The sequence below is a fragment of the Micrococcus lylae genome (assembly GCF_900163825.1).
GTDB lineage: Bacteria > Actinomycetota > Actinomycetes > Actinomycetales > Micrococcaceae > Micrococcus > Micrococcus lylae.
The window spans coordinates 1-43,694 of record NZ_FUKP01000039.1; the positions used below are offsets into that span (position 1 = coordinate 1).

At 71.8% G+C, this 43,694-nt stretch carries 40 protein-coding genes; 19 read left to right on the plus strand and 21 right to left on the minus strand.

The features are described 5' to 3' along the window. Positions 1–1,375 (plus strand): protein adenylyltransferase SelO family protein (locus FM125_RS05670; RefSeq protein WP_143745240.1); only part of this gene is annotated, 1,375 nt, incomplete at its 5' end. A 110-nt stretch (positions 1,376–1,485) separates the two neighbouring features. Here FM125_RS05670 and FM125_RS05675 read toward each other — a convergent pair. The 4 genes from FM125_RS05675 to FM125_RS05690 all read right to left on the minus strand — a co-directional run bounded on the left by FM125_RS05675 (position 1,486) and on the right by FM125_RS05690 (position 5,485). Then, positions 1,486–2,775, minus strand: coding sequence for a glycerophosphodiester phosphodiesterase family protein (locus tag FM125_RS05675; RefSeq protein ID WP_087133927.1), 1,290 nt, complete (start codon positions 2,773–2,775; stop codon positions 1,486–1,488). 263 nt (positions 2,776–3,038) lie between these two features. After that, a complete protein-coding gene (locus FM125_RS05680; protein ID WP_067192300.1) occupies positions 3,039–3,383 on the minus strand; it encodes a Rieske 2Fe-2S domain-containing protein in 345 nt (114 codons plus the stop codon). A gap of 3 nt (positions 3,384–3,386) precedes the next feature. After that, positions 3,387–4,520, minus strand: coding sequence for a histidinol-phosphate transaminase (locus FM125_RS05685; protein ID WP_087133928.1), 1,134 nt, complete (start codon positions 4,518–4,520; stop codon positions 3,387–3,389). Positions 4,521–4,708: 188 nt separating this feature from the next. Then, positions 4,709–5,485: an IclR family transcriptional regulator gene (locus FM125_RS05690; protein ID WP_087133929.1), complete on the minus strand. Its 777-nt coding sequence runs from the start codon at positions 5,483–5,485 to the stop codon at positions 4,709–4,711. Between the two features lie 165 nt (positions 5,486–5,650). Here FM125_RS05690 and FM125_RS05695 point away from each other — a divergent pair, with 165 nt between their 5' ends. Continuing rightward, positions 5,651–7,552, plus strand: a complete 1,902-nt coding sequence (locus FM125_RS05695; RefSeq protein WP_087133930.1) for an FAD-binding monooxygenase — start codon at positions 5,651–5,653, stop codon at positions 7,550–7,552. Between the two features lie 118 nt (positions 7,553–7,670). Continuing rightward, on the plus strand, positions 7,671–8,087 hold the full coding sequence (locus FM125_RS05700; RefSeq protein WP_087133931.1) for a phage holin family protein: 417 nt from the start codon (positions 7,671–7,673) through the stop codon (positions 8,085–8,087). 10 nt (positions 8,088–8,097) lie between these two features. Here FM125_RS05700 and FM125_RS11970 read toward each other — a convergent pair whose 3' ends face one another. Further along, positions 8,098–9,843, minus strand: a complete 1,746-nt coding sequence (locus FM125_RS11970; RefSeq protein WP_087133932.1) for a hypothetical protein — start codon at positions 9,841–9,843, stop codon at positions 8,098–8,100. Next, positions 9,840–10,241, minus strand: coding sequence for a hypothetical protein (locus FM125_RS05710; protein WP_143745242.1), 402 nt, complete (start codon positions 10,239–10,241; stop codon positions 9,840–9,842). Before FM125_RS05710 ends, FM125_RS11970 begins: the two co-directional genes overlap by 4 nt. Before the next feature lie 273 nt (positions 10,242–10,514). Between FM125_RS05710 and paaA the strand changes: the two genes are divergently transcribed. From paaA to FM125_RS05745, 7 genes are all read left to right on the plus strand, one after another. Beyond that, a complete protein-coding gene (gene paaA, locus FM125_RS05715; RefSeq protein ID WP_087133934.1) occupies positions 10,515–11,516 on the plus strand; it encodes a 1,2-phenylacetyl-CoA epoxidase subunit PaaA in 1,002 nt (333 codons plus the stop codon). Between the two features lie 3 nt (positions 11,517–11,519). Beyond that, positions 11,520–11,822, plus strand: coding sequence for a 1,2-phenylacetyl-CoA epoxidase subunit PaaB (gene paaB / locus FM125_RS05720; RefSeq protein WP_067190975.1), 303 nt, complete (start codon positions 11,520–11,522; stop codon positions 11,820–11,822). Further along, the gene (paaC, locus tag FM125_RS05725) at positions 11,819–12,652 is read left to right on the plus strand and encodes a 1,2-phenylacetyl-CoA epoxidase subunit PaaC (RefSeq protein ID WP_070637219.1); all 834 of its coding nucleotides are present in this window, start codon (positions 11,819–11,821) and stop codon (positions 12,650–12,652) included. Before paaB ends, paaC begins: the two co-directional genes overlap by 4 nt. Continuing rightward, a complete protein-coding gene (paaD, locus tag FM125_RS05730; RefSeq protein WP_067190973.1) occupies positions 12,646–13,155 on the plus strand; it encodes a 1,2-phenylacetyl-CoA epoxidase subunit PaaD in 510 nt (169 codons plus the stop codon). Before paaC ends, paaD begins: the two co-directional genes overlap by 7 nt. Further along, positions 13,155–14,324 (plus strand): 1,2-phenylacetyl-CoA epoxidase subunit PaaE, encoded by a 1,170-nt coding sequence (gene paaE / locus FM125_RS05735; RefSeq protein WP_067190972.1) that lies wholly within the window; start codon positions 13,155–13,157, stop codon positions 14,322–14,324. Before paaD ends, paaE begins: the two co-directional genes overlap by 1 nt. Before the next feature lie 11 nt (positions 14,325–14,335). After that, positions 14,336–15,121: an enoyl-CoA hydratase/isomerase family protein gene (locus FM125_RS05740; protein ID WP_087133935.1), complete on the plus strand. Its 786-nt coding sequence runs from the start codon at positions 14,336–14,338 to the stop codon at positions 15,119–15,121. 293 nt (positions 15,122–15,414) lie between these two features. Next, on the plus strand, positions 15,415–16,794 hold the full coding sequence (locus FM125_RS05745; RefSeq protein ID WP_067190968.1) for an MFS transporter: 1,380 nt from the start codon (positions 15,415–15,417) through the stop codon (positions 16,792–16,794). An 87-nt stretch (positions 16,795–16,881) separates the two neighbouring features. Here the strand turns inward: FM125_RS05745 and FM125_RS11975 are convergent, their stop codons facing one another. The 4 genes from FM125_RS11975 to FM125_RS05765 form a co-directional block, all read right to left on the minus strand. After that, entirely contained in the window at positions 16,882–19,704 is a 2,823-nt protein-coding gene (locus FM125_RS11975) for a hypothetical protein (protein WP_180525397.1), read from the minus strand. Further along, positions 19,691–22,330 carry a serine/threonine-protein kinase gene (locus FM125_RS05755; protein WP_087133937.1) on the minus strand — a complete coding sequence of 880 codons (2,640 nt, stop codon included), beginning with the start codon at positions 22,328–22,330 and terminating at the stop codon, positions 19,691–19,693. The genes FM125_RS11975 and FM125_RS05755 overlap by 14 nt, the downstream gene beginning before the upstream one ends. Positions 22,331–22,525: 195 nt before the next feature. Beyond that, positions 22,526–23,125, minus strand: a complete 600-nt coding sequence (locus tag FM125_RS05760) for a helix-turn-helix domain-containing protein (RefSeq protein ID WP_087133938.1) — start codon at positions 23,123–23,125, stop codon at positions 22,526–22,528. Continuing rightward, positions 23,106–23,498, minus strand: a complete 393-nt coding sequence (locus FM125_RS05765; RefSeq protein ID WP_087133939.1) for a hypothetical protein — start codon at positions 23,496–23,498, stop codon at positions 23,106–23,108. The genes FM125_RS05760 and FM125_RS05765 overlap by 20 nt, the downstream gene beginning before the upstream one ends. 253 nt (positions 23,499–23,751) lie before the next feature. Between FM125_RS05765 and FM125_RS05770 the strand changes: the two genes are divergently transcribed. Continuing rightward, entirely contained in the window at positions 23,752–24,390 is a 639-nt protein-coding gene (locus FM125_RS05770; protein WP_087133940.1) for a class I SAM-dependent methyltransferase, read from the plus strand. 227 nt (positions 24,391–24,617) lie between these two features. Beyond that, a complete protein-coding gene (locus FM125_RS05775; protein WP_087133941.1) occupies positions 24,618–25,229 on the plus strand; it encodes a class I SAM-dependent methyltransferase in 612 nt (203 codons plus the stop codon). Between the two features lie 231 nt (positions 25,230–25,460). Here FM125_RS05775 and FM125_RS05780 read toward each other — a convergent pair whose 3' ends face one another. Further along, a complete protein-coding gene (locus tag FM125_RS05780) occupies positions 25,461–26,336 on the minus strand; it encodes an ArgP/LysG family DNA-binding transcriptional regulator (protein WP_087133942.1) in 876 nt (291 codons plus the stop codon). A 71-nt stretch (positions 26,337–26,407) separates the two neighbouring features. On the opposite strand from FM125_RS05780, the gene lysE reads away from it, so the two are divergent. Then, positions 26,408–27,022 carry an L-lysine exporter gene (lysE, locus tag FM125_RS05785; RefSeq protein WP_087133943.1) on the plus strand — a complete coding sequence of 205 codons (615 nt, stop codon included), beginning with the start codon at positions 26,408–26,410 and terminating at the stop codon, positions 27,020–27,022. A gap of 32 nt (positions 27,023–27,054) precedes the next feature. Here the strand turns inward: lysE and FM125_RS05790 are convergent, their stop codons facing one another. The 6 genes from FM125_RS05790 to FM125_RS05815 all read right to left on the minus strand — a co-directional run bounded on the left by FM125_RS05790 (position 27,055) and on the right by FM125_RS05815 (position 33,657). Further along, a complete protein-coding gene (locus FM125_RS05790; protein WP_087133944.1) occupies positions 27,055–27,642 on the minus strand; it encodes a PIN domain-containing protein in 588 nt (195 codons plus the stop codon). Further along, the gene (locus FM125_RS05795) at positions 27,642–28,154 is read right to left on the minus strand and encodes a helix-turn-helix domain-containing protein (RefSeq protein WP_087133945.1); all 513 of its coding nucleotides are present in this window, start codon (positions 28,152–28,154) and stop codon (positions 27,642–27,644) included. Before FM125_RS05795 ends, FM125_RS05790 begins: the two co-directional genes overlap by 1 nt. Positions 28,155–28,484: 330 nt before the next feature. Next, on the minus strand, positions 28,485–29,912 hold the full coding sequence (locus FM125_RS05800) for an aldehyde dehydrogenase family protein (protein WP_067190947.1): 1,428 nt from the start codon (positions 29,910–29,912) through the stop codon (positions 28,485–28,487). A gap of 317 nt (positions 29,913–30,229) precedes the next feature. After that, positions 30,230–31,753: an APC family permease gene (locus FM125_RS05805; RefSeq protein ID WP_087133946.1), complete on the minus strand. Its 1,524-nt coding sequence runs from the start codon at positions 31,751–31,753 to the stop codon at positions 30,230–30,232. Between the two features lie 117 nt (positions 31,754–31,870). After that, complete coding sequence (locus tag FM125_RS05810; RefSeq protein ID WP_087133947.1) at positions 31,871–32,887, minus strand: AraC-like ligand-binding domain-containing protein; 1,017 nt, start codon at positions 32,885–32,887, stop codon at positions 31,871–31,873. A gap of 179 nt (positions 32,888–33,066) precedes the next feature. Beyond that, the gene (locus tag FM125_RS05815) at positions 33,067–33,657 is read right to left on the minus strand and encodes a TetR/AcrR family transcriptional regulator (RefSeq protein WP_087133948.1); all 591 of its coding nucleotides are present in this window, start codon (positions 33,655–33,657) and stop codon (positions 33,067–33,069) included. A gap of 205 nt (positions 33,658–33,862) precedes the next feature. Here FM125_RS05815 and FM125_RS05820 point away from each other — a divergent pair, with 205 nt between their 5' ends. From FM125_RS05820 to FM125_RS05845, 6 genes are all read left to right on the plus strand, one after another. Continuing rightward, positions 33,863–35,839 carry a primary-amine oxidase gene (locus FM125_RS05820; protein WP_087133949.1) on the plus strand — a complete coding sequence of 659 codons (1,977 nt, stop codon included), beginning with the start codon at positions 33,863–33,865 and terminating at the stop codon, positions 35,837–35,839. Then, entirely contained in the window at positions 35,824–36,249 is a 426-nt protein-coding gene (locus FM125_RS05825; protein ID WP_087133950.1) for a hypothetical protein, read from the plus strand. The genes FM125_RS05820 and FM125_RS05825 overlap by 16 nt, the downstream gene beginning before the upstream one ends. 346 nt (positions 36,250–36,595) lie before the next feature. Continuing rightward, on the plus strand, positions 36,596–37,822 hold the full coding sequence (locus FM125_RS05830) for a thiolase family protein (RefSeq protein WP_087133951.1): 1,227 nt from the start codon (positions 36,596–36,598) through the stop codon (positions 37,820–37,822). Positions 37,823–37,833: 11 nt separating this feature from the next. Beyond that, a complete protein-coding gene (locus FM125_RS05835; protein ID WP_087133952.1) occupies positions 37,834–38,673 on the plus strand; it encodes an enoyl-CoA hydratase/isomerase family protein in 840 nt (279 codons plus the stop codon). Positions 38,674–38,681: 8 nt separating this feature from the next. Continuing rightward, on the plus strand, positions 38,682–39,551 hold the full coding sequence (locus FM125_RS05840; RefSeq protein ID WP_087133953.1) for a 3-hydroxyacyl-CoA dehydrogenase family protein: 870 nt from the start codon (positions 38,682–38,684) through the stop codon (positions 39,549–39,551). A 406-nt stretch (positions 39,552–39,957) separates the two neighbouring features. Beyond that, a complete protein-coding gene (locus FM125_RS05845) occupies positions 39,958–40,932 on the plus strand; it encodes an HpcH/HpaI aldolase/citrate lyase family protein (RefSeq protein WP_087133954.1) in 975 nt (324 codons plus the stop codon). A gap of 132 nt (positions 40,933–41,064) precedes the next feature. On the opposite strand, the gene FM125_RS05850 is transcribed toward FM125_RS05845, so the two are convergent. The 4 genes from FM125_RS05850 to FM125_RS05865 form a co-directional block, all read right to left on the minus strand. Continuing rightward, the gene (locus tag FM125_RS05850) at positions 41,065–41,322 is read right to left on the minus strand and encodes a hypothetical protein (protein ID WP_087133955.1); all 258 of its coding nucleotides are present in this window, start codon (positions 41,320–41,322) and stop codon (positions 41,065–41,067) included. Further along, the gene (locus tag FM125_RS11980; protein ID WP_067192125.1) at positions 41,312–41,608 is read right to left on the minus strand and encodes an ArsR/SmtB family transcription factor; all 297 of its coding nucleotides are present in this window, start codon (positions 41,606–41,608) and stop codon (positions 41,312–41,314) included. Before FM125_RS11980 ends, FM125_RS05850 begins: the two co-directional genes overlap by 11 nt. Positions 41,609–41,843: 235 nt before the next feature. Beyond that, positions 41,844–42,701, minus strand: a complete 858-nt coding sequence (locus FM125_RS05860) for an MBL fold metallo-hydrolase (RefSeq protein ID WP_143745244.1) — start codon at positions 42,699–42,701, stop codon at positions 41,844–41,846. A 39-nt stretch (positions 42,702–42,740) separates the two neighbouring features. Then, the gene (locus FM125_RS05865; protein WP_087133958.1) at positions 42,741–43,568 is read right to left on the minus strand and encodes an SDR family NAD(P)-dependent oxidoreductase; all 828 of its coding nucleotides are present in this window, start codon (positions 43,566–43,568) and stop codon (positions 42,741–42,743) included. Positions 43,569–43,694: the final 126 nt, after the last annotated feature.

The window sequence follows — 43,694 nt, forward strand, 5'->3', positions numbered from 1 at the left end:
CCCCGCCACCCCCAGCGCTTTCGTTCGGGAAACCGTCGAGTCTCCGGACGCTTCCGTTCGCGAAACCGTCGAGTCCCCGGACACTTCCGTTCGGGAAACCGTCGAGTCCCCGGACGCCCTCCCGTCCCTGACGGACCTGCACCTGAAGGGCTCGGGCCGCACCCCGTTCTCCCGCCCCGGCTCGGACGGCCTGGCCGCCCTCGGCCCGATGCTGCGCGAGGTGCTCGTCTCGGCCTGCCTGCACGCACTCGGTGTGCCCACCTCGCGGGCCCTCGCCGTGGTGGCCACGGGCGGTCAGGTGCAGCGGGATCGTCCCCTGCCCGGCGCGGTGCTGGCCCGCACGGCCGCCTCCCACCTGCGCGTGGGCACCGTCCAGTACGCGGCGGCCCTGGCCGCCCAGCACGAGGCCGCCGGCTCCCCGGAACGCGCGGACGGCCTCCACCCGGAGACCCTCCTGACCCGCCTGGTGCAGCACGCCCTGGACCGCCACCACCCTCACGCCCCGCGCACGGATGTGCCGGCCCTGGACCTGCTGCGCGCCGTCGCCCGCGCCCAGGCCGAGCTGGTGGCGCAGTGGATGCTGCTGGGCTTCGTGCACGGCGTGATGAACACGGACAACATGACGCTGTCCGGCGAGGCGATCGACTTCGGCCCCTGCGCCTTCATGGAGGCCTTCGACCCGGACACGGTCTTCTCCTCGATCGACCATGCCGGCCGCTACGCCTACGGGAGCCAGCCGGCGATCGCCCGCTGGAACCTCGCCCGCCTGGCCGAGGCACTGCTGCCGCTGATCGACCCGGACCAGCAGCGTGCCGTGGCCGCCGCCGAGCGTGTTCTGGACGAGTTCCGCGCGCACCACACCGCCGCCTGGCGGCGGGGCCTGGCCGCCAAGCTCGGCCTCCCCGCAGAGCCTGTTCCCGACGACGGCCCCGCACCTGCCGAGGACACCTCGCCGAACGCCTCCGCCTCCACCGAGACGGCCGCCGCCGCGCCCGACGTCACCACCCTCACCGATCCGCTGTTCGCGCTGCTGGCCGAGCACCGCGTGGACTGGACGTCCTTCTGGGCATCGCTGGCGGACGTCGCCGAGTCAGCAGATGCCACGCTGCTCCCGGGCCCGCTGCAGGACTGGGGTGCGGACTGGCTCGCCCACGGTCCGGACGCTGCACTGCTGCGTCGCACGAACCCGGTGGTCATCGCCCGCAACCATCTCGTCGAGGAGGCCCTGGCCGCCGCGGAGGCCGGTGACCTGACGCCCTTCGAGGATCTGCTGTCCCAGGTGCGCAGGCCCTTCTCGCCCCGGGACGGACGGGAGCGATACGCGGAACCGGCCGCGCCGTCGTCGGGAAGGTATGTGACGTACTGCGGGACCTGAGCCGAGAGCCGGAGGCGACCGCCCCGCGCCGCTGCGTCCTCCTCCGCCCCGAGCACACCGAAGGGCCCGCCCGCTCCGGATGGAGCAGGCGGGCCCTTCGGTGCGGCGGGTCAGTTCGCGAAGGTGTCCAGCAGACGACCCGTGGGGGTGAACAGGCCGACGGAGTCGCCGCCGTTGTTCAGCACGTTCGAGGTGCCCTGGTTGTAGTAGGCGTCCTCGGAGTCGGTGCCGGGGCCGGTGTACACCCGCAGGGTCTGGCCCGGCTCCAGGATGTAGCCCTCGCCGACGGTCAGCACGTTGTAGGCGGCGTCTCGAAGGAGGTAGCCGGAGACGTCCACCGGCGCCGGGCCGTCGTTGACCAGCACCACGTGCTCGCCGGTCTCCGGCTGCAGGTCCGGCCCGGGGACGTCGTTGACGGAGTCGAGGATCCGCACGCCCTGCGCCTGCGGGAACGGCTTGATCCCCTTCGCATGGCGGACGAGCTCGCGCGGGAAGTCGCCGGTCACCCGGTCCACGCCGAGCGCCGCGACCTGGTCGTAGGCCTCCACGGAGTTCACGGTGTAGACGGCCGCCTCCAGGCCGGCGTCATGGATGCGCCGCACCCCGTCCGCGTCCAGGTTGCGGTAGTTCGTGCTGAAGCCGTCCGCATACTCGGCCACCGCGTCCAGGGCGGCGGCGTCCGGGACGGTGCCGGCGAGCTGCTGCAGCGGGATCTGCGGTGCCAGGGCTGCGAAGCGACGATTGGATTCGGCGTCGAAGCCGATGACCTCCACCTTGCCCCGGGCCACGAGGCGCTGCCACTCGGGCACGGAGGCGAGCGACTCGGCGACGACGGCCTCGACGCCGGGCGAGTCCTGCGGGCTCTTGATCTCGATGAACACGCCGGTGCGCGGGGTGGCGGCTCGGGCGGCGTCGTCCAGGTGGGGGATCCGCTCGCCCCGGTAGCGCTCGGCGTAGGCGGAGCCGACCTCGAGCTGCTGGAGCTCGTCCCAGGTGAAGCTGGTGATCGGGTCGTCTTCGCGGCCGGGGAACACCTCGGCGACGTTCGTCGTGCGCGCGGGCGTGGAGTCGTGGAAGAGGAACGGGACGCCGTCGGCCGAGAGCTGCACGTCGATCTCGAAGAAGCCGGCCCCGGAGCGGACCGCCTCACGGAAGGCCGCCACCGTGTTCTCCGGTGCCACGCCCGCGGCGCCGCGGTGGCCGATCACCTCGGGCGCGGAGGAGCCGACGGTCTGTGCCGAGACGGCGCCGGCGCGCCCATGAGGCTCCGGTGCGCCGGGGACGTGCTCTACCGCGGCCTGCGCGGCCGGGGACAGCAGCGTTCCGGTGATGGCGGCGGCGGCCAGCGCTCCGGTGGCGCGGCGGCGGGTGCGGGACGTGGTCTCGCGGTGCGCGGACATGCTCGGCTCCTTGCCTCGGGACAGGGTGAGCCTGGACGGATCCGCACTCACCCGGCACGGGGCGGCCCCGTGCCGCCGCCCACGCTCGCACCGGCCGGTGACCGGCATCTGCCGCCACGGTGGACAGACGCTTCACCGCAGGTGACCTGCGCGTGAAGAGCGGGAGACGCCGAGGGGCCCGCCCAGCGCATCACCCGGCGCAGCACCCGGTCGACGGCACATCGACGGTCCGTCACCGGCGGCCGCCCGCCGGCCCTCCGGCCTCAGCCCTGCTTGCGGTCGACGATCGTCAGGTAGACCTCGCCGTCGCGGACCTCCACCCGGTGCACCCCGACCGGTTCGGTGGCGGGCAGGCACTGCGGCTTACCGTCGGTGAGGCAGAACCGGGAGCCGTGGAGCCAGCATTCGATCTCAAGGCCCTCGAGCTCGCCCTCGGCCAGGGAGATGTCCCCGTGGGTGCAGGAGTCGTCGATGGCGTGGAAGCCGCCGTCCTCGGTGTGGAACACGGCGATGTCGTCCCAGTGGCCGGTCGCGCCCATGGGCAGGACCGTGGCCTCACCGACGGCGATGTCCGCGGCGGCGCCGACGTGGATCTCGTTCCCTGCCATGGCTCAGCCCTTCCGGTAGTCGCGGGCGAGGGAGATGAACCGGTCGTTCGCCTCGACCTCGCCGATGGACACGCGCACACCCTCGCCGGCGAAGGCGCGGACGGACAGCGCCTGCTCGCCCGCCCGGGCGGCGAAGTCCACGGCCTGCTCTCCGAGCGGCAGCCAGACGAAGTTGGCGTGGGTCTCCGGGATGTCCCAGCCGGCCTCGGTGAGGGCGGCGACCACACGCTCGCGCTCGTCCACCACCTTCTGGACGCGTTCGGTGACCTCGTCCAGGGCGTCCAGGGAGGCGATGGCGGCCTGCTCGGCCACGGTGGACACCGCGAACGGGGTGGCGACGACCCGCAGGTGGCGGGTGATCTCCGGGTGGGCGATCGAGTAGCCCACGCGGAGGTTGGCCAGGCCGTGGGCCTTGGAGAAGGTGCGCAGCACGGCCACGTTCCGGTGCTTGCGGTACATCTCGATGCCCTGCACGGCGTCGTCGTGGCGGACGAACTCCACGTAGGCCTCGTCGATGACCACGAGGATGTGCTCGGGCACCTTGGCCAGGAAGTCCTCGACCTCGGCGGTGGTGAGCACCGGTCCGGTCGGGTTGTTCGGGGTGCAGAGGATGATCACACGGGTGTTCTCGGTGATCGCGTCCAGCATGGCCGGCAGGTCGTGGCGGTGGTCCGCGGTGAGCGGGACCTGCACGTCCTTCGCCCCGGCGGAGCGCACCACGATCGGATACGCCTCGAAGGAGCGCCAGGCGAAGAGGACCTCGTCGCGGTGGCCGTCGTCGTGCGGGCCCGCGTAGGCGGTGATGATCTGGGTCAGGGCTCCCAGGGAGCCGCCGCCGGTGACGATGTCGTCGGCCGGGACGCCGTGGTGCTCGGCCAGGCGGGTGCGCAGCGCGGTGGACAGCGGGTCCGGGTAGCGGCACAGTGCGCTGGCCTCGCCCTCGGCGCCGGCCACCAGCGCGGTGACGGTGTCCAGCACGGACGGGACCGGGGCGTACGGGTTCTCATTGGAGGACAGCTTGTACGGCGTCAGGCCCTCGACGGCGGCCGGGGGCTTGCCGGCGGCGTAGGGCGGAAGCAGGTCGATCACCGGGTTGGGGTGGACGACGGTCGTGCTCGGCTTCGGGGTCTCAGTCATGGTCAGAAGACTACGACGACGGCACTGGCCTGTCTTGCCGGAGTTGCCGATGGTGCGCATTCCGTCAGCGCGGGCGGGTCTGCGGTGTCAGTTCGTCTCCGCGCTGCGGCGTCGCGGCGGGCTCCCCACCCCGCATCGGCTCCGGCACCTCAGTGCGGTGGGCTCCGCGTCAGTGCGCGGGCGCGGCGTCAGTGTGCGGGCGCGGCGCCCAGCGCCGCGGCGATGGTCTCGGCGCCGGCAATCAGGCGCCGCCCGATGGCTTCGGTGTCCTCGGCCCGGTCCGCGTAGACGACCGCCACGGCCGCGGGCAGCTGCCCGGGCACGCGCAGCGGGACCGCCACGGAGAAGACGCCGGGGATGACCTCGCCGCGGCTCGTGGCATGGCCGCGCTCGCGTGCGGCGGCGACCTCGGGACGCTCCGGGTCCTCGATGATGCCGGCGTCCGCGGCGGCGGCGAGCTGTTCGGGCTCCAGGGAGGCGGCGATCGCCAGGCCGGGGCCGCCGCGGCCGAGCGGGTGCCGGGTGCCGGGGCGCTGGGTGACGAGGTTGCCCTGGGCAGGCTCGACGGTGACGAGGGTCGTGCAGTCCTGGCCGTCCCACACCACCACGAAGGCGCTCATGCCCAGGTCCTGGGAGATCGCGGACAGCTCCGGCAGGGCGGCGGCCTGCAGGTCCTGCTCCACGCCGCGGGCGAGCACGGCCAGGCCGGGAGCGCCGTGGACCCGCCCGGCGGCGTCGCGGCGGACCAGACGGCGGTCCTCGAGGGTCCGGAGGATCCGGTAGACGATCGAGCGGTGCACACCGAGCGCGGCGGCGACCTCCGCGATGGTCGGCGGCTGCGCCGAGCCCGTGACCACCTCGAGCACGCGGATGCCGCGGTCCAGCGTCTGCGAGGAGGCGGACGAGGAGGCGCCGCGGGCGCCGGAGGGGGCGGCCGTCGGCGTGGTGCTGCGCGGCGGTGTCATGGACGGCTCCTTTCCGGAGAAACCCTTGTGAAGTGGCTCACGCCTGTCGTACAGTCTGACACAGTTCGTTCTCTATGAGAACAGCGTGTTCCATATGCGAACACAGCCGCCGCGACCACCTCCCGAGGCGCCCCGCTCCCCCGGGCCCGCGCGAAAGGACCAAGGATGCTCTTCCACCACAACGGCTATGTCTCCACGAACCCCCGCCAGTACGCGGCCGCCGGCGTCGGCCTCGACCGCCCGGCCGAGCTGCCGGACGAGATGGACGTGCTGATCGTGGGCGCAGGCCCGGCCGGCATGATCGCCGCCGCCCAGCTGGCGATGTTCCCGGACGTCACCACCCGCATCATCGACCGCCGCCCCCACCGCCTGAAGATCGGGCAGGCCGACGGCATCCAGGCCCGCTCCGTGGAGACCTTCCAGGCGTTCGGCTTCGCCAACGAGATCATCGACGAGGCCTTCGACCTGACGTACATGGCCTTCTGGAACCCGGATCCGGAGAACCCGGAGAACATCGTCCGCACCTCCCTGGCCGAGGACGACCCGGAGGGCGTGTCCGAGTTCCCGCACCTGATCGTGAACCAGGCCCGCATCCTGGACTACTACGCCGAGTACATGAGGAACGCCCCCACCCGCATGGAGCCGGACTTCGGCTGGGCCTTCGAGGCCCTGGACGACTCCGGCGAAGGCGACTACCCGGTGACCGTGACCCTGCGCCGCACCGGCGACGGCGAGGGCAACGAGGTCGCCGACGGCCCGACCCGCCAGGTCCGCTGCAAGTACGTGGTCGGCGCGGACGGGGCCCGCTCGGGCGTGCGCAAGGCGATCGGCCACTCCCTCTCCGGCGACGCCGCCAACCACGCCTGGGGCGTCATGGACACCCTGGCCGTCACCGACTTCCCGGACATCCGCACCAAGTGCGCCATCCACTCCAAGAACGGCTCCATCCTGCTGATCCCCCGCGAGGGAGGCCACCTGTTCCGCCTCTACGTGGACCTCGGCGTGGTGCCGGAGGGGGACAACGGCACCATCCGCAGGACCCCGCTCGAGGAGGTCATCAAGCGCGCCCAGGCGATCCTGCACCCCTACACCCTGGACGTGAAGGACGTGGCCTGGAACTCGATCTACGAGGTCGGCCACCGCCTGACCTCCGGCTTCGACAACCGCGAGCGGGTGGGCGAGCCGACCGTGTTCCTGCTCGGCGACGCCTGCCACACCCACTCCGCGAAGGCCGGCCAGGGCATGAACGTGTCCATGCAGGACGGCTGGAACCTCGCCTGGAAGCTCGGCCAGGTCCTCTCCGGCCAGGCCCCGAAGGAGCTCGTGGGCACCTACTCGGACGAGCGCAAGGACATCGCCAAGAACCTGATCGACTTCGACAAGGAGTGGTCCACCCTCATGGCGAAGCCGATCGACGAGCTCGGCGACCCGAACGAGGTGGCGGAGTTCTACACCAAGACCGCCGAGTTCCCGGCCGGCTTCATGACCGAGTACCAGCCGTCCATGCTGACCCGCAGCGGGAACCAGGAGCTGGCCACCGGCTACCCGATCGGCAAGCGCTTCCGCTCCGAGCTGGTCGAGCGCTCCTGCGACACCAACACCAAGCACCTGGGTCACCTGCACAAGGCCGACGGCCGCTGGCGCGTGTACGTCTTCGCCGACGCCGCCATGCCGAACGCCGAGGACTCGAAGGCCGCCGCCTGGGCCACGGCGATCGAGCAGGACCCGGCGTCCTTCCGCAACCGCTGCACCCCGGCCGGCGCCCCGCAGGACACCGTGTTCGACATCAAGGTGGTCTACCAGCAGAAGCAGACCGAGTTCGCCCACCCGGACGTGCCGGCCCTGTTCAAGCCGACCTCGGGCTGTCTGGGCCTGTACGACCTGAACAACGTCTTCGCCACCTGCCTGCCCTCGCACGGCCCGGACATCTTCGACGTCCGCGGCATCTCCCGCGACGGCGCCGTGGTGATCGTCCGCCCGGACCACTACGTGGCCGCGGTCCTGCCGCTGGACGCTCCGGAGCAGGCCAACGAGTTCTTCGAGGGCGTGCTCCTGGACCAGAACTGATCCGGTGCATCGGGGCCCTGACGGCCCCGTCCCGACGGCGGCGCCGTCACCTGCTGCAGGTGGCGGCGCCGCCGCCTGTTCTCACCCCGGGTCCAGCCGGACCTGCGAGAGTGGTTCCATGACCCGATTCCTCCTCAGCCTCGCCGTCAACGCCATCGCGCTCTGGTCCGCCGTCTGGCTGCTGCCCGGCATGGACGTGACCGTGTCCTCCTCCCTGCACCTGTTCGACGACCAGACAGCGAACACCGTGGTCGCCTACGCCCTGCTCGGCCTGCTGTTCGGCGCCGTGAACGCGGTGATCCGCCCGATCGTGGCGTTCCTCTCCCTGCCCATCACCTGCCTGACGCTCGGTCTGTTCACGGTGATCATCAACGCCGCCATGCTCGCGCTCACCTCCTGGCTGTCCTCCTTCCTGCCGATGCAGCTGCACATCGACCGCTTCTTCTTCACCGCCGTGTTCGCCGCGGTGATCGTGTCCCTGGTCTCCCTGGTGATGTCCTCCATCACGAACCGCATCGCGCCCGAGCGGCGCTGAGCCGCGTCCGTCACCGGCCGCCGAGCCGCTTCAGCCGGGCCCGTGGATGCGCCGGCGGCGGCTGCCGCTCCCACGGCTCCGGCCGCCGCCGCCCCAGCGGCACCGTCTTCTGGGAGAGCACCCTCCCGCCGGTGAGCAGACCCAGCGCGGCCACCGTGGGGGCCGCCTCGCCCCACGCCTCGGCCCCCCGCGCCTCCTGGGCCTCGACCAGCCCGCGGTACGAGTCGATGCCGTGGTGCTCCATCAATCGCTCGGGGACGTCCGCCAGGTGCGCGGGCAGGCGCTTCATCGCCTCGTAGTTCTCCGGGACCTCGGAGAGGTCGTAGTCCTCGTCGAGGACACGGAGGTACTCGATGTACTCCTGGAACTCCTCCGTGGTCACCGACGGCGTCGAGGCCAAGGTCACCGTCGCCCGGTCCACGGTGGCGGGGTTCGGTCCGCCGTCCAGGGCCGCGGTGAGGTCATGCTCGTCCTCCAGGTGCAGCACGGGCGTCCCCTCCGGTGTCGGCAGGTTCGCCGTCGGAGACCCGTACGTGTAGGCGCCGGCCATCTCGTACCGGGACGCGAGCGCCTCGTGGGACAGCAGGTTCACCGCGTGCAGTCCCCCCTGGGAGTGCCCGGCGGGCAGCACTCGGGCGCCGTCCGGCACGCCGGCGGCCGCCAGGGCCGCGGCCACGGCGTCCCCGGTCCGCTGCGAGTTCCTGCCCACGGCGTCGGCGATGCCGCCCAGCCCGGTGAAGTTCTCATAGCGGGTCCCGTCCTCCCCCAGCGCATGCTCGGCCTCGAGGTCCTGGCTCTGGGTCCCCGGCAGCGTGACGACGTAGGTGTCTCGGCCGTCCGCAGCCCTGATCCGGGTGACCATGACCCGTCCCGGACCGGCGCCGGACACCTGCTCCTGCAGCCCCATGACGGCCGAGACTCCGCCGTCCAATGCTTCGGGACCGTCCTCGACGGCCTCGACGGCTCCGACGACCTCCACCGGCTGCTGCGCCAGATGCCGGAGGCCGGCCTCCGAGAAGTTCTCCCAGTTGACCACCTCGTCGTAGACGTCCCCCACAGGGCCGTCCATGATCCAGCCGGCCAGCGTCCCGGCGGGGTCGGCCAGCGTGGACCTGGCCCCCAGCGTGCGGCCCTTCGCCGTCGCCCTCTGTGTGGCCGAGCGCGGGTCCGTCCCCGTCGCGCTTCCCGCCTTCGCTGTGCGGGCGGCGGCGCGGGAGTCGAGGACATCGCGGTGTCGGGCAATCCCGGGGACCCTCATCGCCCCGGCGAACATGCCCGCCGTGAACCCCTTGGCCAGGGCGCCCTGGGTCACGGAGTTCAGAGCGTTGCGCACCAGCAGCTCCGCCTCGTCCACCGTGAACCCGTTCTGCCCCTCGGACCAGACGTGGCCCACGGCCTCCCCCGCGGAGAGCTGGACACGCTCCACCGCATGCCGCGCCCCGCGTTCGGCGGCCCGGTAGCGGTCCACGGACATCCGCACCGAGGTGGCCGCCGTCCGTGCGATCTCCTGCACCTGGACCGCGTTGACCTCCAGGTCCTGCAGCCGCACGGTCACGTCCAGGACCGCCGGGGCCGCCTCGGCGTGCGCCGGGAGCTCCTCCGCCCACTGGCGCACCGGTATGCGCAGGGCCGTCAGGGTCGGCTCCAGCCGTTCCAGGCCGAGGCAGGCATGCTCGAGGTCGTCCAGGTCCGCCATGATCGAGGTCGGACCGCCGGAGACCCGCCGGATGCCGGTCCGATCCGTCTGCCTGCTCATCCGCACGCCACCGCCTTCCCCGCCCACTCCAGAGTCTCTTGTTCGGCAATCGCCTCCGCCTCGGCGGCACGGGCCTGCTCCACGGCCGCGGACAGAGAGGCCTCCGCCTCCGCGACCAGGTCCAGCACCCTGCTCCCGCGGGCCTTCATGTCCGCGACCTGGCGCAGATAGCCGCGCGCGGCGTCCGAGACCCAGCGGACGTCCTCGGCCCAGGACAGGTGCCGCAGGCAGTCCTCCCAGTCCGACCGCTGCGCACGGAGCCGCCCGAGGACCCATTCGAGCTGCTCGACCGCCGCCGCCGCGGACCGCCGGCGCGCGTTCACCCCGCCGGTCTCCCCCGCCAGCCAGCCGAGCACACCGGTCTGCGCCGCCGCGCATGTCATCACGTTCGTCACCATGCCCCGGACGCTAGGCGAGGCGGGCACCCGGGTGCGCGGCCGTCGTCGGGAACTGTGGACAGGGCCCGGGGACCGGGCGCCTGTGGAGGAGGGGACGGCCCGCAGTCCGTGTGCGGCAGACGCCGGAACCGGGCGGCGCGGACATATTGACCACCCCCGCACCCTGACCTATCCTGAACGAACGGTCAGTAATTGTCCGCGCCCGCTTCCGCGCAGGCGACGCAGACCGACGCCGCCCGCGAGAACACGCCGCAAGCAATGAGGTGACACCCCATGGCAGAGAACACCACCACTCTGGCCGCCGTCGCGTCCGAGGAAGACGCCGCCGGTCAGGAGAACTTCGATCGTCTGATCGCCGAGGACTCCCGCATCGAGCCCCGCGACTGGATGCCGCAGGCCTACCGCAAGTCCCTGACCCGCCAGGTCTCCCAGCACGCGCACTCCGAGATCATCGGCATGCAGCCGGAGGCCAACTGGATCACCCGCGCCCCGTCCCTGAAGCGCAAGGCCATCCTCATGGCCAAGGTGCAGGACGAGGCCGGCCACGGCCTGTACCTGTACTCCGCCGCCGAGACCCTCGGCACCCCGCGGGACGAGCTGAACGCGCAGCTGCTCTCCGGCCGCGCGAAGTACTCCTCGATCTTCAACTACCCGGCCCGCACCTGGGCGGACATGGGCGCCATCGGCTGGCTCGTGGACGGCGCCGCCATCTGCAACCAGGTGCCGCTCTGCCGCGCCTCCTACGGCCCGTACGGCCGCGCGATGGTCCGGATCTGCAAGGAGGAGTCCTTCCACCAGCGCCAGGGCTGGGAGATCCTCTACTCCCTCTCCCACGGCACCCCGGAGCAGAAGCAGATGGCCCAGGACGCCGTGAACCGCTTCTACGGCCCGGCCCTGCAGATGTTCGGCCCGCCGGACGAGGACTCTCCGAACTCCAAGCAGTCCATGGCCTGGAAGGTCAAGCGCTTCTCCAACGACGAGCTGCGCCAGCGCTTCGTGGACATGATCGTCCCCCAGGCCGAGGCCCTCGGCCTGACCCTGCCGGACCCGGACCTGAAGTGGAACGAGGAGCGCGGCCACTACGACTTCGGCGAGCTCGACTGGGACGAGTTCATGTCCGTCATCAAGGGCGGAGGCCCCATGAACGTCCAGCGCATGGCCCGCCGTGTCCAGGCCCATGAGGACGGCGCCTGGGTCCGTGAGGCCGCCGCCGCCTACGCCCGCCGCCAGGCCGAGCAGAACCAGCCGGCCAAGACCCAGCTGATCGGAGCCTGACCCATGACCGAGAACACGTCCACCTCGAACGCCTGGCCGCTCTGGGAGGTCTTCGTCCGGGCCTCGCGCGGCCTGTCCCACGTGCACGCGGGCTCCCTGCACGCCCCGGACGCCACCATGGCGCTGCGCAACGCGCGCGACCTGTACACCCGCCGCAACGAGGGCACCTCCGTGTGGGTCGTCCCGGCCGAGGCCATCGCCGCCTCCGACCCGGACTCCAAGGGCGGCTTCTTCGAGTCGGCGCAGGGCAAGTCCTACCGCCACGCCACCTACTACCAGCAGTCCGAGGGGGTGCCGCACCTGTGAGCTTCGCGACCAACGACTCGGCCACCAAGCAGTCCGCCGGTGTGGCCATCACCGCCGAGGAGATCGCCGAGTCCGGCGCCACGGCCTCGGAGGCCGTGGCGAACTACGCCGTGCAGCTGGGCGACGACGCCCTGATGCTCGGCCAGCGCCTGTCCTGGTGGATCTCCCGCGCCCCGGAGCTCGAAGAGGACATCGCCCTGGGCAACATCGCCCTGGACCTGGTGGGCCACGCCCGCTTCTTCCTGACCTACGCGGGCACCGCGTGGGGCAAGACGGAGGACCAGCTCGCCTATCTGCGCGACGAGGAGGAGTTCCGCTCCGCCCGCCTCGTGGAGGCCGAGAACGGCGACTTCGCCAAGACGATCGCCCGCCAGCTGTACTACTCGTTCTACTCGTACGAGCTGTACACCCGCCTCGTGGACTCGAAGGACGAGACCCTCTCGGCCATCGCGAACAAGGCCCTCAAGGAGGTCCTGTACCACCAGGACCATGCCGCCGTGTGGCTGAACCGCCTGGGCCTGGGCACCGAGGAGTCCGCCCGCCGCATGCAGGCCGGCCTGGACGAGCTGTGGCCGTACGTCGGCGAGCTCTTCTACGACGACGAGAACACCGCCGAGCTGGCCGGCCAGGGCATCGCCGTGCTGCCGTCCTCGCTGGAGGAGCCGACCCTGGAGCGCATCACGCGCGCCATCACCGAGGCCGGCCTCGAGGTCCCGACCTCCCCGACCGCCCGCGGCCTCGACCGCTCCGGCGCCACCTCCGAGTGGCGCGGCTACATCCTGGCCGAGATGCAGGTGCTCGCGCGCCGGTACCCGGAGGCGCAGTGGTGAAAGCCGCCGAGCTCCGTCCCGCCGACCCCGCCGACGCGCAGGTCTGGGACGCCGCCGCCACCGTGCACGACCCGGAGATCCCCGTGCTGTCCATCGCGGACCTGGGGATCCTCCGTCAGGCACGGGCAGAGGACGGCCGCGCCGTCGTGGTCATCACCCCGACTTACTCCGGCTGCCCCGCCATGGAGACCATCACCACGGACGTGAAGCTCGCCCTGTCCCGGGCCGGCTTCGAGGACGCGGAGGTGCGCCTGGTGCTGCAGCCTGCGTGGACCACGGACTGGATGACCGACGAGGGCAAGGCCAAGCTCAGCGAGTACGGGATCGCCCCGCCTGCGGCCCGGACCACCGACGGTCCGGTGCGCATCGGCTTGGCCGTCAAGTGCCCACGCTGCCACTCGCTGAACACGCGAGAGATCACCCGCTTCGGGTCCACCTCCTGCAAGGCGCTCCACACCTGCAACGACTGCCTCGAACCCTTCGACTACTTCAAGGTGCACTGATGACCGAGACCACCGACGCCCCCATCGGCCGCAAGCGCCGCGCCACGTTCAACACCCTCGAGGTGACCGGGCTGCGCAAGCTGACCTCGGACTCCGTGGAGGTCACCTTCACCGTCCCCGAGGAGCTCGCGGACGACTACGACTACCTCCCGGGCCAGTACGTCGCGCTCCGCAAGGAGATCGACGGCGCCGAGATCCGCCGCTCCTACTCGATCTGCGCCGTGCCCCGCCGCGGTGAGATCCGCGTGGCCGTCAAGAAGGACCTGGGCGGCAGGTTCTCCACCTGGGCCAACGAGGTCCTCGAGGTCGGCGAGAAGATCGACGTGATGAACCCGCAGGGCGCCTTCACGTCCCGGACCCACATCACCTCGATGAACAACGCCGAGGAGCTCGCCGCCGAGAAGGTGTCCGAGAAGAAGAACACCCACCTGGTGGCCTTCGCCGCCGGCTCCGGCATCACGCCGATCATGTCCATCGCCAAGGCCGTGCTGGCCGCCTCGGACACCTCGCGCTTCGACCTGGTGTTCGCCAACCGCTCCGCCATGGACGTGATGTTCGCGGAGGAGATCGGCGACCTGAAGGACAAGTACCCGGCCCGCTTCACCGTGAGCCACGTGCTCTCCCGCGAGCAGCGCGTCTCCCCGCTGCTGTCCGGCCGCATCGACGCCGAGAAGCTCGAGACCCTCCTCGACCGCGTGATCGACGTGAACGGCACCGACGAGTGGTTCCTCTGCGGCCCGTTCGAGCTGGTCCAGCTGGTCCGCGACTCCCTCGCCCAGCGCGGCGTGGCCGAGGACAAGGTCCGCTTCGAGCTGTTCACCACCGGCCGCCCGGAGAACCCGGAGGGCCAGTCCGGCCGCGTGGTGGAGACCGACCCGGCCGGAGACAACTACACCATCGAGTTCAACCTCGACGGCCTGTCCGGGAAGGTCGAGTCCCCGAAGTCGGCGCACGAGACCCTGCTGAACGCCGCCCTGCGCGTGCGCTCGGACGTCCCGTTCGCCTGCGCCGGCGGCGTGTGCGGCACCTGCCGCGCCAAGGTCACCGACGGCACCTACGAGATGGACGAGAACTACGCCCTCGAGAAGGACGAGGTCGAGGCCGGCTACGTGCTGACCTGCCAGACCCGTCCGACCTCGGACACCATCACGGTCGACTTCGACTCCTGAGGAGGGTTCCCATGATCGACCTGACCATCGCCGACGGCGTCGCCGAGATCGTCCTGAACGCCCCGCAGAAGATGAACTCCCTGGACGAGGCCGCCCTCGCGGACCTCGGCAAGGCCTATGCGGACGTGGCCGCCGCGGCCGAGCGCGGCGAGGTCCGCGCCCTGCTGCTGCGCGGGGAGGGCCGCGGCTTCTGCGCCGGACGTGACATCTCGAACGTCGTCCCGGCGGACGACGACGCCACCGCCTACCTGCGGGACAAGGTCACCCCGGTGCTGCACGCCATGGCCGAGCTTCCGGTGCCGACGTTCGCCGCCGTGCAGGGTGCGTGCCTGGGCGTGGGCCTGGGCCTGGCGATCGCCACGGACGTGGTCTACGTGGCCGAGAACGCCAAGATCGGCTCCCCGTTCGCCAACCTCGGGGCCACCCTGGACTCCGGCGGCCACTGGCTGTTCACCGAGCGCCTGGGCGCCCACCGCACCCTGGACCTCGTCTACACCGCCGAGCTGATCTCCGGCGCCGAGGCTGTGCAGGCCGGCCTGTTCTCCCGTGCCGTGCCGGCGGACGAGCTGCTGGAGTTCACCCGCGCCAAGGTCGCGCAGGTCGCCTCCGGCGCCACCCTGGCCTTCAAGGCCTCCAAGGAGCTCGTCGCTCAGATCCGCGATCGGCGCGTGGGCCTGTGGGAGTCCCTGGACGCCGAGAACGTCGCCCAGGGCGACCTCTGCAACACCGCGGACTACGCGGAGGGCTTCAAGGCCTTCCAGCAGAAGCGCACGCCGGAGTTCACCGGCCGCAGCTGACCGGCTCCTGCAGGAGCCGCTTCCCGACGACGGCGCCGTCACCTCACGAGGTGACGGCGCCGTCGTCGTGTCATCACCGCTGGACGAGCCTGTGCACCCTGAGCCACGCGACAACGCGGCACATCTCACATCATGGGCGGATTCTCACGACACGGTGTGACACGGCTCACCGACTCGGATAGAGTGGCGCCACCGAGTTCCCGACCGAACGGTCGGTTCCCCTCACTCGACTCGGCAGTCCAGCCGCTCCGGCGGACCGGACACTCTCGCACCGTCTTCCCACTGGAGTTTTCATGAGCACCACCTACACCGACACGCTCGGGCAGGGTTCCGCCGCGAAGAAGCGCGAAGAGCGCAAGGTCCTCGCGGGCACCCTCGTGGGCACCACGATCGAGTGGTACGACTTCTTCATCTACGCCCAGGCCGCCGGCCTCGTGCTCGCGCCGCTGTTCTTCGAGCCGATGGGTGAATCCGGCTCACAGATCGCCGCGTGGGCCTCCCTCGGCATCTCCTTCCTGGTCCGCCCGCTCGGCGCGATCGTCGCAGGCCACGTCGGCGACAAGTTCGGCCGCAAGGTCGTCCTGGTCTTCACCCTGATCGGCATGGGCGCCGCCACGGTGCTCATCGGCCTGCTGCCGACCTACGCGACCATCGGCATCTGGGCTCCGATCCTCCTGATCCTCTTCCGCCTGCTGCAGGGCTTCTCCGCCGGCGGCGAGTGGGGCGGCGCGGCCCTGATGTCCGTGGAGCACGCCCCGCGCGGCAAGCGCGGGCTCTTCGGCGCCTACCCACAGATCGGCGTGCCGCTGGGCATGATCCTGGCGACCATCATGATCTTCGGCATCTCCACCTTCATGGACGAAGAGCAGTTCATGTCCTGGGGCTGGCGCATCCCGTTCCTGTTCTCCTTCATCCTGATCATCGTCGGCCACCTCATCCGCAAGGCCGTGGAGGAGTCCCCGGTCTTCCAGGAGATGCAGCGGCTGAAGAAGGAGGAGTCGGCCCCGCTCGGCGATCTCTTCCGCGGCCACTCCACGTGGGTCGTGCTCGCCGCCCTGATCTTCGCCGCCAACAACGCGGCCGGCTACCTCGTCATCGCCTACTTCAACGGCTACGGCGTGAAGGCCCTCGGCATGGAGCGCACCGAGACCCTCGCCGCGTCCCTCATCGGCGGCTTCGGCTGGCTGGTCTTCACCCTGTTCGGCGGCTGGATCTCGGACAAGATCGGCCGCAAGCTGACCTTCCTCATCGGCTACGGCATCGTGATCGCCTGGGCCATTCCGATGTGGTCCCTGCTGAACACCGCCTCCCTGCCGCTGTTCGCCCTGGCCGTCTTCATCCTGACCATCGGACTCGGCCCGTCCTACGGCCCCCAGTCCGCGATGTATGCGGAGATGTTCCCGGCAAACGTGCGCTTCTCCGGCATCTCCATCGGCTACGCCCTGGGGTCCATCATCGGCGGCGCCTTCGCTCCGATGATCTCGGACCTCATCCTGCAGCGCACCGGCAACCCCTACCTGATCGGCGTGTACATCGCCGCCCTGGGCGTGGTCTCCTTCATCGCGGTCTGCTTCGTGCCGAACGGCATCCAGGACCGCGACCTGCACGACCACCGCGACGAGATCTCCGACGACCCGGTCGCCGAGATCCGCGAGGCCGAGAAGCAGGCCTGATCCTCCTGCCCGTCACCGCCCGGTGACGTCACGACGGCGGTCCCCTCACCTTTCGCAGGTGAGGGGACCGTCGTCGCTGTCCTCCGTTCAGCGGGACTCGGCCAGGAAGCGCTCAGCGCGACGGCGGACGTCCCCGTCCTGGCGGGCGAGCTCCTGCACCCGCTGCTCGAGGGACTCGGCGCGGTCCAGGAGCCGGTCCGCCAGGCGGGAGGACCACGGCTGTCCCTCAAGCTCCTCGAGCTCGTCCCAGGCCGCCAGCAGCGCCGAGGAGTAGAGGCGGTGGGCCGCCTCCTCCGGGCTGCCGGCAGGCCCGGTCCCGAGGACGGCGACGGCGTCCAGCGCGCTCCGGTCCTCCTCGAGAAGCAGGCGTTCCAGGGTGCTGCGGCTGCGGCGCAGCGAGTCGGCGGTGCGGCCCCGGCCGCGGCGGCCGGCGGAGACCCCCGCGAGGGTCTCCGTGATCGCCCCGAGGCCGACGAGCAGCACGGTGCCGGCCACGGTCACGACCGTGCGGGTGGTCGAGGCCTCGGCCGGGTCGACGGCGTCCTCCGCCCGTGCGTGGCTCTGCGTGCCGGCGGCGCGCACCTCGGCGCCGACCACGGTGGCGAACTGCGCCGGGTCGGTCAGGTCCCGCAGCGGCACGGACGTGCTGTCCGCGCCGTCCGCGCCGGGGTCGGTCTGCGGAGTCGTCCCCGTGGCCACCGGTCCGGTCATCGGCTCCAGCGCGCCGCCGCGGCCGTCCGGGTAGACGACCACCGGCACCACCGCGACGCCCGGGAGGACGTCGCCGGTGGCCGGGTCCACCACGTCCTCCGGCAGGTCTGCCTTGATGTCCTCCAGCAGCTGCAGGACGCTCTCCTGCGTCACGGGGACGGCCTCGTCCGTGGCCCGGCGCTCCCGGTCCCGCCGCAGGACGGTCTCGGCGTCCCGGACCGCCACGACGACGTCCAGCCCCTCCGCCAGCTCGGCCCCGGCCAGCCGGGAGAGGTGGTCCCGGTCCAGCTCCAGCTCGGAGTGGCCGTCCAGGGGGAGCCCGTGGACGGAGACGTCGCCGGGGTCCTGCCGTCCGGGCAGGAGCCCGGCGGGGTCCCGCTGGAGCTGGTCCGCGGCCGCGGTGCCGAGCCCGAAGGAGACCAGGAGCGCGAGGAGGGCCCCGCCGACGCGCGCGGGGGCGGTCAGCCGGAAGCGACCGTGCCGGTCCTCGGTGAACGCCCAGGCGAGCGGGCCGCCGCGGCCGGTGCCGGAGGCCGACGGTGAGGCGGACGTGGAGACGGACGTGGACCGGGCCTCCTCGCCGACGGTGGGGGCGGCGGGGCTGGCGAGGCTGGTGGGGTGTGCCGGGGCGGTGGGGTCGGCGGAGTCGACGCCGCGGTCCCGGGCGACCGACGCCAGGGCGTCCTCGGGGTGTTCGCCGGCCGAGACCCGAGCCGCCGCCACCGCGCGGTCCACGGCGTCGAGGGCGCCGCCGGCGGGCAGGGCATCGAGGCCCAGCCCCTCGCGAGTCGCGCGCAGGTCCGCAGGCTGCGCCGGTGCGGGCAGGCCCGGCCAGCTGTCGAGCAGTCCGCGGACCGACGCGGCACGCTCGACCGCCTGCAGGTAGGGCACCGCGGCCGATCCCACGCGGCCTTCGTCCGCGTTCGCCGCGGCCGCGGCGAGCGCGTCGGCGCAGGTCCCGATCCGCTGCTCGGCGGCCGTCCACGCCTGGGCGTCGAGGGCCTCCGGATCCTGCCGGAAGGCCTGCAGCCGCGCCAGGAGGTCGTCTACGGCGTCCTGGAGGTCAGCGGCGGCCTCGAGCGACTCGGGCGGACGCCCCTGGGCGCCCCGCACGGCGGCGACGGCCCGGCGGGCCGGCTCCACGAGGGCGGCCGCGACCTCGTCCAGGACCTCTCCGCCGCCGGCCACGGCCCCCTGGACCAGGGACGCCGCCTCCAGCGCCTCGGCCTCCGCCCGCACCCGGGCGGCGTCTCGGGCGTAGGCCCGCACCCGCTCCTCCGTGTCGGCGCCGGGCCGTGCCGTCTCCTCGGCGATCAGGCCCTCCCGTCGGGCCAGGGCGACGGCGCCGGCGCGGACCTCGTCCCACTGGGCGCGCATCCGCTGCGTCCGGTGCTCCTCCGGCACGGACAGCGCCGAGACCTCCAGCGCCTCGAGCTCGAGGACCACGTGGGACATGTCCGTCCGTGCCGTCCGGTGCATCCGGCGGAGCTCGGCACGGGCACGCAGCGCCCGGGCCGTCATCACGCCGCCGAGCACCGTCAGGACCCCGGGGACGGCCACGCGGCCCACCCAGGTCCCGAGGTCGGGCTGGGCACCGGGGTCCGCGAGCGCGGCGGCCGTCCGGGCGGTCATCGCCACGGCGCTCGGCCCGTTGCCGGCGTCCCGGTTCGTCTCGTAGGCGATGCTCAGCACCTCCGCCGGGCTCGGCTCCCTGCCGAAGGGGGCGTGCCCGCGGGGGAGGTCTCCCCCGTCTGGGAAGGCCGCCGGGTCCACGGTGACGCCCACCTCCCGGCGGCGATCCTGCACGTCCCCCACGGAGCGGCTCAGCTGCGTCGAGATCAGCACGTCCGCCTCCGGGCCGCTCCGGCCGTAGTCCGCGGGCGGCAGCAGGTGCTCGTCCGTCACCGCCACCGTCAGCGGGGACCAGGCGCGCACGTCGAGCCGCTCGGCCGCGGCCTCCACCCGCTCCTGGGTGATGCCGTGGGGCAGCCCCTCCGGGATCCGGAACTGGACCCGGTGCTCCGGCTCCGCGGTGACCGCGGCGACCCCGGCGGCGCCGAGGCCCACGGTCGCCGCCGCGGCGAGGGCCGTGGCCCCGGCCCAGCGCGCCGGCCTGACGCTCCAGTCCCCGAGCAGCCGCGCGGGCAGCGGCCGGTCCGGTCGGTCGTGCGGTCGGGGGTCTCGCTCAACGTGAGTCACGCAGGAACCTCTCTGCCCGGCGGTGCACGTCCTCGTCCTGGCGTGCCAGGTCTTCCACACGGTCGCGCAGCGCCTCGGCCCGGCGCACGGTGTCCCGCCGCCGCTGGGCGCCGAGCGGCAGCGAGCCGAGGGCCTCGGCCTCCCGCCAGGCGGTGACGAGCGCGGACTCGTAGAGCCGCTGCCCGGCCTCCTGGGCGGAGCCCGCCGGACCGGCTCCGAGGATGGCCACGGCGGACAGCTCCCGTTCGTCCCGGCCGAGCATGAGCTGCTCGAGGCCGCCCCGGGCCGCCCGCAGGGCACGGCCCGTGCGCCCGTGGCCGCGCAGACCCAGGGCCGTGCCGGCGAGGGCCTCGAGGATGCCGCCGAGGGCGAGGAACATGACCGAGCCGGAGGCGGTGAGCACGGCCCAGAGCGGCAGGAACTCCAGGTCCGCCTCATAGGTGCGGTTGGACTGGATTCCGCGGGCGACGTCCTCGATCTCATGGGCCACAGCGCTCGCCATCAGACCGGGGTCGTCCGCGTCCCACAGCGGGGCGGAGGTGCGCTCGAAGCTGTAGCCGCCGAGCCAGGACTCGGTGCCCTCGTACACGTGGCCGGTGAGCGCGGGCATCACGCCCCCGCGGCCGCCCTGCCACACCATCAGCGGGATGATCACGGCGTTCGGCTCCAGCTCCCCGGTGGCCGAGTCCGTGAGCTCCGGGAACTCTCCGATGAGCTTCTCACTGCCCTCCAGCGCGCTGTCCAGAGTGACTCGGCGGCTGTACTCGGAGGCGGTGTCCTCCGGTGCCCGGTCCAGGTAGTCCTCTGCCCGGCGCACGGCCACCGTCACGTCGAAGGACTCCGTCAGCTCCGGGTCCACGCGGCGGCGGATCTCCTCCGCGGTGAACTCCACGTCCGAGGCCGGGAGCAGCTGGGCCCCGTCCACCGTGACCTCACCGACCTCCTGGTCCCCCTCCAGGTACCAGTCCGGCTCGGCGGTGGCCTGTGCGGCCAGGGGTGCCGCCGCCGCTCCGGCCAGGACCACGGCGGCGAGGGCACCGGCCATGCGGGTGCCCCGGCGGAAGCGGAAGCGGCCGGCCTGGGGGATCCCGGCCGAGCCGGGCACCGCCCCCGGGGCAGCCGCAGACGTGGGTCGGGTCTGCGCCGAGACGGACGGCGAGACCTGGTCCCCACGGGCCGTCCCGGCCTCCGCCACCAGCGCGTGCAGCGGCTCCCCCGCGGCGGCCCGGGCCAGCAGCAGGACCTCCTGCACGCGCAGCAGCGACGCCTCCGCCGGGGTCGGCGGCAGCCCGATGCCCTCGCGCACACGGGCCGTGCCGGCGACGCCGCGGTCCGGGAGCAGGGCACGGCGCAGCTCGTTGCGCCCCTCGGCGTCCGGCCCGGCGTCCAGGGCGCGGGTGAGCTCGAGGGCGCACTGGCCGATGCGGGCCTCGGCGGAGATCCACCGGCCCACCCAGGAGGACGTGTCCTCTCCGGGGGTGCCGCGGACCTCCTCGAGCAGCGAGAGTAGACGGTCCACGGCGTCCCGCAGGTCGGCTGCGGCCGCGTCCACACGCTGGTATCCCGGCTGTCCCGGCCGATCCTGGCGTGGTGCTTGCCCGAGGCGGGCCAGCGTCTGCTCCGCCGGCGCCACCAGGGCTGAGGCGACGCGGTCCAGCACGTCCCCGGCCCCGGCGAAGCCGCCGCGGACCTCGGCCGTGCCGGCCAGGGCGGCTGCATCCTCGGCAAGGCGGTCGGCGGCGTCGGCGTACCGGTCCACGGCCGAGGCGGTCCGCGGCGTCGGACGGCGCAGCCCGGACTCGAGTTCCTCCTCGCGCTGGAGGAGGAAGAGGGCGCGGCCGGAGAAGTGGTTCCAGTCCTGGGCGGAGCCGGACGGACGGCGGTCCTCCGGGAGGGCGAGCACGGAGACTTCGAGCGCCTCCAGGTCCAGCACCACGCGGGCGACGCGTGCCCGGGCCAGGCGGAAGCGGCGGCGCAGCTCGGAGACCGCTCGGACGGCGCGGGCCCAGAGCAGGCCGGCTCCGAGGGTCAGGGCGCCCATGGCGCCGGTGAGGCCGATCCACAGCAGCGGTTCCCGCGGAAGGCCGGAGTAGGAGAGTTCGCCGGCGGTGCGGGCCATGGCCACCACGGAGGCGGCGGAGTGCCCCATGTCCCGGTTCCGCTCGAACGCCTGGTGCAGCTGGATCGAGGGGCGGTCCGTGGGGGAACCGGCGTCCTCGTCCTCGTCGGGGAAGACCTCCGGGTCCACGACCACGCCGTTGTGCCGCTCCGCCGGGAGCGTCGAGGGGTCGTAGCCCGGGACGGTCATGTCCACGGGCATCCGCTCCAGCTGCGTGGAGAGCTGCACGTCCGCCGGGTAGTCGGCATCCTCCTCGAGCGGCCGGGCGATCCATTCGTCCGTCACCCGCACGGTGATCGGCTTCCAGGAGCGGATCGGGTCCTGCTCGGTGAGAGCGTCCAGCCGCTCCTGGGTGATGCCGTACGGCAGCGGTTCCTCCAGCTGCAGGCGCACCGGCTCCCCCGGCTCGGCCGCCATCGTGCCGATGCCGGTCAGGCCCACGGCCACCGTCCCGGCCGCCAGCAGCGCGGTGACGGTGCCCCACAGGCCCCTGCGCATGAATGCCATCGCTTCCCCTCCGCCCCGGACGCTCGCCGGAGCCTGCTCTCCAGCCTAGGTGTACTCGGTCATCAGGCTGGGGACAGTCGGCGGCGTGGGCGCAGTCTGCCCAGTGCGGTGCGGCGAGCGCTGCGGGGGCTGGAGGCGAGGTGAGGCGGGCGGCCGTCCGGGCCCTGCGGCCGCGGGATTAGCCGCTGCGAGACGTCAGAGCGGCCAGACCTCCAGGGAGTCGGTGAGCCGGATGCTCACCCCGGAGACGCGCCCGCGCGGGCCGAGCAGCACGTGGACGACCGGATCCGCCTGCTCCCCCTCCGCAACGCCCCGCACCACCACGGCGCGCCGGCTCCCGGCAGCACCCGGGTCCGCCGGCAGCGGGGCGCCGTCCAGCTCGTGCACGGTCAGGTCCACCGGGGGCGCGCAGCGACCGGCCAGGTCCTGGACCTCCTGCATGGTCTGCCGCAGCACGGTCTGCGGCAGCGCGGCGCGGGCCGTGCTGGTCATCAGGGCGTGCACCGCGGTGAGGTCTCCGGAGAACCAGGCCCGGACCGCACGGTCGGCGCTCTGGAGCGCCGTTTCCAGCCAGCTCCCCCGCCCCGCCGCCCCGGCGGCCGGCGCCGCGCCTGCGTCTGCGGCGGCCTGGAAGCGACGGTGCGCCGCCTGCCGGCTCACCCCGAGGGTCTGGGCGATCTGCTCCCACGTCCACCCGGCCTCGCGGGCGCGGTGGACGGCGTGATGCAGCCGCCGCTCGGCCGCCGCCTGGGCGGCCAGCGCGGCGGTCAGTTCCTCACCGGGATCGCAGGGCATCCTCCGAGTCTGCCCCATCGGCGGACAACGGAAGGAAAGCGCCGACGCCGATGGCCGCCACGATGCCGAAGATCACGGCCGTGGCGCCCTCGAAGATGTTGAGCACGATCAGCACGGCCGCGACGACGGCCCCGGCCAGGATCTGCAGTGCTTTCGGACGGTCCCAGGCGGGCTGCCAGCGGCTGAACAGCGAGCCTGCGAGGGCGCCGCCGCGGGCCCGCATGAGGGGAGCGCACCAGGCACCCACGGTGTAGGCGAGGCCGGCGACGGCACCGGTCAGCAGGGCCGGCCCCGGGTCGGCGTCAGACGTGAGGCCGTGGGTGACGAGGATGAGGATGACGGAGACGACGGTGGCCATGAGCGTGAGTGCCATGTGACCGAGGTTATGGCCGGCCTGGGGAAGCGTCAATACATAGTTGACAGGTGCGCTGGGGCGCCGGCGGAACCGCGACGGGGGCGGCCGGGGTGCGTTCCCGAGCGATGGTGCGCGGGTGTCGAGATGCAACGAAGGTTTCAGAAACGCGCCAAGCCGATTCATACGCTGATCAGGACCTGAAGGGCTGATACCGGCTTCTCCTGCCCCTCACTTGACCGGCGCACGGGATCACGGTCGTTACCCTCGATCCATGCCTCTCCGTCTGCGCCCTTCCGTCCTCGACGACGCCGCCCGGGAAGGACTTCTCACCAGCCGGGCCGCCTATGGCGCCCGCGCGGCCGAGTACACGGAGCGGCTGGGGACCATGGACGCCGTGGCCGAAGACGACAGGCTCCTGGTCGAAGCCTGGGCCGACCGGGTGGATGGGGTTCTGGCCGACGTCGGCTGCGGGCCGGCCCACTGGACCACGCACCTGGCCTCGCTGGGCCATGAGGTGACGGGCATCGAGCCGGTCGAAGAGTTCGTGACCCACGCACACCGAACCCACCCGGAGGTACGCGTGGAGCCGGGCTCGTTCCAGACCCTGCCCGTAGCCGCCTTCAACGGGATCCTGGGCTGGTACTCGATCATCCACACGCCGCCGGTGGAGATGCCTCTCCTCCTGGAGCGCGCGCACCAGGCGCTGCGCCCTGGCGGGTCACTGCTGCTGGGCTTCTTCGCGTCAGACCAGGTGGAGGCCTTCGACCACGCCGTCACCACGGCGTGGTATTGGCCGGTCGATGAGCTCTCCCGCCTGTTGATCGCGGCAGGATTCACCGTGCTCGACTGTGGCACACGGCAGGACGCCGGCGTACGCCGCCACGGATGGATCGAGTCCAACCGGAGCTGAGGCGTCTGATGCTCTCCGCTCCAAGCCGTCCAAGGAACCGTCCTTCGCGATTCGCGTGCGCTCTTCGCCGCGTCTTGACAGTCAGCGAGCGCTCCCTGTGGGCGCCGCGAACCGTCGTTCGCGGCAGACCTGATCCTCGCCACCACCCTCGCCATGGGGAAGCCGCCACGCACCATCGCTCGTCGCATCCTCTTCCCCCTACGTGCCCGGATCGAGATACTCAGACCATGCCAGCCACCCCCACAAGTTCCAGCGATTGGGCCTCCTACAATGCCGCGCGGGCAGGCACCTCGGCCGTGCGCCCTCTCACCGACCGCGCACTCACAACACTGCGGGCCACCCACCAGAACCTCGCAGGTCTGCGCGCTGTCGAGCTGGGAAGCGGCGCCGGCATCGAAACCCGACGCCTTCTCCAGGAGGGCATGAACGTCCACACCATCGACATCGACCCAAGCGTCGAAAAGCACATGAATGAACTCACCACGCTCGGCATCCTCGAACACCGGACGGGCCTCATCGAGGAGTGGGATCCCCTCCCCCACGCCGATCTGATCCTGGCCAACGCCTCTCTGCCATTCGTCCCTCGCGCACGCTTCACCTCGGTGTGGGAGCGCGTCAAGCACGCCCTGCTACCAGACGGGATCCTGGCGGTCGATCTCTTCGGCTCCGATGACACCTGGGCCTCGGACCTGGGCACCTACCTCACCCGGAAAGAGGTGGACGAACTCCTCGACACTTTGGAGGTGATCGAACTGAACGAGCGCAACGAAGAAGGGCATGCGTTCGACGGCATCAAGCACTGGCACACCTTCACCGTTATCGCCCGCCACCCAACCTGACCCCTTCGCGCCCGGCCTCTGGCGAGGGAAACCGCGCAAACGGTCGTTCATGACGACGGCCTCCGCCATGCGCCGTGTGCGCCACCTCCGGCCCTGTCCGCCCGCCGCACGGCTCGAGCACGGCTCGGCGGGTGCCTCTGCGCCCACCCCTTTCTTCAGAATGCAGTCACCGCATGCTTGACATCATCGAACTCCCCCTGCCCGCTGACGGCCCGCGCGCTCGGTGCCGCCTCACCCCCGCTCGAGCGTTCGCTGGGCCGCCTCCCGCACCGCTCGCGTGAGCCGCACCAGGCGCGTCACGGGCAATGTGGCCGCCTGCCAGTACAGGGGCACGAGGACGTCGTCGAGCCCGGGCACGCGGACCAGCCGGCCGGCGCGCACGTCCTCGACGGCCTGGGCGTCCACGAGCATGCCCCACCCCAGGCCGGCCCGGACGGACCGGTGGAACCCGTCGAACGACGGCGCCAGGTGCGTGGGCGGGGCGACGTCCAGCCCGGCGCCGCTCAGCGCGAGGCGCTGCAGGTCGTCCTTCGCGTTGTAGCGCATCATGGGCATCGCGCCGCGGTCGACGACGTCGCCCGCCGCGTGCCGCGCGAGCAGGGCGGGCGAGGCGAGCGGGACGTAGCGCATGCTCCCCAGCGGCTCCGCCGCGCACCCCTGGACCGGCTGCGGCTCCGTGGTGACGGCGGCCAGCACCTCGCCGCGGCGCAGCAGCCGGGCGCTGTGGTCCTGGTCCTCGACGTGCAGGTCGAGGACCGTGTCATCCCAGTCGGCGGCCTCCGCCAGGACGGGCCCGAACCATGTGCCCAGCACGTCGGCGGGCACGGCCAGGGAGGTGACGCTGCGCCCGGCCGCCGTGTGGCCCAGCCCGGCCCACGCCTCCTGTTCGAGCACCCGCATGTGCCGGGCCACGCGCACCAGGCCGACGCCGGCCTCGGTCGGCTCGCAGGGTGTGCCGCGCCGGAGCAGCACCTGGCCCACCTCCCGCTCCAGGGCGCGGATGCGCTGGCTGACCGCGGAAGCGCTGACGCCGAGCTCGTACGCGGCCGCCTCGAACGAGCCCTCGTCCACGATCGCACGCAGCGCCTGCAGCTGATCCAGGTTCATGAAGCAGAGCTTAGGCGTCTGCAGTTCTCTTCGTTTGGCTCAGGCCCGGCCGAGCCCTAGCGTCCCCACCCATGTGGACCCTCGCCGGCACCGGCCTGCTCACCGGACTCGCCCTCATCGTCGCCATCGGCGCCCAGAACGCCTTCGTGCTCCGCCAGGGCGTGCGCCGGGAGCATGTGGGCGCCGTCGTGCTGGTGTGCATGGCCTCGGACGCCGTGCTGATCCTGGCCGGGACCGCCGGGGTGGGCGCGCTCGTGCAGGCCGAGCCGTGGCTGCTCGAGGTGCTGCGTTGGGGCGGCGCCCTGTACCTGCTCTGGTTCGCGGTGTCCTCCCTGCGTGCCGCGCTGCGCCCGCAGGGGCTCGTGGCCGAACAGGCGCCGCGCACCGCGGGTTCGGTCGTCGCCACCACGCTCGCGCTGACCTGGCTCAACCCGCACGTCTACCTGGACACCGTGGTGCTGCTGGGCAGCCTCGCCAACCAGCACGGTCCCGACGCGCGGTGGGTCTTCGCCGCCGGCGCCGTCGCCGCCTCCGGCCTGTGGTTCACCGCGCTCGGCTACGGCGCGCGCCTGCTGGCCCGGGTGCTCGCCGACCCGAAGGCGTGGCGCGTGGTGGACGTGATGATCGCGGTGGTCATGGCGGCGCTCGCGGTCCGGCTCATCGCCGGCTCCGGCGTGTGGGGGTGAGTCGACGACGGCGGCTCTGGCGTCGGGTTGAATCAAGGTCGCTCAACGTCGACCCGCCAGAGCTGGGCTCGTGCGGCCTCCGCGAACAGGGGTGCACCGCACCGCACCAGCCGCTCCAGGACGTCACTGACGGTCAACGGAGGATTCCGTGTCGCGCCCGCTTGGGCTGCGAGAGCCGTCATCACTCGAGCCGGGTCCAGGTCGAGCTGGTTCATGAAAAACTCGTCCGGACTCTGCACCTCGATGTCGAAGGACTCAACGACCTCACGCGGGAAATCCTTCAGATTCGCCGTGACGATCAGGTCAGCACGCCCCTGGATCGCGGCGGCGACCACATGCCGATCATCGGGGTCCGGAAGATCAATCCCGGGCACGAGCTGCTCCCACCCCTCGACCCGCGCGTCGTCGAAGGCGGCGTCCATGACCCCGGCACGGTGACGCGCCGCCCCCGACGCACGCATGTCTGGATGCATCGCTTCCAGTGCGCGCACCGTCTCGTCGAGGATCCGCCCACTCCATACCGGCCGATAGAGGCCCGCCTCGGCCAGATGCAGCAAGGTGTCCGCTTGGGCGATGGGCACGAGGACGCACGCGTCGAGCACCGCGCTGAAGCGAGCCACTACCCGCGCTCACCCCGGAGGTCGGCGCGAGCCTGACGCAACGCCTCGCGGTAGGACTCCGCATCCTGGTCATAGAGCCCCGCAGACGAGGCCTCCCCTACGAGGTCGCTCAGCGAGGCACGCCGCTCCCCGCGCTTCCGCTGCTGATAGGACACGACGTCTTGGAGCCGGATGCGTCGGTGCCGACCACCGGTCGTCCTCTCGTACGGCAACGCCCCCTCCTCGAGCAGCCTCACCAGCGTGGGACGACTGATGCCGAGGAAGTTCGCCGCCTCCTGTGTCGTGAGCAGCTGGTCGACGGGTGCCACCGTGATGGCCTTGCCCACCCGCATCGCCTCGACGACGTCCCGCAGGACGTTGAAAGCCTCTGGCGGCAGGGGAACCTTCTGGCCGTCAGGGCCGACCAGGGCGGCCGGCTGCGTCAGGCCGTCGAGGAACCTGCCGACGTCGAGCATCTCCTCGAGGTCCGTCGGCGGCAGCACCGTGTGCTTGTCATTCACCGTCGCAGTCATGGAACAAGACTACCCGCGAAAACGAAAAATCCGCAGCTCCCTCTCGCGTCCGCTTCCCCGCCCCGGGACGTTGCGTCAGCCGCGCGCGTAGGCGAGCGACTCCTCGATGACGGGCCCTGCAGGTGTGGGTGAATCACGACAACCACCATCGGCCGCATACCCCCTGCGGACAGGCCTCGCCGGGAAGACGGACCGAGGCGAGCGTCCGTCGTCGGGAAGGAGCGGGACGGGCCCGGCCCCCGCCGATCACACGAGAGAGCCCGGAGGGCGTCCGCAGCGGACGCGCCCCGGGCCCTCGCCTCAGCGGGGTGCTCCCCCGCAGAGCCTGCCTCAGGCGGAGATCACCTTCGGGACGGCCATGTGCTTCAGCCCCTCCACGCCGAACTCCAGGCCGAAGCCGGACTGCTTCACGCCGCCGAAGGGCACGCGCGGGTCGATGGCGCCGTGCTTGTTGATCCAGGTGGTGCCGGCCTGCAGACGGGCGGCGACCTCCTTGGCGCGCTCGATGTCCGAGGACCACACCGAGGAGCCCAGGCCCACGTCCAAGCCGTTGGCCCACTCGATCGCCTGATCCAGGTCCGAGTAGCGGATGATCGGCAGCGCCGGGCCGAACTGTTCCTCGGCCACCAGCGGGTTGTCGTTGCTGATGTCCGCCACGAGGGTGGTCGGGTAGAAGTGGCCGGGCGCGGACTCGTCCGGATCGCCGCCGATGAGCACACGGGCCCCGGAGTCCTTCGCCGCCTGCACCAGCTTCGCCACGATCTCGTACTGAGCCCGGTTCTGCAGCGGGCCGAGCACGTTCTGCTCCTGAAGCCCGTTGCCCATCGGCATGGCCTTCGCCACGGCGGTGAGCTCCTCGCAGACGGCGTCGTACAGGGAGTCCGGCACGTAGAGGCGCTTCAGGGCGGCGCAGGTCTGGCCCGTGTTGATGAACGCACCCCAGAACAGGCCCTCGGCGATCGCCTTCGGGTCCGCGTCGTCCAGGACGATCCCGGCGTCGTTGCCGCCGAGCTCCAGGGTGATGCGCTTCAGGTCCTCCGCGGCCGAGCGCATGATCGCCTTGCCGGTCTCGATCGAGCCGGTGAAGGTGATCTTGTCGATGCCCTCGTGCGCGGTGAAGGCCTTGCCGAGCTCACCGTCGCCGGCAAGGACCTGCAGCACCCCGTCCGGCAGCACCTGGTTCATCACGTGCGCCAGCGCCAGCACGGACAGCGGGGTGTACTCCGACGGCTTCAGCACCACGGTGTTGCCCATGCGCAGGGCCGGGGCGATCTGCCAGATCGAGATCATCATCGGCCAGTTCCACGGGCCGATGCCGCCGACCACGCCGATCGGCTCCCAGCGCAGCTCGGCGGTGCCGGACTCGTCATCCACGAGCGTTTCCGGCTCGATCGGGAACGCGGCGGTGGCACGGGTCCAGGCCACGCAGCCGCCGACCTCGAACGCGGCGTTCGGACCGTTTTTCACCGGCTTGCCCTGCTCACGGGAGAGCAGCTCGGCCAGGCCGGCGGCGGAGGCCTCGATGGCATCCGCGGCCTTGTTCAGGTGCGCCGAACGCTCGGCGTGGGAGAGGGCGGCCCAGTCCTTCTGCGCGGCGCGGGCCGTGGCGACGGCCTCGTCCAGGTCGGCAGGGGTGGACTGCGGCGCGTAGCCGACGACCTCGCCGGTGGCGGGGTCCTTCAGTTCGGCACCCTGGCCTTCGGGGGCGGAGACGGCGGCGAGCAGGTCGGCGCAGCTGAGGGCGGGGTTCTCGGTCATGGTGTGTCCCTTTCGGTGTGGGTCCGGCACGGGGGCCGGGAGGAGGTCTGAGTCCAGTCTTGCAGGTTCGGTGTGGTGTGGGTCACGGGTGGGGTGTAGGGGTGGGAGCCCGGGTGCGTGCCGCGGGGTGCGCGCCGCGGGGTGCGCGCCCCGCATAATCGACGAAGAGTCACCAGATCGCGGAGAATCTCCTCGATCCTGTGACGAACCGTCGATTCCGCCGCTTCCCGACGACCGCCGCTCCCCGACGACGGCCGCTCACCATCCGGGCGCGGCGCCCGCCGCTCGCCTTGCGGGCGCGGCGCCCCGCGGGCGCCTCAGGCCAGTTCACCTCCGGTGGCGATACGGGCGTAGGTCTGTGGTCGGTTGGCCTTGAGCCAGAGTGCCCAGGCGGTGCCGAGGGCACCGGGGGCCACCACGATCAGTGGCAGCAGCCAGCTCAGGACGCTCGGCCCCTCGGCACCGATGAGCACCGGGAAGTTCACCACCACGAGGGCGAACAGGACGATCAGTCCGAGACCGGCCAGGGCCGGGGCCACGATTCGGGTCCAGGCGCCGTACTCGTGGGCGTAGCCGCGGAGGAACCCGATCACGGCCAAGGAGGTCATGGCCATCAGCAGGATCAGGCCGAAGGCGCCCATGTTGGTCAGCCAGGTGAAGAGGGTGACCACCGGGTACAACGGGTCGTCCGACCCGGCACCGGCGAACCCGAACAGTCCGATCACCACGAGAGACAGCACGGACTGGGCCAGCGAGCCGGCCACGGGCGCGCCGGTGCGGCGGGAGGTGTGGGCCAGGAACTGCGGGAGGATGCGCTCGCGCCCGAGGGAGAAGAAGTAGCGGGCCACGATGTTGTGGAACGCCAGCAGCGCGGCGATGAGGCTGGTGAGGAACAGGATGTTCGCCAGGTCCACCCACCATGCCGGCGCGTTCTCCGCGAAGAACGCGAACATCAGGTCCGGGCCGAACTCCTGGGCGCGGGGCACCACGCCGCTCGGCCCCTCGGAGACCACCACGGCCCAGGCAGAAAACGCGTAGAACAGGGCGATCACGGTGATGGCGATGACCGTGGCCCGGCCGGCGGTGGTCTTGGGGTCCTTGGCCTCCTCGTTGTAGATCGCGCCGGACTCGAAGCCCATGAACGCGGCGATCGAGAACACGAGGGCGGCGCCGACCCCGGCGGTGAAGAGCTGCTCGGGCAGCAGGCCGTCCGCGGTGATGCCCTCGGGGGCGGCACGCAGGCCCATGACGTCGAAGACGATCACCACGGCGAACTCGAGCATCACGATCACACCGATGACCTTGGCGTTGACGTCGATCCGGTTCACGCCGAGCAGGCCCACCAGGACCCAGGCGGCGAGAGCGCACGCCCACCAGGGCACGGACAGCCCGAACATGCCGTCCAGCAGGGAGGACAGCACGAAGCCGAACATGCCGGCGATGCCGATCTGCATGCAGTTGTAGGCCACCAGCGCCACCAGCGAGGCACCGACGCCGGTCGGCTTGCCCAGGCCCTTGGCGATGTACGCAAAGAACGCGCCGGCGTTGTGCACGTGCCGGGACATGGCCGCGTAGCCGATCGCGAAGAGCAGCAGCACGGCGCCGAGCACCACGAAGGACAGCGGAATGCCGAGCAGCCCGGTGACGGCGAAGTTCGAGGGGACGCCGCCAGCCACCACGGTGAGCGGGGCCGAGGCGGCGATGATCATGAAGACCAGGGAGGGGACACCGAGGCGGCGGGCGCCGAGGCGCTCATCCGCAGGGACGTCGGCGGCGACACGGCCGACGGCACCGGCGTCGGTGGGACGTGCCTCGCACGTGGTTCTTGCCGCGGTGCTCATAGGCACCTCCTGTGAGACGGATGGAGTGATGTGACTCACTCCAGGATGCGCGTGCACGCCCTGCTCGGATTGACCGTCCGGGAAGAGCGGTTGCCTCTGCGCGCAGAGCCGTCCGGCTCAGGCCGCGGCGCGGCGGGACTGCCCCGGCGTCACGCCGAAGCGGGCCCGGAAGGCCCGCGAGAAGTGCGCCGGATCGGTGAACCCCCAGCGCGCGCCCACCACGGCCACCGGCCGGGTGGCGCAGGCCGGGTCCGTCAGCTCCTCGCGGCAGCGCTCGAGGCGGCGCGAGCGGATCAGCGCGGCCACAGTGGTGTCCGTGTCCTCGAACAGCAGGTGCAGGCTGCGCACAGACATGAAGTGGGCGGCGGCGATCGTGGCCGGTGCCAGGTCCGGGTCCGCCAGGTGCGCCTCGATGTAGGCGACCACCTGGTCCCGCTGGCGGTCCCGCTCCCCCCGCCCGCCGCGCGAAGCGGGCAGGCAGGCGGAGGAGGCGCCGTCGTCGTGGATCCGCTTCCCGACGGCGGACGCCGCACCCTCCGGTGTGCTGCAGCCCAGAATGTCCGTCACCAGAGTGCCGACCAGGTCCACCACGTTGCGTGCCAGGCGCGCGCCGACCGTGGGGTCGAGCTCCGGAACGACGCCGGCGGCCTGGCGGAGGAAGTCGCCGACCGCGTCCCCGAGATGATGGTCCGCGTCGAGGGCGGTGGCCGTGAGCTGCCCCGCCTGGGCCGGGTCCATGCCGAGGGCGGCGTGCGGGAACATCATCACGTGGGAGGAGAAGTCGCGGTCGAAGGTCAGCTCGTAGGGCTGGGAGGTGTCGTAGAGGGCCAGCCGGCCCGGTTCGAGAACCACCTCGCGGCCATCCTGGACGAGCAGGCCGCGGCCGGACAGCTGCAGGGAGAGCTTGAACAGGCCCCCACCGCCGGCACCCGTGAGGCGTTCGGTACGGCGCACGGTGTGCGGCGAGGCGTGCAGCGTGGACAGGCCGATACCGCCGACGCTGGAGAGCTCGATGCGGCCCCGGAAGGCGTCCCCGGCATGGCCGGGGGAGGACTCGGCCTCCAGCGGGACGAAGGAGTCCGAGATGATGCCTCGCCAGGTCTCGTAGTCCATGGCAGTGGCGCAGGTCCGCATGCAGTGCCTCTTCCCCAGGGCGGTCGCAGGCTCCGGTGACGGTCCGCGCGGAGGGCGCGGAGCCTTCCGGAGTGTGACCGGGTTCACGATTTCTCCGAGTGTAGAGCTTCTCCGGCGCCGCGGACAGGGGTGCATCGGAGAACCGGGCCGGACCGCCAGGCAGGGCAGAGCCGCCGTCGTCAGGCAGAGAGCAGGGCGAGAAAAGCCTCGAGCTGGGCATCGAGCGAGTCCGGTCCATGGCGCTCGGGGTCCATCACTGCTGTGACCTGGGTGCCGAACAGCCAGGCCAGCAGGGCCTCGACCACCGGGCTGGTCGGAATGTCAGGGCGCAGCATCCCATCCACGGCGGCCTCTGCCAGCATGCCGTGCAGACGGTCTCGCCAGGCAGCCATCGTGGCAGCCGCCGCGAGGGCCTCCGCCTCCTGCCGCGCCGCCTGGTCCCAGAAGGACAGGACGAGACGGGCCTCACGGACGAGCTCGTCGTCCCGCGGGACCACCTCGCGGCACAGCCGCCGCATCGCCTCCACCCCCCGGGCGTCGGCGAGCGCGGCGTCGATCCGAGCCTCCGTGCGCTCGAAGACGTGGGCGTAGGTCGCCTCGATCAGCGCGCTCTTCGTGGGGAAGTACGGCTTCAGGGCGCCGTTGGCGTAGCCGGCCTCCTCTGCGATCTGCCGCAGGGTCGCGCCGGACAGACCCCGATCCGCCACGACCTTCCAGGTGGTCTCCACCAGCTCGCGGCGGCGGGCGTCATGGTCGACGAGACGGGGCACGGCAGGCTCCCTTCGGTCAGGCGGGTCGGACGAGGTGACGAGGTGACGCTACCGCCGTCGCGATTGATCGTGCGCGCACCGACACCTGCGTGACGCGCAGGACTGCGCGCAAGTCCTATGACGCGGATCACAGACGAGCCTAGCCTCTCCGTACGGAGAAGAATCCGACCACCGACGGCCCCCTGGGCCGGGAGACGAGGAGCACATGAGCACCGAGACCGCCACCACCGCGGGCGACTTCAGGCAGCAGACCCCCGAGGAGATCGAGGCCGTGATGGCCGTGCTCCGCCGGGAGGGCCTGTTCACGGACACCCACCGCATCGCCTACCTGGGCCTGCTGGACCCACCGCGCGGTGCACAGCGCGCCGAGGTCTCACACGACCGCCGTTTCCGCGTGTTCATCCTGGACTCCACCGGCGGCACCCCGCGGGACGCGGTGGTCTCCGCCGCCCGCGGCGAGCTGCTCTCGAACCGCGAGCTCGACTCGTCCGTGGACGGAGAGTTCCCGGTGATGGAGGAGGAGTTCGCGGTCGTGGAGGAGGTCCTGGCCCAGGACCCCCGCTGGCAGGAGGCCATGCGGACCCGCGGCATCCCCGTGGAGGAGGTGCGCGTGGCGCCCCTGTCCGCGGGGGTCTTCGAATACGAGGAGGAGAAGGGCCACCGCATCCTGCGCGGCCTGGCCTTCCACCAGCAGCACGAGGCGGATTCGCCGTGGGCCCACCCGATCGACGGGATCGTCGGCTACGTGGACGTCACGGCCAAGGAGGTCACCCAGGTGATCGACCTGGGCGCGATGCCCGTGCCGCAGGAGCACGGCAACTACACGGACCCCGAGCTCACCGGCGACCTGCGCACCACGCAGAAGCCGATCGAGATCACCCAGCCCGAGGGGCCGTCCTTCACCGTGGACGGCGGCAACCACGTGGAGTGGGAGCGCTGGAGCCTCGACATCGGCTTCGACATGCGCGAAGGCCTCGTGCTGCAGAACATCGCGTTCGACGACCCGCACACCGGCCGCCGCCGCACGATCCTGGACCGCGCGTCCATCGCCGAGATGGTGGTGCCCTACGGTGACCCCTCCCCCATCCGGTCCTGGCAGAACTACTTCGACACGGGCGAGTACCTGGTGGGCCAGTGGGCGAACTCGCTCGAGCTGGGCTGCGACTGCCTCGGCGACATCACCTATCTCTCCCCCTGGGTGGTGAACAACGCCGGTGAGCCGCGCCAGATCAAGAACGGCATCTGCATGCACGAGGAGGACTGGTCCATCCTCTCCAAGCACACCGAGATGTGGACCGGCATCTCCTACACGCGCCGCAACCGCCGGCTGGTGATCTCCTTCTTCACCACCATCGGCAACTACGACTACGGCTTCTACTGGTACCTCTACCTGGACGGCAACATCGAATTCGAGGCCAAGGCCACCGGCGTGGTCTTCACCTCGGCGGTCCCGGACGGGCCCACGGACTACGCCTCCGAGATGGCCCCGGGCCTCGGCGCCCCCTTCCACCAGCACCTGTTCGGCGCCCGCCTGGACTTCGCCCTCGACGGCGGCGCCTGCCGCGTGGTGGAGGAGGACGGCGTCCGCCTGCCGATCTCCGAGGAGAACCCGCGCGGCAACGCCTTCACCCGCAAGCACACTGTGCTGGCGACCGAGCAACAGGCCATCCGCGAGACCGACCAGTCCGTGGGCCGCACCTGGATCGTGGAGTCCACCGAGTCCACCAACCGGCTCGGACGCCCGGTGGGCTACAAGCTGCACCCGGAGGGCCTGCCCACCCTGCTGGCCGCCGAGGGCTCCTCCATCCACAAGCGCGCGACCTTCGCATCCAAGGCGCTGTGGGTCTCCCAGTACCACGAGGACGAGCGCTACCCCACCGGCGACTTCCCGAACCAGCACGCCGGCGGTGCCGGCCTGCCGGAGTGGACCGCCGCGGACCGCAGCGTGGACGGGGAAGACCTGGTGGTCTGGCACTCCTTCGGCCTCACGCACTTCCCGCGCGTGGAGGACTGGCCGATCATGCCCGTGGACGTCACCGGGTTCAAGCTCCGCCCCGAGGGCTTCTTCGACCGCTCCCCCGTGCTGGATGTGCCCGCCCCCAGGAAGGGCCACTGCTCCACCGACGCCGGCGGTGGCGTCGACACGGCGAAGGACGGCGACGAGGGATGCTGCAGCGCCTGAGCCTGTGGGACAGGGCCGCCGGGGCACTGGCCCTGGCGGCCCTGCCGTTGCACGTCTGGATGCTCGTGGCGCACGCGCACGGACTGCTGCTGGGCGCCGCGATCGGCGCGATGGTGCTCGCCTGCACCGTCTGCGGCGTGCATGTGCTGCGCGGGACCTCCGGATGCCGGGCCCTCCAGCAGCTGCAGGCCATGGCCGTGCTGATGGTCCTGGCACACGCGGTCATGACCGCCGGCCTGCCCGGGGTGGGCCTTGGGGGAGGCGGGCATGACCACGCAGGGCGAGGGGACGTCGTCGGGAATGCACTGGCTGCGGACGGGGCGATGCTGATGATCATGGGGGTGGAGCTGGCCGTGGCGATGTGTGCGGGGCTGGCGCTGTCGCGGAGGCGGCGGCTCGGGCTCGGCTGAGGCGGGCCTGCGGAGCCCGACCGCATAATCGACGAAAAGTCACCAGATCGCGGAGAATCTCCTCGATCCCGTGACGAACCGTCGATCCCGCCGCTTCCCGACGACGGCCGCCCACCTTCGTCTGGCCACTTACCTCCGGCCGTCCGCCCACCCGCCCACACGTGGGCTCGCAGGACCCGCCCGACCGGCTGCGGCTTCTCTCTGCCCGGACACATGTTGACCGCCCTCACATGCCCCGCGGATACTGGATATGAACCTGAACGCCCGGTCGGTAATTCTCAGAGTTGCCGGGCGCTGCGCCGCGCACCGGGACCGCGCCCGCCACGCACGCCAAGGAGGCCCACGCATGTCCACTCTCGCCACCCCGTCCCAGGCCCTGCTCGTCGGCGGCCGTCGCACCCCGGTCGGCCGCTACGGCGGCGCGCTGTCCTCCGTCCGCCCGGACGACCTGGCGGCGCTGACCATCAAGGCCGTGGTCGAGGACGCGGGGATCGACCCGGCGGACGTGGACGAGGTCATCTTCGGCAACGCGAACGGGGCCGGAGAGGAGAACCGCAACGTGGCCCGGATGGCCTGGCTGCTGGCCGGCTTCCCGGACACCGTCCCGGGCATCTCCGTGAACCGTCTGTGCGCCTCGGGCATGTCCGCCGTCGCGATGGCCACCGCCATGGTCCGCGCCGGCATGGCCGACGTGGTCGTCGCCGGCGGCGTCGAGTCCATGTCCCGCGCCCCGTGGGTGCAGGCCAAGCCGACCACCGCGTTCGCCAAGCCCGGCGAGCAGTTCGACACCGCCATCGGCTGGCGCTTCGTGAACCCGCGCTTCGCCTCCGGCGAGTTCGGAGACAAGTTCGTCTTCTCCATGCCGCAGACCGCGGAGGAGGTCGCCGAGACCGAGGGCATCACCCGCGAGGACGCGGACGCCTTCGCCGTCCGGTCCCAGGAGCGCGCCCTCGCCGCGATCGAGGCCGGCCGCTTCAAGGACGAGATCGTCCCCGTCACCGTCAAGGGCCGCAAGGGCGCCGAGACGATCGTGGACACGGACGAGGGCCCCCGCCCGGGCACCACCATGGAGGTCCTGTCCACGCTGCGTCCGATCATCAAGGAGAACGGCGTGGTGACCGCCGGCAACTCCTCCTCGCTCAACGACGGCGCCTCCGCCATCCTCGTGGTGTCCGAGCGCGCCGCTGAGAAGTACAACCTCGAGCCCCGCGCCCGGGTGGTGGACTCCACCGCCGCCGGCGTGGCCCCGCACATCATGGGCCTGGGCCCGGTGCCGGCCACCCGGAAGGCCCTGGAGCGCTCCGGCTGGTCCCTGGACGAGATCGGCGCGGTGGAGCTGAACGAGGCGTTCGCCTCCCAGTCCCTGGGCTGCGTGCGCGGCCTCGGCCTGGACGAGTCCATCGTCAACAACGACGGCGGCGCGATCGCCCTCGGCCACCCGCTGGGCTCCTCGGGCTCCCGCATCATCGTGACCCTGCTGAACCGCATGGACCGCGAGGGCGTGGACAAGGGCCTGGCCACCATGTGCGTGGGCGTCGGCCAGGGCGCGGCGACCCTGATCGAGAAGCTCTGAGGACTGCACAGATGACCCAGCAGACCCAGACGATCGACGACGGCGCCTTCCCCGGACTCGCCGACGTCGCCGCCGGCTTCACCGCCCTCCGCCTCGAGGCGTCCGCGGAGCGCCCGGACCGCGTCGTCGCGGCCATGGACCGGCCGGAGGTGCTGAACGCGATCGACCAGACGATGATCGACGAGTTCCACGCCCTCAGCGGCTGGCTCGAGCGCAACCCGCGCATCCTGATCATCACCGGCACCCAGGTGGAGGACCGCAAGCGCGGCGGCATGAAGGGCATCTTCGCCTCCGGTGCGGACATCGCGCAGCTGCGCGAGCGCCGCCGGGACGACGCCCTGCGCGGGGTGAACTCGCAGCTCTTCGACCGCCTGCACAGCCTGCCGCTGCCGGTGATCGCCGCGATCGACGGCTTCTGCCTCGGCGGCGGCGCCGAGCTCGCCTGGGCCGCGGACTTCCGCATCGCCACCGAGCACGTGAAGATCGGCCAGCCGGAGGCCGGCCTGGGCATCACCGCCGCCGCCGGTGCGCAGTGGCGCCTGAAGGAGCTCGTGGGCGAACCGATTGCCCTGGAGATCCTGTGGGCCGGCCGCATCCTGGACGCCCAGCAGGCCCTGGACCTGCATCTGGTCACCGAGCTGCACTCCCCTCAGGCCCTGATGGACGGGGCCCATGCCCTGGCCGACCGGATCGGCAAGAACGACCCGCTGGCCGTGCGCGTGTCCAAGCGTGTGTTCCACATGCCGCGTGCGGCGCACCCGCACGTGGACGAGCTGGCGCAGGCCATCCTGTTCGAGTCGGAGGCGAAGTTCGACCGCATGCAGGCCTTCCTGGACCGCAAGAAGAAGTGAGGATCCCCATGACTGACACCCCCCACGGCTCCGTCCCCTCCGTCGTCGGCGTACTGGGCGGCGGCCGCATGGGCGCCGGCATCGCCCACGCCTTCCTGACCTCCGGCGCGGACGAGGTGATCGTGGTCGAGCGTGACGCGGCCTCCGCCGAGGCCGCGAAGGAGCGCATCGAGTCCGACCTGGCCAAGTCGCTGGAGCGCGGCAAGCTGGACGGCAACCTGGACGTCTGGGCCGAGCGCCTGACCATTTCCCTGGACAAGGCGGACTTCGCCCGCTGCGGCCTGGTGGTCGAAGCCGTCCCGGAGATCATGGACCTGAAGATCGAGTCCCTCACCGAGGTGGAGAAGCACCTGGGCGCCGACGCCTGGCTGGCCACCAACACCTCCTCCCTGTCCGTGGACGAGCTGGCCGACCACCTGCAGCGCCCCGAGCGCTTCTGCGGCCTGCACTACTTCAACCCGGTCCCGGCCTCGAAGCTGGTCGAGGTCGTCGTGGGCGCGAAGACCGGCGAGGAGCTCAAGGCCCTGTCCACCGCGTGGGTCAAGGGCCTGGGCAAGACCCCGGTCGTGGTCAAGGACGCCCCGGGCTTCGCCTCCTCCCGCCTGGGCGTGGCGATCGCCCTCGAGGCCATCCGCATGGTCGAGGAGGGCGTGGCCTCCCCCGAGGACATCGACAACGCCATGGTCCTGGGCTACAAGTTCCCGGTCGGCCCGCTGGCCCTGACGGACATCGTGGGCCTGGACGTGCGCCTGGGCATCGCCGAGTACCTCGAGTCCCAGCTCGGCGAGCGCTTCGCTCCCCCGCAGCTGATGCGGGACATGGTCGCCCGCGGCGAGCTGGGCCGGAAGTCCGGCAAGGGCTTCTACGACTACTCCTGACCCGCTCTGCCCCGCCCCTTTCGCTTTCGCTCGCGAAATGGGAGGCGGCCAGGCCGACGACGGCCCCTCCCCTTTTCGTTTTCGCTAGCGAAACGGGAGGAGGCCAGGGCAACGACGACGGCCCCTCGCCTTCACGGTGAGGGGCCGCGTCGCGTCGTGGCCCGCCTCTGACCTCGGACCGGTTCCTCCCACGATGCGGACACCCCACCACGTGGTGCCCCGCGCCTACTATGCTGTGGGACAGCGGCCACCACCCTCGGCCGCGCCCGCCGCCCATCCCGGCACCCTCCGGCGGACCCACCTGCGTCCGCTGCGACCGCCTGCTGCGTGCCCACCGGACCCGCACGGCCGTCGCCGAACCCACATACCCGTGCGCGCCCGCGCACCCTGTCCCGGAGGAACTCCCATGACCACTCCCCTATCCTCGATCGCCCCCTTCACCGCCGGCACCGGCACCTTCTCCCCCGCACCCGGCCAGCGCATCGACCCAACGCTCGCCCGCTCCTGGCTGCTGGTGAACGCCGCCCAGCCCGAGCGCTTCGCCCCCGCCGAGGACTCGGCCGCGGACATCGTCGTCCTGGACATCGAGGACGCCGTGGCCCCGAAGGACAAGGCCGCCGCCCTGCAGAACACCGTGGACTGGCTGACGTCGGGGCACACCGCCTGGGTGCGCCTGAACGGCTACGGCACGCCGTGGTGGGAGCAGGACATGGCCGCCCTCGCCGCCACTCTGCCGACGGCGCTCGGCGGCACCGTGGCCTCCGGTGGCCTGGCCGGCGTCGTCCTGGCGATGGTGGAGTCCACGGACCACGTGAACGAGACCGCCGCCCGGCTGCCCGGCATTCCGGTGGTGGCCCTGGTGGAGACCGCCCGCGGCCTGCAGCGCGTGAACTCGATCGCCGCCGCCCGCGGCACGTTCCGCCTGGCCTTCGGCATCGGCGATTTCCGCCGTGACACCGGCCTGGGCGACTCTCCGATGGCCCTGGCCTATACCCGCTCCCAGTTCACGATCGCCGCGAAGGCCACCGGCCTGCCCGGCCCCATCGACGGTCCGACGGTCGGCTCCACCGGCGTGAAGCTGGCCGAGGCCACCGCCGTCACCGCCGAGTTCGGCATGACCGGCAAGATCTGCCTCGCCCCGGAGCAGTGCGCCGCGGTGAACGAGGGCCTGAGCCCCTCCCAGGAGGAGCTGGCCTGGGCCCATGGATTCCTCACGGACTTCGAGGCGGACGGCGGCGAGATCCGCAACGGCTCGGACCTGCCGCGCAAGGCCCGCGCGGAGAAGATCCTGTCCCTGGCCGAGGCGTTCGGCGTGACGTCGACCCGCTACCCGGACCAGGACAACTCGCTCTCCGCCCCGTCGGACACCTACCACTACTGACCGGCTCGCCTGCCGGCCGGCCCCCGCCTGAAGCCCCCTGACATTTTCGCTCGCGAAACGGGAGGCGGCCGGGACAACGACGACGGCCCCTCACCTTCGCTGAGGGGCCGTCACGTGCGCTGCGATGCCGGTTCAGGCGGCGTGGTCGCAGGTGGCGCAGGTGCAGTCCTCGCACTCGCAGGTGGCGCAGTGGCACTCACCCTCGCCGCAGCGGGCGCAGGTGCAGGTGTCGCACTCGTCCACGTGGTCGCCGTGGATGTGGTGCAGGTGGCCGTCGTGCTTGTAGTCCACGTGGTCGCCGTGCTGGACGGCCTCGTGGCCGCAGTCCGGGCCGTGGGTGTGGTCTGCGTGGTCGGTGTGGACGGCGTGCTTGGTGTGGTCAGTTGCCATGGGGAGCCTCCTCGGCGGCGTGGTGGACGGCGTCGCGCAGGATGTGGGCGACGTGCTCGTCGGTCAGGTGGTAGGTGCGGGACTTTCCGTCCAGCTCGGAGCGCACCAGCCCGCTCATGCGCAGCACCCGCAGGTGCTGGGACATCAGCGTGTGGGTCACTCCGACGTGATCGGCCAGCTCACCGACGCTGCACGGCTGCTCGTCTATGCGCAGCAACGCTGCCACGCGCACGGGTGAGGCGAGCACCTTGAACAGGTCTGCGGTTCGCTGGACGTCGTCGGTCATGGCTTCACCATACCTGCAAATATCTTCATATGACAACCGAAGCTTCCCGTGGCAGCGCCCCCGCCGTTGTCGCTCGCGACAGGGGACTGAAGCAGAACACTTTCGCTCGCGAAATCGGAGGCCCGTTCCCCTCCCGGCCCGAAATCGGAGGCCCACCTCGCCGCCCGACCCCGAACGGCGCAGCCGAGCCCAGCGCCCGCCTCCCATTTCGCGAGCGAAAACGCCACATGGGGAATCAGCCGGCAGCCCGGGCCGCCAGCTCCTCGCCCTGGGCGCGCACGAACGCCGCGTCCACCGGGGCTCCGTGGCCCGGGACGTAGAGCGCGTCCTCGCCCCCGAACTCCACCAGCTTCCCGACGACGGCCGCCCACCCGGGCACGTCCGCCTCACCTCCGGCCTGTGGCGGGCCCGACTCCTCCACCAGGTCCCCGGCGAAGACCACCGGGCGCCGCCCGGCCGCTCCCTCCACAGCACGACCGCCCGCGCCCGGCACACCGGTTCGCCCCGGATGCGCCGTGCCGTCGGCCTCCACCCTCGCCACGAGGTCGCTCGGCGTGTGCGCATGGCCGAGCCAGGCGACCTGCACCGTCACCCCGCCGAGGTCCAGCGTCCACGGGTCCTCGGCGGTGCACTGGGCGGACTCGAGGCGCAGGTCCGGCATCGGAACGTCCGCCAGCCCGAGCTGCCGCTGCACCCGCTCGTTCTCCCCGTCCTCCTCCGCACCATGCCGACGACCGAACCAGGCGTGCGCCGCCGCGATGAGCCGCTCCCCCGCCTCTGCGCGGACGCCGGACAGGCCGAACCAGTGGTCGTAGTGGTCGTGGGTGAGCAGCGCCCAGCGCACGGGCACCGGATGCCGCGCCGTGTCTTCGGCCGCACGCACGGCGGACCGGTAGAGAGCGGCGCCCTGCTCCGGGTGGGTGCCGACGTCCACGAGCAGCGCCGCGGCGTCACCCACCACGAGCCCCACGTTCACGTCGCAGGGCTGACAGCGCGCCACCAGCACGCGCTCGGCCACGGGCTCGAAGGGGCCGTTGCTCCAGCGGTCGACCTGCACCGTCATCGCGTCCTCCCCTGCGGTGTCAGAAAGCACATCGCCCCGATCCCTCACCGGGGCGGGGTGGTGCGAGGCTCAGCTCTGGATGAGCGAGGCCATCTTCTTGGCGATCATGTCCGTCGCCTTCTGCGGGGCGATGCGGGCCATTGTGTCCAGCATCCCGGCGTCCTTGCCGACCGTCACGCGGTAGCGGCCCTTCTCCACGGCCTGGTTCACGATGATCGTCGCAGCCTCATCCGCCGGCAGCGGCGTGAACTTGGAGGACTCGGCCTTGGCGGCGGCGTCCTCCGGGGAGCTGGCCCCCGGCGAGGCAACGCCGGAGTTGCCCGTGATGTTCGTGGCGATCGCGCCGGGGAACACGATGGTGGTGGCCACGGAGGTCTCGCGCAGCTCGGCGTAGATGCCCTCGGTCAGCAGCTTCACGGCGGCCTTGGAGGCGCCGTAGACGGTCTGGCCGGGCACAGGCAGGAAGCCGCCCATGGAGGACACGTTCACCAGGGACGCCTCCGGGCGGGCGGTCAGGTGCGGGATGAACGCCTTGTTCAGGTAGACGGTGCCCCAGAAGTTCACGTCCATGACCTTGCGCATCTCGTCCAGGTCCAACTCCTTGAAGACGACGAACTTCTGGATGATGCCGGCGACGTTGAGCAGGCCGTCCACGTGGCCGTGCTGGGCGGCCACCTGCATGGGCAGCAGCTCGACGGCCTCCTGGTCCGCGATGTTCAGCTCGTGCTGGGTGAAGCGGTCCCCGGCGTTCGCCAGGGCCGCGGTCTCGGCGAGGGACTCGGAGCGCAGGTCCACGCCGGCCACGGAGGCGCCGCGGCGCAGCAGCTCGAGCGCCACCTCGCGTCCGATGCCGTTTCCTGCGCCGGTGACGACGAAGACCTTGTCCTTGGTCTGCACGGTGGGTGCCCTCCTTGAGGGGTCGGGATGGGCCGGGGCGCGTGCGGCGCGCCCGGCATCTCCAGCCTAGGTGTACTCGGCCATGACGTTGGTGACAGATAGACGTTGACGATGAAAAGAACCTCC

Excerpts from the sequence above, each read along its gene's own strand:
- FM125_RS05700 (WP_087133931.1), top strand. The coding sequence starts at position 7,671 with ATGACCCGATTCCTCCTCAGCCTCGCCGTCAACGCCATCGCGCTCTGG.
- FM125_RS05760 (WP_087133938.1), bottom strand. The coding sequence starts at position 23,125 with ATGCCCTGCGATCCCGGTGAGGAACTGACCGCCGCGCTGGCCGCCCAG.
- FM125_RS05680 (WP_067192300.1), bottom strand. The coding sequence starts at position 3,383 with ATGGCAGGGAACGAGATCCACGTCGGCGCCGCCGCGGACATCGCCGTC.
- FM125_RS11980 (WP_067192125.1), bottom strand. The coding sequence starts at position 41,608 with ATGACCGACGACGTCCAGCGAACCGCAGACCTGTTCAAGGTGCTCGCC.
- FM125_RS05830 (WP_087133951.1), top strand. The coding sequence starts at position 36,596 with ATGTCCACTCTCGCCACCCCGTCCCAGGCCCTGCTCGTCGGCGGCCGT.
- FM125_RS05800 (WP_067190947.1), bottom strand. The coding sequence starts at position 29,912 with ATGACCGAGAACCCCGCCCTCAGCTGCGCCGACCTGCTCGCCGCCGTC.
- FM125_RS05805 (WP_087133946.1), bottom strand. The coding sequence starts at position 31,753 with ATGAGCACCGCGGCAAGAACCACGTGCGAGGCACGTCCCACCGACGCC.
- FM125_RS05845 (WP_087133954.1), top strand. The coding sequence starts at position 39,958 with ATGACCACTCCCCTATCCTCGATCGCCCCCTTCACCGCCGGCACCGGC.
- FM125_RS05695 (WP_087133930.1), top strand. The coding sequence starts at position 5,651 with ATGCTCTTCCACCACAACGGCTATGTCTCCACGAACCCCCGCCAGTAC.
- FM125_RS05810 (WP_087133947.1), bottom strand. The coding sequence starts at position 32,887 with ATGCGGACCTGCGCCACTGCCATGGACTACGAGACCTGGCGAGGCATC.
- FM125_RS05850 (WP_087133955.1), bottom strand. The coding sequence starts at position 41,322 with ATGGCAACTGACCACACCAAGCACGCCGTCCACACCGACCACGCAGAC.
- paaE (WP_067190972.1), top strand. The coding sequence starts at position 13,155 with ATGACCGAGACCACCGACGCCCCCATCGGCCGCAAGCGCCGCGCCACG.
- FM125_RS05685 (WP_087133928.1), bottom strand. The coding sequence starts at position 4,520 with ATGACTGAGACCCCGAAGCCGAGCACGACCGTCGTCCACCCCAACCCG.
- FM125_RS05780 (WP_087133942.1), bottom strand. The coding sequence starts at position 26,336 with ATGAACCTGGATCAGCTGCAGGCGCTGCGTGCGATCGTGGACGAGGGC.
- FM125_RS05775 (WP_087133941.1), top strand. The coding sequence starts at position 24,618 with ATGCCAGCCACCCCCACAAGTTCCAGCGATTGGGCCTCCTACAATGCC.
- FM125_RS05675 (WP_087133927.1), bottom strand. The coding sequence starts at position 2,775 with ATGTCCGCGCACCGCGAGACCACGTCCCGCACCCGCCGCCGCGCCACC.
- FM125_RS11970 (WP_087133932.1), bottom strand. The coding sequence starts at position 9,843 with ATGAGCAGGCAGACGGATCGGACCGGCATCCGGCGGGTCTCCGGCGGT.
- FM125_RS05745 (WP_067190968.1), top strand. The coding sequence starts at position 15,415 with ATGAGCACCACCTACACCGACACGCTCGGGCAGGGTTCCGCCGCGAAG.
- FM125_RS05765 (WP_087133939.1), bottom strand. The coding sequence starts at position 23,498 with ATGGCACTCACGCTCATGGCCACCGTCGTCTCCGTCATCCTCATCCTC.
- FM125_RS05755 (WP_087133937.1), bottom strand. The coding sequence starts at position 22,330 with ATGGCATTCATGCGCAGGGGCCTGTGGGGCACCGTCACCGCGCTGCTG.
- FM125_RS05825 (WP_087133950.1), top strand. The coding sequence starts at position 35,824 with ATGCTGCAGCGCCTGAGCCTGTGGGACAGGGCCGCCGGGGCACTGGCC.
- FM125_RS05690 (WP_087133929.1), bottom strand. The coding sequence starts at position 5,485 with ATGACACCGCCGCGCAGCACCACGCCGACGGCCGCCCCCTCCGGCGCC.
- FM125_RS05820 (WP_087133949.1), top strand. The coding sequence starts at position 33,863 with ATGAGCACCGAGACCGCCACCACCGCGGGCGACTTCAGGCAGCAGACC.
- FM125_RS05740 (WP_087133935.1), top strand. The coding sequence starts at position 14,336 with ATGATCGACCTGACCATCGCCGACGGCGTCGCCGAGATCGTCCTGAAC.
- FM125_RS05795 (WP_087133945.1), bottom strand. The coding sequence starts at position 28,154 with ATGACTGCGACGGTGAATGACAAGCACACGGTGCTGCCGCCGACGGAC.
- FM125_RS05710 (WP_143745242.1), bottom strand. The coding sequence starts at position 10,241 with ATGGTGACGAACGTGATGACATGCGCGGCGGCGCAGACCGGTGTGCTC.
- FM125_RS05770 (WP_087133940.1), top strand. The coding sequence starts at position 23,752 with ATGCCTCTCCGTCTGCGCCCTTCCGTCCTCGACGACGCCGCCCGGGAA.
- FM125_RS05835 (WP_087133952.1), top strand. The coding sequence starts at position 37,834 with ATGACCCAGCAGACCCAGACGATCGACGACGGCGCCTTCCCCGGACTC.
- lysE (WP_087133943.1), top strand. The coding sequence starts at position 26,408 with ATGTGGACCCTCGCCGGCACCGGCCTGCTCACCGGACTCGCCCTCATC.
- paaB (WP_067190975.1), top strand. The coding sequence starts at position 11,520 with ATGACCGAGAACACGTCCACCTCGAACGCCTGGCCGCTCTGGGAGGTC.
- FM125_RS05840 (WP_087133953.1), top strand. The coding sequence starts at position 38,682 with ATGACTGACACCCCCCACGGCTCCGTCCCCTCCGTCGTCGGCGTACTG.
- paaA (WP_087133934.1), top strand. The coding sequence starts at position 10,515 with ATGGCAGAGAACACCACCACTCTGGCCGCCGTCGCGTCCGAGGAAGAC.